General features: G+C 45.6%; 53 protein-coding genes and 1 other annotated feature (2 of these 54 cut by a window edge). Of the genes, 43 read left to right on the top strand and 10 right to left on the bottom strand.

Annotated features, from left to right (window positions below):
* Positions 1-367: the 3' portion of a class I SAM-dependent methyltransferase gene (locus tag AC0L13_RS19705; RefSeq protein ID WP_473642427.1), read on the top strand. Its footprint begins 242 nt before the window's first position; 367 of the gene's 609 nt are visible here — the last part of the coding sequence; its start codon lies off the left edge, out of view; it ends in the stop codon at positions 365-367.
* 194 nt (positions 368-561) lie between these two features.
* Here the strand turns inward: AC0L13_RS19705 and AC0L13_RS19700 are convergent, their stop codons facing one another.
* On the bottom strand, positions 562-2502 hold the full coding sequence (locus AC0L13_RS19700) for a GTP-binding protein (RefSeq protein WP_473642426.1): 1941 nt from the start codon (positions 2500-2502) through the stop codon (positions 562-564).
* A gap of 238 nt (positions 2503-2740) precedes the next feature.
* Entirely contained in the window at positions 2741-5164 is a 2424-nt protein-coding gene (locus AC0L13_RS19695; protein ID WP_473642425.1) for a sensor domain-containing protein, read from the bottom strand.
* A gap of 353 nt (positions 5165-5517) precedes the next feature.
* Between AC0L13_RS19695 and AC0L13_RS19690 the strand changes: the two genes are divergently transcribed.
* On the top strand, positions 5518-7137 hold the full coding sequence (locus AC0L13_RS19690; protein WP_473642424.1) for a M20/M25/M40 family metallo-hydrolase: 1620 nt from the start codon (positions 5518-5520) through the stop codon (positions 7135-7137).
* Between the two features lie 195 nt (positions 7138-7332).
* Positions 7333-8556, top strand: coding sequence for an MFS transporter (locus AC0L13_RS19685; RefSeq protein ID WP_473647160.1), 1224 nt, complete (start codon positions 7333-7335; stop codon positions 8554-8556).
* Positions 8557-8884: 328 nt separating this feature from the next.
* Here the strand turns inward: AC0L13_RS19685 and AC0L13_RS19680 are convergent, their stop codons facing one another.
* Positions 8885-9514 carry a CBS domain-containing protein gene (locus tag AC0L13_RS19680; protein WP_473642423.1) on the bottom strand — a complete coding sequence of 210 codons (630 nt, stop codon included), beginning with the start codon at positions 9512-9514 and terminating at the stop codon, positions 8885-8887.
* A gap of 142 nt (positions 9515-9656) precedes the next feature.
* Here AC0L13_RS19680 and AC0L13_RS19675 point away from each other — a divergent pair, with 142 nt between their 5' ends.
* Together AC0L13_RS19675 and AC0L13_RS19670 are read left to right on the top strand one after the other, a co-directional pair.
* Positions 9657-10295: a LytTR family DNA-binding domain-containing protein gene (locus AC0L13_RS19675; RefSeq protein WP_473642422.1), complete on the top strand. Its 639-nt coding sequence runs from the start codon at positions 9657-9659 to the stop codon at positions 10293-10295.
* Between the two features lie 133 nt (positions 10296-10428).
* The gene (locus AC0L13_RS19670) at positions 10429-11943 is read left to right on the top strand and encodes an acetyl-CoA hydrolase/transferase family protein (protein WP_473642421.1); all 1515 of its coding nucleotides are present in this window, start codon (positions 10429-10431) and stop codon (positions 11941-11943) included.
* Between the two features lie 183 nt (positions 11944-12126).
* Here the strand turns inward: AC0L13_RS19670 and mgtE are convergent, their stop codons facing one another.
* Positions 12127-13485 (bottom strand): magnesium transporter, encoded by a 1359-nt coding sequence (gene mgtE / locus AC0L13_RS19665; protein ID WP_473642420.1) that lies wholly within the window; start codon positions 13483-13485, stop codon positions 12127-12129.
* A 204-nt stretch (positions 13486-13689) separates the two neighbouring features.
* Here mgtE and AC0L13_RS19660 point away from each other — a divergent pair, with 204 nt between their 5' ends.
* The 10 genes from AC0L13_RS19660 to AC0L13_RS19615 all read left to right on the top strand — a co-directional run bounded on the left by AC0L13_RS19660 (position 13690) and on the right by AC0L13_RS19615 (position 20767).
* Positions 13690-14502, top strand: a complete 813-nt coding sequence (locus AC0L13_RS19660) for a transporter substrate-binding domain-containing protein (protein ID WP_473642419.1) — start codon at positions 13690-13692, stop codon at positions 14500-14502.
* Positions 14503-14571: 69 nt separating this feature from the next.
* On the top strand, positions 14572-15204 hold the full coding sequence (locus tag AC0L13_RS19655) for an amino acid ABC transporter permease (RefSeq protein ID WP_473647158.1): 633 nt from the start codon (positions 14572-14574) through the stop codon (positions 15202-15204).
* Between the two features lie 12 nt (positions 15205-15216).
* Positions 15217-15942 (top strand): amino acid ABC transporter ATP-binding protein, encoded by a 726-nt coding sequence (locus AC0L13_RS19650; RefSeq protein ID WP_473642418.1) that lies wholly within the window; start codon positions 15217-15219, stop codon positions 15940-15942.
* A 121-nt stretch (positions 15943-16063) separates the two neighbouring features.
* Entirely contained in the window at positions 16064-16522 is a 459-nt protein-coding gene (locus AC0L13_RS19645) for a GyrI-like domain-containing protein (protein WP_473642417.1), read from the top strand.
* A gap of 25 nt (positions 16523-16547) precedes the next feature.
* The gene (locus AC0L13_RS19640; RefSeq protein ID WP_473642416.1) at positions 16548-16934 is read left to right on the top strand and encodes a VOC family protein; all 387 of its coding nucleotides are present in this window, start codon (positions 16548-16550) and stop codon (positions 16932-16934) included.
* Positions 16931-17281, top strand: a complete 351-nt coding sequence (locus AC0L13_RS19635; protein WP_473642415.1) for a VOC family protein — start codon at positions 16931-16933, stop codon at positions 17279-17281. The genes AC0L13_RS19640 and AC0L13_RS19635 overlap by 4 nt, the downstream gene beginning before the upstream one ends.
* 17 nt (positions 17282-17298) lie before the next feature.
* Positions 17299-17796 carry a GyrI-like domain-containing protein gene (locus AC0L13_RS19630; RefSeq protein WP_473642414.1) on the top strand — a complete coding sequence of 166 codons (498 nt, stop codon included), beginning with the start codon at positions 17299-17301 and terminating at the stop codon, positions 17794-17796.
* On the top strand, positions 17793-18200 hold the full coding sequence (locus AC0L13_RS19625) for a VOC family protein (protein WP_473642413.1): 408 nt from the start codon (positions 17793-17795) through the stop codon (positions 18198-18200). The genes AC0L13_RS19630 and AC0L13_RS19625 overlap by 4 nt, the downstream gene beginning before the upstream one ends.
* 142 nt (positions 18201-18342) lie before the next feature.
* Positions 18343-19473, top strand: coding sequence for a radical SAM/CxCxxxxC motif protein YfkAB (yfkAB, locus tag AC0L13_RS19620; protein WP_473642412.1), 1131 nt, complete (start codon positions 18343-18345; stop codon positions 19471-19473).
* 364 nt (positions 19474-19837) lie between these two features.
* Complete coding sequence (locus tag AC0L13_RS19615; RefSeq protein WP_473647156.1) at positions 19838-20767, top strand: AEC family transporter; 930 nt, start codon at positions 19838-19840, stop codon at positions 20765-20767.
* Positions 20768-20975: 208 nt separating this feature from the next.
* Here AC0L13_RS19615 and AC0L13_RS19610 read toward each other — a convergent pair whose 3' ends face one another.
* The 4 genes from AC0L13_RS19610 to AC0L13_RS19595 form a co-directional block, all read right to left on the bottom strand.
* On the bottom strand, positions 20976-22040 hold the full coding sequence (locus tag AC0L13_RS19610; protein WP_473642411.1) for a M24 family metallopeptidase: 1065 nt from the start codon (positions 22038-22040) through the stop codon (positions 20976-20978).
* Positions 22041-22162: 122 nt separating this feature from the next.
* A complete protein-coding gene (locus AC0L13_RS19605) occupies positions 22163-22291 on the bottom strand; it encodes a hypothetical protein (RefSeq protein WP_473642410.1) in 129 nt (42 codons plus the stop codon).
* A 25-nt stretch (positions 22292-22316) separates the two neighbouring features.
* On the bottom strand, positions 22317-23096 hold the full coding sequence (locus tag AC0L13_RS19600) for a cytochrome c oxidase assembly protein (RefSeq protein ID WP_473642409.1): 780 nt from the start codon (positions 23094-23096) through the stop codon (positions 22317-22319).
* Positions 23089-23595 carry a DUF2243 domain-containing protein gene (locus AC0L13_RS19595; RefSeq protein ID WP_473642408.1) on the bottom strand — a complete coding sequence of 169 codons (507 nt, stop codon included), beginning with the start codon at positions 23593-23595 and terminating at the stop codon, positions 23089-23091. Before AC0L13_RS19595 ends, AC0L13_RS19600 begins: the two co-directional genes overlap by 8 nt.
* A 137-nt stretch (positions 23596-23732) precedes the next feature.
* Here AC0L13_RS19595 and AC0L13_RS19590 point away from each other — a divergent pair, with 137 nt between their 5' ends.
* From AC0L13_RS19590 to AC0L13_RS19575, 4 genes are all read left to right on the top strand, one after another.
* Positions 23733-24167 (top strand): YugN family protein, encoded by a 435-nt coding sequence (locus AC0L13_RS19590; RefSeq protein ID WP_473642407.1) that lies wholly within the window; start codon positions 23733-23735, stop codon positions 24165-24167.
* Positions 24168-24311: 144 nt separating this feature from the next.
* Entirely contained in the window at positions 24312-25211 is a 900-nt protein-coding gene (locus tag AC0L13_RS19585) for an ABC transporter ATP-binding protein (protein WP_473642406.1), read from the top strand.
* Positions 25192-27741 carry an ABC transporter permease subunit gene (locus AC0L13_RS19580; RefSeq protein WP_473642405.1) on the top strand — a complete coding sequence of 850 codons (2550 nt, stop codon included), beginning with the start codon at positions 25192-25194 and terminating at the stop codon, positions 27739-27741. Before AC0L13_RS19585 ends, AC0L13_RS19580 begins: the two co-directional genes overlap by 20 nt.
* A 25-nt stretch (positions 27742-27766) precedes the next feature.
* The gene (locus AC0L13_RS19575) at positions 27767-30325 is read left to right on the top strand and encodes an ABC transporter permease subunit (protein ID WP_473642404.1); all 2559 of its coding nucleotides are present in this window, start codon (positions 27767-27769) and stop codon (positions 30323-30325) included.
* 194 nt (positions 30326-30519) lie between these two features.
* Here AC0L13_RS19575 and AC0L13_RS19570 read toward each other — a convergent pair whose 3' ends face one another.
* Complete coding sequence (locus tag AC0L13_RS19570) at positions 30520-31284, bottom strand: SurA N-terminal domain-containing protein (protein ID WP_473642403.1); 765 nt, start codon at positions 31282-31284, stop codon at positions 30520-30522.
* A gap of 217 nt (positions 31285-31501) precedes the next feature.
* Positions 31502-32206, bottom strand: a complete 705-nt coding sequence (gene rluF, locus AC0L13_RS19565; RefSeq protein WP_473642402.1) for a 23S rRNA pseudouridine(2604) synthase RluF — start codon at positions 32204-32206, stop codon at positions 31502-31504.
* 209 nt (positions 32207-32415) lie between these two features.
* Positions 32416-32642, top strand: a binding site (T-box leader).
* Positions 32643-33004: 362 nt separating this feature from the next.
* Here rluF and AC0L13_RS19560 point away from each other — a divergent pair.
* The 24 genes from AC0L13_RS19560 to ureC all read left to right on the top strand — a co-directional run.
* Positions 33005-34363 (top strand): anthranilate synthase component I family protein, encoded by a 1359-nt coding sequence (locus AC0L13_RS19560; RefSeq protein WP_473642401.1) that lies wholly within the window; start codon positions 33005-33007, stop codon positions 34361-34363.
* Positions 34364-34393: 30 nt separating this feature from the next.
* A complete protein-coding gene (gene trpD, locus AC0L13_RS19555) occupies positions 34394-35425 on the top strand; it encodes an anthranilate phosphoribosyltransferase (RefSeq protein WP_473642400.1) in 1032 nt (343 codons plus the stop codon).
* Positions 35422-36213 carry an indole-3-glycerol phosphate synthase TrpC gene (trpC, locus tag AC0L13_RS19550; protein WP_473642399.1) on the top strand — a complete coding sequence of 264 codons (792 nt, stop codon included), beginning with the start codon at positions 35422-35424 and terminating at the stop codon, positions 36211-36213. The genes trpD and trpC overlap by 4 nt, the downstream gene beginning before the upstream one ends.
* Positions 36210-36821: a phosphoribosylanthranilate isomerase gene (locus AC0L13_RS19545; RefSeq protein ID WP_473642398.1), complete on the top strand. Its 612-nt coding sequence runs from the start codon at positions 36210-36212 to the stop codon at positions 36819-36821. The genes trpC and AC0L13_RS19545 overlap by 4 nt, the downstream gene beginning before the upstream one ends.
* A gap of 1 nt (position 36822) precedes the next feature.
* Positions 36823-38016 (top strand): tryptophan synthase subunit beta, encoded by a 1194-nt coding sequence (gene trpB, locus AC0L13_RS19540; protein WP_473642397.1) that lies wholly within the window; start codon positions 36823-36825, stop codon positions 38014-38016.
* The gene (gene trpA / locus AC0L13_RS19535) at positions 38013-38807 is read left to right on the top strand and encodes a tryptophan synthase subunit alpha (protein WP_473642396.1); all 795 of its coding nucleotides are present in this window, start codon (positions 38013-38015) and stop codon (positions 38805-38807) included. The genes trpB and trpA overlap by 4 nt, the downstream gene beginning before the upstream one ends.
* A gap of 48 nt (positions 38808-38855) precedes the next feature.
* Positions 38856-39830 (top strand): DUF4003 family protein, encoded by a 975-nt coding sequence (locus tag AC0L13_RS19530; protein WP_473642395.1) that lies wholly within the window; start codon positions 38856-38858, stop codon positions 39828-39830.
* Positions 39831-40156: 326 nt separating this feature from the next.
* The gene (locus AC0L13_RS19525) at positions 40157-41185 is read left to right on the top strand and encodes an ABC transporter ATP-binding protein (RefSeq protein WP_473647153.1); all 1029 of its coding nucleotides are present in this window, start codon (positions 40157-40159) and stop codon (positions 41183-41185) included.
* Positions 41166-42092: an ABC transporter ATP-binding protein gene (locus tag AC0L13_RS19520; protein ID WP_473642394.1), complete on the top strand. Its 927-nt coding sequence runs from the start codon at positions 41166-41168 to the stop codon at positions 42090-42092. The genes AC0L13_RS19525 and AC0L13_RS19520 overlap by 20 nt, the downstream gene beginning before the upstream one ends.
* 14 nt (positions 42093-42106) lie before the next feature.
* On the top strand, positions 42107-43075 hold the full coding sequence (gene opp4B / locus AC0L13_RS19515; protein ID WP_473642393.1) for an oligopeptide ABC transporter permease: 969 nt from the start codon (positions 42107-42109) through the stop codon (positions 43073-43075).
* 28 nt (positions 43076-43103) lie between these two features.
* Entirely contained in the window at positions 43104-44015 is a 912-nt protein-coding gene (locus AC0L13_RS19510) for an ABC transporter permease (RefSeq protein ID WP_473642392.1), read from the top strand.
* Between the two features lie 22 nt (positions 44016-44037).
* Positions 44038-45873 (top strand): oligopeptide ABC transporter substrate-binding protein, encoded by a 1836-nt coding sequence (gene opp4A, locus AC0L13_RS19505; protein ID WP_473642391.1) that lies wholly within the window; start codon positions 44038-44040, stop codon positions 45871-45873.
* Positions 45874-46099: 226 nt separating this feature from the next.
* Positions 46100-46924 carry a M55 family metallopeptidase gene (locus AC0L13_RS19500; RefSeq protein WP_473642390.1) on the top strand — a complete coding sequence of 275 codons (825 nt, stop codon included), beginning with the start codon at positions 46100-46102 and terminating at the stop codon, positions 46922-46924.
* A 16-nt stretch (positions 46925-46940) separates the two neighbouring features.
* Positions 46941-47876, top strand: coding sequence for an ABC transporter permease (locus AC0L13_RS19495; protein ID WP_473642389.1), 936 nt, complete (start codon positions 46941-46943; stop codon positions 47874-47876).
* Entirely contained in the window at positions 47876-48814 is a 939-nt protein-coding gene (locus AC0L13_RS19490) for an ABC transporter permease (RefSeq protein ID WP_440499203.1), read from the top strand. Before AC0L13_RS19495 ends, AC0L13_RS19490 begins: the two co-directional genes overlap by 1 nt.
* A gap of 110 nt (positions 48815-48924) precedes the next feature.
* Positions 48925-49911 carry an ABC transporter ATP-binding protein gene (locus AC0L13_RS19485; RefSeq protein ID WP_473647151.1) on the top strand — a complete coding sequence of 329 codons (987 nt, stop codon included), beginning with the start codon at positions 48925-48927 and terminating at the stop codon, positions 49909-49911.
* Between the two features lie 55 nt (positions 49912-49966).
* Positions 49967-51634 carry a peptide ABC transporter substrate-binding protein gene (locus AC0L13_RS19480; protein WP_473642388.1) on the top strand — a complete coding sequence of 556 codons (1668 nt, stop codon included), beginning with the start codon at positions 49967-49969 and terminating at the stop codon, positions 51632-51634.
* Between the two features lie 287 nt (positions 51635-51921).
* Positions 51922-52845: a S66 peptidase family protein gene (locus AC0L13_RS19475; RefSeq protein ID WP_473642387.1), complete on the top strand. Its 924-nt coding sequence runs from the start codon at positions 51922-51924 to the stop codon at positions 52843-52845.
* Positions 52846-53952, top strand: a complete 1107-nt coding sequence (locus AC0L13_RS19470) for a mandelate racemase/muconate lactonizing enzyme family protein (RefSeq protein ID WP_473642386.1) — start codon at positions 52846-52848, stop codon at positions 53950-53952.
* Positions 53949-54893: a C40 family peptidase gene (locus tag AC0L13_RS19465; protein ID WP_473642385.1), complete on the top strand. Its 945-nt coding sequence runs from the start codon at positions 53949-53951 to the stop codon at positions 54891-54893. The genes AC0L13_RS19470 and AC0L13_RS19465 overlap by 4 nt, the downstream gene beginning before the upstream one ends.
* Positions 54894-55907 carry an ABC transporter ATP-binding protein gene (locus tag AC0L13_RS19460; protein ID WP_473642384.1) on the top strand — a complete coding sequence of 338 codons (1014 nt, stop codon included), beginning with the start codon at positions 54894-54896 and terminating at the stop codon, positions 55905-55907. It begins immediately after the preceding gene.
* Between the two features lie 574 nt (positions 55908-56481).
* Positions 56482-56784: an urease subunit gamma gene (ureA, locus tag AC0L13_RS19455; RefSeq protein WP_473647149.1), complete on the top strand. Its 303-nt coding sequence runs from the start codon at positions 56482-56484 to the stop codon at positions 56782-56784.
* An 18-nt stretch (positions 56785-56802) separates the two neighbouring features.
* A complete protein-coding gene (gene ureB / locus AC0L13_RS19450; RefSeq protein ID WP_473642383.1) occupies positions 56803-57168 on the top strand; it encodes an urease subunit beta in 366 nt (121 codons plus the stop codon).
* On the top strand, positions 57169-57671 hold the 5' end (the start) of the coding sequence (ureC, locus tag AC0L13_RS19445; RefSeq protein WP_473642382.1) for an urease subunit alpha. 1213 nt of this gene lie beyond the right edge of the window; 503 of the gene's 1716 nt are visible here — the first part of the coding sequence; it begins with the start codon at positions 57169-57171; its stop codon lies beyond the right edge, outside the window. It begins immediately after the preceding gene.

Here is a 57671-nt window from a genome sequence, read left to right as displayed (position 1 = left end):
TGGGCAACTCTATCAGGACGCGCTTGAAAACTTGGCAAGATACCGACATAAAGCGAAGCACCGTGGCGGGGCGATCCGTTTTGAACGGTGCTTCGCAGAAACGTATGAAATCGATCCGTCGGAGAATACATTTTATTTCTTTAATCCATTTTCCATCCAAATATTTATGACCGTCATCAGTAACATTTTGTTGTCTGTCGAACGGGTAGTTCGCCCAATAGACGTCATCCTTTATTATCCGACAGCGGAATATGTGCAATATATGGACAATCAGACGCCATTTAAGCTTTGGAAGGAAATTAAAATCGATAGTCTTTATGATAAAAATGAAAATGAACGATTTTTAATCTACCGATTGGGTGAGTAAGGTAGTTATCGTTCATTTCCTAGAGGATATCGATCATTTCCCGGTGGATATCGATCAATTCGAAGGAGTTATCAATCATTTCCCAAGAGTTATTGTCATTTCGTTACTTTATACCTAGACAAATACTTGATTTGTCAAAGGCATTTAACGCGACAAGCTAATTCCATGGCCGCGGAAAGATGCCGCGCACAAGCTTATTTCAACAAATGCATCGCGGCCTCCGCCTCATGCCACGGAACAGGGTATCCTTTCCCTTTCGCGCAAAAAATCGACGTGGATGTGTATTCGGGGTCTGCATCCTTGTTGTAGCTGCTCGCCTCGATCACTTCCTCCGGATTATGGCATTCGTCATAGCCTCCGAATTGCAAAGTGAGCGCTCCTTTGCCGTTCGTGAATGAGGCAAAGACTGTGCTGTAATTCATGAAAGTGGCAACCGGGACGCGGCCTGTCACGACAGTGGTTTCGCCTATCGTTTCAGGAGGCGCGAAACTCCCTGATGCTTGCTGGATATCGGATAGGACGCGGCCAATATGGTCCATTCCGACTTTTATTTTGAAGTCATAAACCGGTTCGAGCAGGATGTTTTCCGCTTTCTCCAACCCTTGCCGCAATGCGCGGAATGTCGCTTCCCTGAAGTCTCCGCCGGACGTATGCTCAATATGTCCTTTTCCTGTCAGCAATGTGATTTTTACGTCGGTCAGCGCCGATCCAGTCAATAAACCATGATGTGCCCGTTCGAAAATATGACTTCGTATCAAGTTTTGATTACCAACAGACAAATCATTCGCATGGCATACATTCTCGAACGAAATGCCGCTGTCTCGCTCGGCCGGTTCAATCCTCAAATGAACTTCCGCATAATGCTTCAGTGGCTCAAAATGGCCATAGCCGTTGACGGCGGAGCGAATTGTCTCCTTGTATAGGATTTTCGGGTCGCCAAACGACACGTCGAATTGGAATCGATCCCGCACGATTTGTTTCAGCACTTCAAGCTGGATGACTCCCATCACGTGGACGTGCACTTCTTGGACATGCTCATCCCAGACGACACGCAACGAAGGGTCTTCAGCATCCAACATTTTAAAGCAGCGCAGCACTTCTTTCACATGGATGGAAGGGTCGAAAATCACTTTCGATTTCAACGTTGGAATCAAGTCAAACACCGCCTTCTCAACGAGCGCACCGAGCGGATCACCTGCGCGTGCCTCAGAAAGCCCTGTTACAGCGACGATTTCTCCCGCATTGGCAGCTTCCACCGTATGAAATTTCTTTCCATTATATTGCCGGATCTGCGTAATTTTCTCCTGCTTGCCGGCATACTGCGTGTCATCCCTTACGTGCAATTCCCCTTGCAACACTTTCAAAAATGTCACCCGATGGCCGTTTTCATCATGCCGAACTTTATAAACTCGCGCCGCAAATTCACCTACATTCGCATAATCTGTCTCGGTCAGCTGATCAAATTTTTCAAGGAAATCAAGCACCCCGATATCCTTCAAGGCAGAGCCGTGCCCATAAGGGAAGACGTCGCGATGTTGAATCATCCGTTTCAAAGCTTCCAGCCATGTCTCGCTGTCATAACCGGTATCCATATAGCGTTCGAGCAGTGCCTCGTCACGTTCCGCAATGAATTCAATGAGGCTTTCAGTCATGTCGTCCTCTTCTATTTCTGACAAATCAAAGATGTCCTGTGACAGGCTGCCGCGAATTTCATCCACGACGTTCTGTATATTCACACCTTCGCGATCGGTTTTATTCAAAAAGAAAAATGTCGGGATTTGGTGCTTTTTCAATAATTGCCAAACCGTCTCGGTATGACCTTCCACTCCGTCCGCTGCGCTTATAATGACGATGGCCGCATCCATCACTTGGATGGCTCTTTCCATTTCAGGTGAGAAATCGACGTGTCCCGGCGTATCGATGAGCGTATAGTGGGAGCCGTTGAACGTGAATGTTCCTTGGTCTGCAAATACAGTAATGCCGCGGTTCTTTTCGATTTCATGGCTATCGAGGAAAGTGTCTTGATGGTCGACACGGCCCCGCTGGCGAATGCTATGTGTATGGAATAGTAGCTGTTCAGAAAAAGTAGTCTTACCCGCATCCACGTGAGCGACGATTCCAATTGTTTTCTGCATAAGTGCACCTCGATTTCATTTCTGGATTATATAACTTTTATTTTAGTCATAAACGGGGGAGAAAAGGAAGATATGATCGGAGCGTGGAATAATATGGTGAAGGTCTAAAGTTCCGGAATGAGCATAACTTCTTCAAAGTCGCTCATAACTCCTCAAGATTGCGCCATGCCTCCTTCAAATCCGCGCAAAACCCCATTTATAACTAGTAAAAAAAACGCACCCCAAGCCGGAGTGCGTGTTATCGTGCTGATTGTTGCAGCAATTGCTCGATTTCTTCGTGCGGAAGCGGTTTGGAATAAAGATAGCCTTGCACTTCATTGCAACGGAGCTGTTTCAGAAAAGCTCCTTGCTCTTCCGTTTCCACGCCTTCCGCAATGACGTTCAGTTCCAAGTTTTTCGCAAGGTCGATAATCGCTTTTACGATAGCTGTATTGCTTTTGCTCAGTTCGCCGATGAACGCCTGATCGATCTTTAAATGGGACAGCGGGAATTTACTCAAATAGAGGAATGACGAATAGCCTGTTCCGAAGTCATCGACGCTCACGGTGATGCCTGCGTTAAAAAGTTCTTTCAAAACGGCTTCGCAATGCTGTACATCGGACATCATGCTTTCCGTAATCTCTAAATTCAAGTACGAAGGATGCAGACCGGTTTCATTCAAAATCCTTAATACGTCTTCCACGAACGATGGTTGGTTGAATTGCCTCATGGATACGTTCACACTCATCCTTAACGGAGTAAATCCTTGTTCCTGCCATGCTTTCGCCTGCGTACATGCCGTTTTCAACACCCATTCACCGAGTGGCAGAATGAAACCATTCTCCTCCGCAATCGGTATGAATTTCAAGGGTGGGATATAGCCCCGAACAGGGTGTTTCCACCTGGCGAGCGCTTCCATCCCTTTGATCTGCCCGGTTTTCAAGTCGAATTGGGGCTGATAATGAAGGAGGAACTGACCTTTTTCCAATGCTTGCCGCAGCTCCATTTCAAAGAATGTCTTCTCCATCAGTTCTTCTTGAAGTTCCTCCGTGAAAAACCGGAAAGTGCCCTTGCCTGCCTCCTTTGCCAAATACATGGCCGTGTCGGCACTGCGAAATAACGTGCTATAATCCTCTCCGTCCTTTGGATACAACGCGATTCCGATGCTTGGAGCAACGAAGATCTCTTGCTTGTTGAAAAAGAAAGGCTGTGAAATGTCCTCGACAATTAGTGAGGCGATGGATGCGAGTCGTTCATTGTCTGTAGAATCAATGAGAATGATAAATTCATCCCCGCTTAGTCTAGCTACCGCATCTTCGCTTTGAACGCAATCACGCAATCTTTCCCCGACGGCGATGAGCAACTGATCGCCAATATGGTGCCCTAACGTGTCGTTGACATTTTTGAATCGATCCAAGTCAAGGAACATGATGGCAAAAGACTCATCTTCACCTGCGTTTTTAATTTTTCGTACCAATTTTTCTTGGAAATTTCTTCGGTTCGGCAATCCGGTCAAGTAATCATAATAGGCCATATGTTCAATGACTTTTTCGGCTTCAATCCGTTGAGAAATATCGATGGCGGTGCCGACAACCTCGACAATGTTCCCGTCTTTTGCAATCGGAGACAAATAGACGAGAAAGGAAAGGTCGTCGAAGGTCAACTCAAATTGGACGACTTCTCCAGTCATCCCTGCAAGTAAATAATTCTTAAATGCTTCAAGCTCTTCTTCGGTGAATGAATGGATGACTTCCTGTGCATTCAATTTTTCCACTGTAATGCCAACACGTTCTTTAATTTGTCCCTCGAAAAGGGTAAAGACGATTTTACCGTCTTCGGTAGTCGTATATTTGAAAATGGCATTTTGCAAGTTTTTCACGGTCGTTTGGAAATCGTTCTGCAAAGCGATTTCCAAAGATTCCTCCGCTTTTTTTCGAGCGGTAATATCGTGGCGAATCGCAATGTATTGTTCAGGCTTTCCATCGGAATCAAGAAAAGGGACAATTGTCGTGCTTACCCAATAGAGGGAGCCGTCTTTCGCACGATTGCAAACATCGCCTTGCCAGATGTCGCCGTTTTGAATCGTTCCGTACATTTCTTTGAAGAAGGATTTTGGATGGAAATTTGAATTGACGATCCGATGGGTGTTTCCGATCAATTCGTCGCTCGAATACTGAGACAGCTCACAAAATTTTTCATTGACGTACGTAATGACACCCTTCGCATCAGTAATGGCTACTACCGATGAGTAATCAAGCGCATTTTCAATGTTATGCAGATTCTGCAATGTTTCTTTGTATTTTTCCTTTGTCAGTTCGCGGGCTGTAATATCGCTATCTATTGATAGGAATTGAATGTTCTCGCCAGACTCGTCCAACATCGGAATAATATTGGCGTTCACCCAATAAGGCGAGCCATCCTTTGCAATGGCGCTGATGTTTTTCTGCCAAGCTTCGCCGCTTGTGAAAAACTGTAACGTTTCCTCCCTGAATCGTTCGGGTACATAGTCTGGATTGACGATGTTATAGCTTTTCCCAATCAACTCCTCTTCAGTGTAGCCGGATAGTTCACAGAAGTTCTTATTTACATAAATAAAATGAGCGTTTCTATCTGCAATTGAAATGCAGAACTTTTTATCAAAGAAATACATAAGGGAAGCGAAGCTTAGTTTCGATAACACCATTTCCAATTCCTTTCTATATACAAAAACGACGCAAAAAGCGAAGAAATATTTCTGTGTAATACACCGACTCAGTGAACAGGAATATACTCAATTAAGAGATATGAAAAAATCAATTTTAATAGTGTGTATTTTCACGTTAATTATACCATCCGCTAAAGCTGCAATCTACATTAACTAGTTTCTTATAAGTTTTTTTATTAAAACAATTGTTTAACTATTCTTCATTTAATAGTTGCGTTCAAACTGAAATGTTTCATCATTCCAACTAAATGGAATTGACTTTTAATTTATGTCGTCGTATTCTAAAACATTGGATAGAAATACAAAGTTCAGCAGTAAAAGGGGGTACTCAAATGGGAAACTTGAAGTGGAATCAACCTGAACAACTTGAGGATTTATTATGTGAATTGGTCAGTTGGGACAGCCGAACGGGAACGATGGGGGAAATCGAGTTTTCAACTAGGATGCTTAAAAAGTTATTGGAATTACAGTATTTCCAAGACAACAGCTCGCAAATCCATTTCCACAACGCAGGTAAAGGGAGAAATGCAGTGACAGCCCTTTACACCAGTGGAGTGACGAATAAAACAATCGTGTTGCTCAGCCACTTTGACACCGTCCACACGGAGGAATTTGGCGCGGGTCTTAAGGATCTCGCTTTTCAGCCGAAACAGCTGACGGAGGAATTGAAAAAGTGGATGACCGAGTTGCCGGAAGATGCCCAAAAGGACTTGGCTTCAGATGAATATCTTTTTGGCCGCGGAACGATGGATATGAAAATGGGTCTTGCTTTGCATCTGCATTTATTGGAGAGGGCAAGTAATGAAAATTGGCCGATTAATCTCCTTTTATTGACGGTGCCTGACGAAGAAGTGAATTCTTCCGGGATGAGGGACGCTGTAAAAGGGTTGGCGGAACTGGGGGAAACTTATAGTTTGGAATATGAACTGTTCTTAAACAGCGAGCCGTCCTTTTCACAAACACCTCAGGATCCGAATTATTATATTTACTCAGGATCAATCGGGAAGATCATGCCTTCTGCTTTGTTTTACGGAAGAGAGACACATGCTGGCGAGCCTTTAAACGGTATGACAAGCCATTATATGGCATCTTATTTGACGAGGGCAATGGAGTTCAATCCTAATTTCATGGAAGAGCTGTATGGGGAGAAGACGCCTTTGCCGGTTTGTTTGCAGCAACTGGATTTAAAAGAGGATTATTCGACACAAACGTCCCATCATAGCGCAGCTTTGTTCAATGTTTTTGTAATGCGGCAAAATGCTGACGATATTATGAAGATATTCAAAGAAACCGCCGTTAAGGCGATGGCGGAATGCTCAAAGAATTATCGGAAGGTTTGCGAACGTGAAGGCGTCCAACCGATCCGGGACATTAACGTGTTGGAATATCAGGAACTGCTCAAGTATGCTACTGAAAAAATTGGAGATGCGGAAGTTCAAAGGATTCTTGAAACCGTTATGAAGGATGAGTCGCTCGATGAACGGAAAATGTCCATGCTCATTAGCGATCGTTTATTGCTGCATTGTCAGGAATTGGCGCCAGCTGTCGTCTTATTCTATGCGCCGCCATATTACCCTGCCGTTAATTCATCCGATAATAAGCTCGTTCAAGAAAAGGTTGCTCTTGCGCAAAAGATTTTACAGGATGAATTTCGTGTAGAAGCAAAGCAAGTGCATTATTTCAATGGAATCTCGGATCTCAGTTATGTGAATTACGATGCAGCGGATGCAGGATGGCAATCGTATAAACAGAACACACCTGTATGGGGAGAGACATATAGCATCCCATTCACGGAAATGCAGCAGCTTCAGGCGCCAGTATTGAATATTGGCCCGTTCGGCAAAGATGCTCATAAGTTAACCGAACGACTGCACAAAAAGAGCGCATTCATTTATACTCCGCGGGTGTTGGAGAAAGTCATTGAAAGCATGTTTGTGACGATAAAGGCATAAGTTCCAAAAGGGTCAACTCGATCAGAAATGAGTTGGCTCTTTTCGTAATTTTGTTGAGATGTTGTAAAAGATTCATTCTTCACTACTGTTTGCCGTTTAATAGTTGTACACTAATGGTATAAACATAGTTTCGAAGATTACGAAAGGGGTGGGATGTTGGGAAAGGGAAGGTATACAAAGACGGAGAAAAGTTGGATGTTTTATGACTGGGCGAATTCGGCATATTCAATCATTATTACAACTGCAGTATTTCCGATCTTTTACAAGTCGGTGGCGACCGACGCGGGTGTCAGTTTAACGCAGTCGACAGCGTATTTGGGGTATACGGTTGCGATTGCCACGTTTATTTTAGCAATGATCGGGCCGATATTGGGGACGATTGCGGACTATCGGGGGCTCAAAAAGAAATTTTTCCTTGCCTTCTTCCTGATCGGTTCACTTGCGACGATTTCATTAGCGTTTGTGCCTGATGGAACATGGCTGCCGTTATTGATCATATATACCATTACAGCTATCGGCTTCCACGGAGCAAATATTTTCTATGATGCATTTCTGGTTGATGTAACGCCTGAAGAGAAGATGGATGAAGTCTCGTCACGCGGTTTCGGATTAGGGTATATCGGAAGTACAATTCCATTCATTATTAGCATTGCCATCATCCTGTTGGCTTCAAAAGAAGTGATCCCTCTTTCAGCAACCGTTGCAAGTAAGCTGGCATTTGTCATTACAGGAATTTGGTGGTTCACCTTTACGATACCGATGCTGAAAAACGTCGTTCAAGTACACGCGATTGAACGGGAGCCGAGGATTTTGGCAAGCAGCTTCCGCAGGCTTGGCGAAACGTTCAAGGAGATTAAGAAATACCGAACCGTTTTCATCTTTTTATTAGCATATTTCTTCTATATCGATGGGGTCGGTACGATCATTTCGATGTCGACGGCGTATGGAACAGATTTGGGTATCGAGCCGACCGACCTTCTCATCGTTCTATTTGTCACTCAAGTCGTTGCCGCGCCGTTTGCGATTTTGTACGGCAGGCTTGCGCAACGATTTTCGGTGAAGACGATGTTGTATGTCGGGATATTCGTCTATATCGCCGTCTGCATTTATGCATTTTTCCTATCGACAACGTTGGATTTTTGGATTTTGGCGATGCTTGTTGCCACTTCGCAAGGAGGAATTCAGGCGTTGAGCCGCTCCTATTTTGCCCAATTGGTACCGAAAGAGAAGTCCAACGAGTTTTTCGGCTTCTATAATATTTTCGGTAAATTTGCGTCCGTCATGGGACCTCTATTGCTTGCAGTGACGGCTACGCTGACAGGAAGCTCGGCGTACGGCGTTTTCAGCCTTGTTATCCTGTTCATTATTGGAGGCATTTTGTTGCGGATGGTGCCAAGGCCGGAAAGTGAAATAGCGTAAAAGAAGAGATTACCCTTTAAAATGAAAATTGCCAGAACGGCTCCCTTTCCGCGGGCGAGCGCCAAGCCGTTTCGTCGCTTCGCACCTGCAGGTTTCGGTTGTCTCGCTTTCCCGCAGGAATGTCGCCTTTTCTGGCAATTTTCAACAATACCAAAAAAACACAGGTGAAGCGGGAAATTACCTTCGCCTGTGTTTTGTAATTATCTTATCGTCTAGCTCCAGGCGCTAGCCACTCGGGTCATAAGTCAATGCTGCTATGTGACAAAAAGCGTCACTTCGCATCTTTGCCTTATGCCTGTCGTGGCTGGGCAAGCGCCTTCTGCTTTGGTTATTTCGGTTCTATCCTCTGCATTTGCAAGATCCTGAATCCGTGCTTTTCGAGTCTTTCACGCATTTTGACCATTTCTTCGTCGGATTTTCCGTCCTCGAGCGTGATGACGACTCTTCGTGCGAGCGCTGAGCCGTTGTCGAGAGTGAGCATACCTTCGATATTCTCGTCCTTCAACGTCGTCGTCAGCTTTCTAATCATCCCGCGTGCCTCGGTCGATGCAAGCGTAATATTGATGCCGCCTGTTTTTAAGCCGAAAGCGTCTTCCAAGACACTTTCGATTTTATTATGCGTCAAAATGCCAAGAAGTTTGCCATCCCTAACGACGCTGACGAAAGGCAAGGCTTTGATTTTCAATAAAGCACTTAAAAAAGAAGCATCCTCATATAAGAAAATGTCTTGGTGTTCCAATAAGAAGTCGATTGGCTTTTCACCATCCCCTTTTTCCTCATAAAGATAGGAAAGCAGGTCTACTTTGTAGATCATCCCTTTATAGGTGTCGTCGTTATCCACGACAGGAATGCAGCGGTACCCTGTCTCGTTAATTTTCGCTAGTGTTTCAGATACGCTTTGATCGACCTTTACCGTAGCGACACCTAGTCTTTCTACAATCAAATCTCGAATGTGCATAATTACTCCCCCTCATTAACTGTAGTTTCTGGAAAGTCTAAATTTTTGTTTAGATTGCTTCCCATTATAATTGAAAATTGGAATGTTGTACATGAAAACTTATAATAGTAGTTACTGATGTATGAAAGGGGCTTGGAACTACTTGTTGAACTTGGACTCACTCCTCGACGTTGTCGGCGAGTTGTTTGCAGATGAAATATCCATTGTCGTATCGAATACGAAAGAATATATTTATTATCGGCCTAGCAAAAGGATCGATTTAAAAATCAGGCCAGGCGACCCTGTTCCAGAAGGCACAATCGCCTATAAAGCTCTCACAGAAGGGCAGAAAGTTTCCGAATTCATCAACCGTGATGTATTTGGTGTGCCGTATCATGGCATGGCGGTTCCTTTCCATGATAATGGTGTTTTGGACGGCTGCGTCGTTGCCATCTATCCGGCATACACGGAAGGAAAGTCGGTCGTTACGTTAAAAACACAAGACGGATGGGTGCCTGTCCCGTTTTCTGAAGTAAAGTACATTGAAGTGCGGGACAGAAAAACAATCGTAGTAGCCAATCATATAACAGGTACCCATCGAAATTCATTGCAAAACTTTGAATTCGTGCTGCCTCATGAATTGTTTGTCCGTTGCCATCGCTCATTCATCGTCAATGTAACGCAAATTAAAGCGATTTATCCGGATACTCACTCGACGTTCATGCTTTCAATGAATGACGGCTCGCAAATACCGGTCAGTCAGTCGTATTCCAGCTATTTTCGAAAGCTTTTAGGCTTCTAAGACGATAAAATGCTGCCTTAGACAAAGCATATGATCGTTTGTTCGTGAATCCCGTCTTTCACTCAGGAAACCTCCTACCAGTCCACAATATACGATACACTTATCAAAAAGTTATGAAAAGGGGCGCTTGTGAATGGGGAACCATATGGATCGTATCAGGATTGAAAAATTGAGAGATTTAGTTGTGACGCCTGAAGAGGCTGCTTCTTGGATTAAGGACGGAATGACATTGGGGTTGAGCGGATTCACACGAGCGGGCGACGCGAAAGCGGTTCCAATGGCTTTAGTGAAACGGGCAGAAACGGAAAAGTTCAAAGTGAATGTGTTCACAGGAGCATCCCTCGGCTCGGATATCGATAAACTATTCGCGGAAGCGGGTATTGTGAAAAAGAGACTTCCTTTCCAAGCAGAAAAAGCGATGCGAAATGGCATTAACAATGGGGAATTGCTTTTTGTGGACCATCATCTGTCCCATACAGCAGAGTGGATTCGCTCAAATGTGACTGAACCGATTGACTTCGCAATTTTGGAAGCGATTTCAGTGACAGAGGATGGAATGATCATTCCTTCAACGTCTGTCGGCAACTCGTTATCGTTTGCGAAGCATGCAAAGTCGATCATCATTGAAATAAATACAGCACAGTCGACTGCATGGGAAGGCATTCATGATTTGTATGACCCAGGCAAACAAGGAGAACGGAATCCGATTCCATTGACGAAAGTGGATGACCGCATCGGAACAATCGGCATTCCGATTGATGTGGACCGAGTGAAGGGAATCGTGTTTACGCATCAACAAGACTCAGCGTCAACGATTACACAGCCTGACCACGACACGGAAGTTATGGCTGAACATTTGCTATCATTCCTACGTTCGGAGGTGGAGGCGGGCCGATTAACGAACAGCCTCGCACCTCTTCAATCGGGAATCGGTTCCCAAGCGAACGCGGTGTTGCATGGTTTACTGGACTCGGAATTCGAAGATCTTGAAGTGTATTCTGAGGTGCTGCAAGACGCAGTATTTGATTTAATTGATGCGGGCAAGATCCGCACCGCTTCATGTGCATCGATCACACTGTCGCAGGAGAAGATGGATAAGGTTTTCGGCAATTTAGATCAATACCGGGACAAGCTAATTATGCGTCCGCAAGAAATCTCGAATCATCCGGAAATCATCCGCCGACTCGGTTTAATTTCCATCAATACAGCTCTTGAACTAGACATTTATGGCAACGTTAACTCGACACATGTGACGGGGACAAAAATGATGAATGGCATCGGCGGCTCCGGCGATTTCGCCCGAAATTCAAGACTCGCCATCTTCGTTACGAAATCGATTGCCAAAAACGGCGATATTTCAAGCATTGTACCGTTCGTTTCGCATGTGGATCATACAGAGCATGATGTCGATGTCATCGTCACGGAGCATGGGTATGCGGATCTGCGCGGTCTTGCGCCAACAGAACGCGTTGGCCTCATTATCGCGAATTGCGCGCACCCGATGTACCGCAGTCAACTATGGGAATACTACTACGAGGCGCTTGAAAGAGGCGGGCATACGCCACATGTACTCGAAAAGGCATTCTCTTGGCATATGAATCTCATGCAGCACGGCACGATGTGCCCACTCACTGAGAAACGCATCTAACGTCAACCAACCAATCGAACTTAACTATATACCGCTAATGAAAAAAGCTGTCCAGAAAGTCGAGAAATTGACTTTCTGTGACAGCTTTTTTATATAAGTGGTGTCCGTGTTCAAAGTGAGAGAGGCATGGAACCGGCTTTCGCGCTCAAGAATCCATTTTCCGCGCTCAAAGCAATTCGATCTCTACATCAATTTCGAAATGAACATCGTTGCGATTCCGAAGTAGATCAATAGCGATAAAATATCATTGATGGTTGTAATAAGTGGACCTGACGCAACGGCAGGATCGACTTTGAATTTACTTAAAATTAACGGAATGATGGTTCCTGCCAACGTTCCGATAATAAGAGTTGCGACGAGAGAAGAACCGACGACGAGTCCAAGTGTGAAGCTGCCTTGCCAAATATAGGCGATGACAGAAATTACCGCACCGCAGACAACGCCTAGCATGATGCCGACGAGCAACTCGCGGAAAACGAGGCTGAGCGTCTTTTTCCATGTCAATTCTTCTGTGACAAGACCCCGAACGACGACAGCCAACGATTGGGTGCCCGTATTTCCGGTCATCCCTGCAATCATTGGCATGAAAAATGCCAATGCGACGACTGCTTCGAGCGTTGCCTCGAATTTGGCGATGATGCTGCCTGAAACGAGGCCGATGAACAATAGCAAAATAAGCCATGGAAGTCGTTTATACGTAGCGACAAACGGCTTTGTGTGGAAGTCGATCTCTTTGCCGGACGCAAACAACATTTCAATATCCTCATTTGCTTCCCGCATGACAATGTCAAGCACGTCGTCTGCAGTAATGATGCCGACTAGAATATTGTCGTCATTGACGACGGGCACGGAAAGGAAGTCATGCTTGCCTAGCATCCTGGCGACGTCACTCTCTTTTGTATCTTCATGGACTTTTACGATGTCCGTCGTCATTACATCGGTAATTTCATCTCCGGGCTCGCTCAAAAGAAGGTCACGATAGGAAGCGACGCCGACCAACTCTTTTTCATCATTGATGACATATACGTAATTCAAGTAATCCGCAAAGTCTCGGAAATACTTTAATTTGTTAATCGTTTTTTCAACCGTATAGGATTTATGCACCCAAACATACTGGCTGATCATCGCTCGTCCCGCAGATTTTTTCGGATACTTCATCTTTTTGCGGATGTCTTTTTTCTCTTCCTCTCGCATTTGAGCAATAAGGCGATTGATCTTTTTATCCGGCAAATCGGACAGCAGATGGGCGAGATCATCCCTCTTCAACACTTCCAATAATTCCGTGGAACGGACAGCTCCGATTTTATTCAATACACGCAGTTGTTCGTTGCGCGTCAAGTATCTTAGTAACGCTACGAGCTGCTCCAAAGAGAGCCACTCCAAAAAAAGGTTTCGGCGTTTTTTTGGCAAATCGCGGTAATGTACAGATATTTCATATGGAGTTAATTCGCTGATGATTTTTTGAAAAGTTTCTTTCTGCCCTTCCTTCAATACGTGGACAATTGCACGTGAAACTCCCTCCTGATCCCCTTGTAACGTCATGACTCTCTCACCTCTTTTTTTATATGAAAATGAAATACTTGCTAACCTGTCTATTCCCCTCATTCCTTGCTCCATAAACAGAGCAAGGATTTCATTGGTAGAGTCATTGATTACGAAAAATATGTTTAGCACGGAAATGATAGGGAAAGAGAGTCAGTAAGCAAAAAAAGACGGCATCTAGTCGGGAAAAAGGGAGTTTTTAAGATGGGAAAATGGAAGACGCTATTATTTTTGCTCATGTCAGCCATGTTAGTGCTGGCAGCATGCGGTAATGACAAAACCGAAGCGAATGATGAAGGGTATCGCCTTGTTGAAAAAGGCAAATTGACATATGCGGCGAGCGGTCTTTACAAGCCGTTCAACTTTGAGGAGAATGGCGAATTGACCGGGTTCGATATGGAAATCGGAGCGGAGATCGCGGAGAGAATGGGTCTAGAGCCGAATCCGGTGACGAACCCGTTTGAAACGATTCTTCAAGGACTTGTTGCGAATAAATACGACGCCATCATCGGCTCGATGGCCTATACGAAAAAGCGTGCCGAGCAAGCCGCATTCACAGAGCCGTACTACTACTCGGGCGGGATGATCTGGGTCGCAGAAGACAATAACGACATCAAATCCCCGGAAGATTTGAAAGGGAAGAAGATCGGCGTCATCGCCCAATCGACATATGAAGAGCCGGCAAAGGAACTGTCCGACAATATCCAATACTACAGCAGTGACGTTGTTGCGCTGAAGGATTTGACAGTCGAGAATCGATTGGATGCCGTCATTACGGCTGATATCGTCGGTTATGAAGCGCAAGATAACGGCTTTGCCATTAAAGAGGTCGGCACTCCGTTATGGGTAGAACAACCATCGATCGCGGTGAAAAAGGATAATGAAGAGCTCCGTGACGCGATTGACAAAGCCCTGCAAGAAATGATCGATGACGGGACGTATGACAAAATTTCGAAAAAATGGTTCGATAGGAACCTATTGGAAATAGACTTGGAAAATGCTGAAATGCTTGAATAAAACAGATTTGTGAATAGAAAGAGGGAGTGACCAGTGCCTGAAATATTGATAACGTTATCCGAAGTGTTCATGCGCACGTACGAAGGCTTCCTGAAAGCGGCACTTGTCACATTGAAAATAACTGCTATTGCCATTGTGTTAGGGACCTTGTTCGGGATTGTCTTTGCGTTAATGAAAATATCAAGATCGAAAATTTTGCAAACAATTGCAAACTTATATATTACGTTGATCCGCGGAACGCCGCTCATCGTACAGATTATGTTTTTATACTATGGGATTACATCGATCGTCGTCCTGTCGAATTTCTGGGCGGGGGCGATTGCACTCGGCGTCCATAACGGGGCATATATTGCAGAAATCTTCCGCGGAGCAATCCAAGGGGTTGACCGCGGACAGCGGGAGGCGAGCCTGGCGCTCGGGATGAATCGGACGCAGGCGATGCGCCGGATCATTTTTCCGCAAGCGTTGCGCCACGCAATCCCTCCGTTAGGGAACCAATTCATCATTACATTGAAGGATTCGTCCCTCGTTTACGTTATCGGCGTTACGGAATTGTTTGGCCTTGCGAATCGGGAGGCGGCGGCATCCTTCATGCCGTTCGAAACATTCCTTGTCGTCGGACTGTACTACCTCGTTCTCGTCCTCATCTTCACTTGGTTATTGAAGTTGTATGAGAACAGGCTGAACGTAGATGGATCTTAAGGAGGGAACGAAATGATCAAAACAAAAAATCTCCACAAGTCATTCGGCGATCTCGAAGTGCTGAAAGGAATCGATATCGACATCAATCCGGGCGAAGTCGTCGTACTCGTCGGAGTGAGCGGTTCTGGGAAGAGTACATTGCTGCGCTGTCTGAATTTCCTTGAAAAAGCGCAAGAGGGAGATATCTTGATAGATGGTCGGAAAATCGACCGAAAGAAAGAGGACTTGTCGAAAGTACGAGCGGAAGTCGGCATGGTGTTCCAGCACTTCAACTTGTTTCCGCATAAGACGGTGCTTGAAAACATTATGGAAGCGCCGTTGATCGTTAAAAAGGAAGAGAAGGGGAAGGCGAAGCAATTGGCACTTACCCTGCTGGATAAAGTCGGCCTTTCCGATAAGGCCGACGTCTACCCGAATAAATTATCGGGCGGACAGAAGCAGCGCGTTGCCATTGCACGGGCGCTCGCAATGGAACCGAAAGCGCTATTGTTCGACGAACCGACATCCGCGCTCGATCCGGAACTCGTCGGCGAAGTGCTAGGGGTCATGCAAGACCTCGCCAATGATGGCATGACAATGGTCGTCGTCACACATGAGATGAAATTTGCGAAAGAAGTCGCCGATCGAATTATCATGTTAGACGAAGGGTGCATCATTGAGGATGCCGACCCGGATACATTTTTCAACCATTCCACAAACGAGCGGACACGACAGTTTTTGGAGATGGTGGATTTGTAAATGAAGAAGCAGCTTCCTATGAATGATAGGGGGCTGCTTTTCTGTTCAAGTAATAGTTTTCAAAAATATCTGCGTTATGGCATAATTAGAGAAATAACTCATAGATAAGGGGAATTTTGGGATGCAACTAGTTGAAAAAGGTGAAATGAAATTTGTAGGAATTCGTCTGCAATGTGATTCTTTTGAGGAATTTCAAGTGAAGATTCCAGAGACGGTGGGGCAATTAAAGGCACGCACTGGAGAAATTTCGCGGCCACTGGATACTCAAAGAGTGTTTGGGTTGTTTAAAGTAGAGGCACAACCTTCCGAGGATGGCTATTGGGTCTGCTTGCAAGTTGAAGAGATTGAAAATGTAGCAGATGGTTTCGAAGGACTTTCCATAGAACCAAGTAAATATGCTTCACTTCAGCACGTTGGTTCACCAAAGGATATACACCAAGCGTATGCAAGTCTTCATGAGGAGATTGCTCAAAATGGTCACCGAAGGTTAACTGATCAATGGTCGATAGAAGAATACAGTCCGAATCATGAACAAAACCGTGAGGAAATTAACGTACTATTACATGATCCAGTTGCATAATCCTTTTAAGATAGGAGGAATGTGAATGGTTGACCGAATTTTGTATGTTGAAATTCCGGTGAAAAACATCCCATATTCGATGAAATGGTATTCAGAAATCTTACAGTTTCATAGAGTGTGGCATAATGTGGATGAGAAGCTTGCCCAATTAAATGTACCATCTGGACAGATGCTATTTCTATCGGAAACGGTGGATGAAACAAACGCAAACTTTTTAAAAAATGGAGTGGAACATAGTGTCATCGGCTTTCAGACGAAAGATATTGACGCTCTATACGAAGTTCTTAACGAGAATAATGCAAAAGTAGATCCGATTGTAGTCGATTCCGAAGGATACCGGTTTTTGCATTTTTATGATCCTGACGGAAATCGTTTAACAGCCCAGTGTGATCCTATAGAGAGTGAAACATGAGTACGAATGTAAATAATAGTGAAACCGTCTTCCCGCCTGTTCGAAATATTGAAGAAACAAGGGATTGGTTTTGCGAACTGCTTAGCATTAAGCCGCAAGGAGATATTCAATTTGGACATTTGTTTGTTATTGAAATGGAAGGGACCAATCTAGTTTTGGACAGTAAACTATTTCAAAAAATGGGACCTTTGCATGCACCAGTCTTCCATTTGAATACAGTAGACATTGAAAAAGCATACGAAGAAATGAAAGCGACAAATGTGGAATTAACAACAGATATCCAACATGGACATTGGTTTAACTTCAAAGATTTAAGTGGCAATGAAATTATGGTGTGTCAATGTTAAGAAAGGAGATTTCATGAATGGAACCAAAACAGTTAATGGAAATAGAGAATATCCGTGTCATCGGTTTCACAGTGACCGACAGTCTCCGAAATATCCTCGAAAAAGGGTTTGTGCGGGACATGCACAGCACGCTTAAAAATCGGATGACGGAGCTGGAAGCACGGACAGACGATGGGGTATATCTTATCCAAATCTATCCGAAAGATGAGGCGTTTACGCCTGACCTCCCATATGAAAACATAGTTGGAGTCACTGTGGCGAGTAATCAGCATATTCCTGAAGGCATGATGGAGTATACAATTCCGGCAGGTCGCTATGCTCACTTTTTACACAAAGGTCCAGAATCGAATATTCACCAAACGTATGATGGAATCACTGAATGGATGAGGACGCAATATTGCGATCCATCGAGGGAAATAGACATTGAATTTTGGGATGTACGTTATCAAGGAGAAAGCGAACAAAGCGAGATTGACTTGTTTGTTCCTTTGCGGAAAATAGGGGAAGTAGAATGAAAAGTTTCATCAAACGAATTGAAACGATCTATTTGCCGGTTGCCAATCCGAAAGCATCTGCGGATTGGTATGAGAAGCATTTGAAATTAACAGCGGTCGGTCCAGTTGAAACAGATGCTACCCAAGCGCAGCTTGCGTTAGAGTCAGGCCAATTCATCTTTTTAATTCAAAGCAAGAATCGGGTGAACGCAAATTTTACGGAAGCCGGCGGCATAGAACAATGTTCGCTCACATTGGAGGTAACTGATTTTCATTGCCTTTACGACGAACTATATGAGAATGGTGCGACAGTAACTCAGATTGAAGACAATCAAGAATGCGGGAAGAACTTCCATGTACATGATCTTGATGGCAATAAACTCGATATTTGGAGTGGTTGGCCAGTCGTTCATGAATCCAAATAACAAATTCTACAGTAATAACAAAAAGTATCGCGAGAGTGCTCTCCCGGTACTTTTTGTTTTTTGTTAGAAGGACCTGAGGTTGCAAATGGGCAAGATGAAGCTCATACTATTTAATGTAATTAAATTATAGGGAGTCATAGAAATGAAGAATGTAGCAACACTGAAAAAAATGTCACCTGCCTATGATCCGTGGGAAGCTTACTTAGACGTGCAAGAGCATGGCAAATTAACATTATCGAGCATTGAATTTACGACTACATATTTGTGCAATATGCGATGTGAGCATTGCGCGGTCGGCTATATGCTGCAGCATAAAGACCCGGATGCATTACCGATCGACTTGCTTCTTTCCCGACTTGATGAAATACCGCATTTACGTACAATCAGCATAACGGGCGGCGAGCCGATGTTCTCCAAAAAGTCAATTGAACAATATGTCTTACCTTTATTAAAATATGCACATGAACGCGGCATTCGAACGCAGATGAATTCGAATTTGACGATGCCGCTCGACCGTTATATGGGAATTGCGCCTTACTTGGATGTTTTGCATATATCCCATAACTGGGGCACTGTCGATGATTTCATTGATGGTGGCTTCGCGAATATGGAAAGGAAGCCGCCAAGGGAACGCCGTGCTGAGCAGTTCCAACGGATGATCGACAATAGCCGCGCATTAGCGGAAGCTGGAGTAATGGTATCGGCGGAAACGATGTTGAATAAACGGACACTTCCTCATCTCGGCCATATCCATCGCCAAATCGTCGAAGAAATGAAGTGTGCGAGGCATGAAGTGCACCCGATGTACCCAAGCGACTTCGCTTCTCAGCTTGAAGTGTTGTCGTTGGATGAAACGCGAGAAGCGATCCATCAATTATTGGATATGCGGAATGAAGACGTGTGGATGCTATTTGGCACATTGCCGTTTTATCCATGCAGTCAGAATGAAGAAGATTTGAAGCTGTTGCAACGTATTTACAGCAGTAAAAATGTCTCTGTTCGAAATGACCCAGATGGCCGTTCCCGTTTGAATGTCAACATTTTCACGGGCGACGTCATCGTAACCGATTTCGGCGATACGCCTCCGATGGGTAATATTCAACATGATTCATTACCAGAAATGCTCGACAGATGGCTAGAACGTCCGCTTGCAAAATCGATTGGCTGCCACTGTCCTGCCGTAAAATGCCTTGGGCCAAATCTATTGGTGAAAGACGCGTATTATCCAGAGGACGATTTCACTGTGAAACGGGCGAATATTGTAGTGGAATGATTTTCGCAGGGGATTGCAGAAACGGTGTAAACTGCATCGCGTCAAATACTTTTGACAAATAAACTGCTTGTTATTTATAGGTAAAAGGTCACGAAAAGACAATAACTCTCGGGAAATGATCGATAAGTTTTGGGAAATAAACGATAAGTGTCTGCAAATGATCGATAACTTCCAGGTAATGAACGATAATCGCGGGGAAATGATCGATATCATTCGGGAAAATATAAAGAAAGGACTTCCGAATACAGGGAGTCCTTTTCTTATCTAGTGTTATAACTTTTTCCTAATTACAAAGAGGGTTTGTATTCCTGTATACTCAAATGGAAGAGATTTCTGCAAGAATAACCTCACAATAGGGGGGACCATCATGTTCATAGGAACTATTTTCATTAATATTATTATACCTATCTTAATCCTATTAATAATAGGGGCAGGTTTACAGAGGAAGTTTGCATTCAATTTAAAAGGGATTTCGAATCTGATTACGTATTGTCTTATGCCGGCAGCCGTTTTCATCAATCTGTATCAGACAGAGATTGATGTACAAGTCTTGTTGGAAATCATCGGTTATTTGGTTGCCTTCAGTTTAGTCATAATCGTTGTCACAACTGTTTTAAGCAAAATATTGAAGTTAGACAGAGAAGAATCGGCAATATTTAAAAACAGCATTTCGTTAATCAACTCTGGGAATTACGGGATACCGGTCAGCCAGCTTTTATTCCAAGCGAACCCCCTCGGCATCTCCATCCAAATTATCGTGATGGTCTTTCAAAATATATTGACGTATACATATGGATTGTATAATTTGATATCCACAACGAAATCCGGGTTGGAAATTCTGAGATCGTTGTTGAAAATGCCCGTCATCCACGCGATGCTCCTCGGCAGTTTGTTGAATTGGCTCCAAGTTCCGATTCCGAACGCCATCTGGGTTCCGATCAGTCATCTGGCGGATGCATTTTTAGCAATTGCGCTTATTTTATTAGGAGCGCAGCTTGCACAAATTGAGTTGAAAACGATTCTGAATCGGACGATTGTTATCAGTAGTATCGGTAGGCTTGTCATCGGTCCAAGTGTTGCGTTGCTTCTTATTTTTCTTTTCGGTCTCGACGGCGTCGTTGCACAATCTTTATTCATCGCGAGCTCCTTTCCGACATCAAGAAACAGTTCGACACTTGCGTTGGAATATGATGTACATCCGGATCTGGCAGCGCAAACGGTTCTTTTTTCAACCGTGTTAAGCGCGATCACGGTGACGTTTGTTGTTTATTTATCTGCGGTTTTGTTTGTTTGATTGGATAGTGAGGTTTTTTGGCAGGTAGAAGGTCACGAAATGACGATTAATCTGTGAAAATGATCGAAACATTTGCCGAAGTGACCGATAACTTTCCATAGATGACCGATAAATTTGTGAACTTGACCGATAACTCTCCGGAAATGACCGATATTCCGCTGAACCGAATTAAAATGGACTTCCGGTTAGGCGGAAGTCCATTATTGTCTCAAAGAATAATCAACTCTTTAGGCGATTTCGTAATGATTTCAATCCCATCTTTTTTCATGATAATATCATCCTCAATCCGCACTCCGCCAAGATCTGGAATATAAATGCCCGGCTCGACCGTCAACACCATTCCTTCTTCAACGAGCAGCTCGCATGTCGGATTCATGAAAATATCTTCATGGATATACAAGCCAATCCCATGCCCCATGCCATGTCCATAATATTCGCCGTACCCTTTTTCGCTGATCAAATCACGGGTTAGTGCATCCGCTTCTTTTCCGGTAATGCCAACTTTGATGCCGGACAGCGCGTTTTCAAGAGCAGCATGAACGATTGAATAGATTTCCTTTAGCTTTGGATCAGGCTCGCCGACTGCTACCGTTCTTGTCATATCGGAGCAATAGCCTTGATAATAAGCACCAAAATCAAGCGTCACCATATCGCCTTGCTCAATTACCTTCTCACTCGCCACTCCATGTGGCAATGCAGAACGCACGCCGGATGCGACGATCATATCGAAAGAGGAAGAAGTAGCGCCCAATTTCCTCATATGGAATTCCAGTTCATTCGCAACTTCAATCTCCGTGCGCCCTGGCTGAATGAACGTCAAAATATGCTCAAACGCAGCATCAGCAATTTCAGCAGCCTTTTTCAAAATGGCCATTTCACCTTCGTTTTTGATCATCCGCAGTTTTTCAACGACGTTTGAGACAGGAACAAGCTCCGCCTTTATTTCCTTCGAAAGCTGGGAGTAATAAAAATAGGATTGGTGCTGTTGTTCAAATCCGAGCTTCTTGATTCCCAAGCTTTCCGCAAGCGTTGAAATTTCCTCATAAATGATGGCCCGATCGATTTCCTTCACAGCGAAATCCGTAACTTGTGCATTCGCCTGGCTTGTATAACGGAAATCAACCAATAAATACGCCTCTGACTTTGAAACAAGCACCGTCCCCGCTGTTCCGGTGAAGCCAGTCAAATATCTCCGATTATACGGATCTGTAATAAGCATTCCGTCAATTCCTAATTCATCAAATCTGGTGCGTAACTTCACTAACTTCTCCAATATAAAACCCCCACTTATAGAAATATTCCCATTATTACTATGACATAGGAAGTATGGAAATAATAGAGGGGGTAATGGCTTTTTACGATGAAGATTTGCAGCACATTTGGCTGGGCAAAAGGTCACAAAATGACAATAACTCCTGGGAAATGATCGATAACTTTTGGGAAATAAACGATAAGTGCTCGCAAATGATCGATAACTTCTAGGAAATGAACGATATCCGCCGGGAAATGATCAATAAAATTCAAAAAGCATCCCGCCTTGCAACTGCACTCATACTTCGATGGAAGCATATTTGCGCAGACGAACCGATTGATACCAATGCTTGAACAATATAAAAATCAACAATAGATCGACCGCGTCCCCGCCATAATACATCAGCATGGCGCCAATCCTTGCCTGTTCTATCGGGACTCCCGTCGGTGGATAGGCGTAGATGAATTTTGACAGGATGCCATGACCTGCAAGTGCCAAAATGAAAACGACAGTTCTGTACGTAAAACTGAAACGGTGGAAGACAGGATCAATATAAATCAAAGAGATTGTGAATAAATAGCCAGCTAGGAAGACGTGGATGTGAATGACGATATGTAGCCAAATGTTTGCATGCATCGCTGAATATAAACCGGTCGTATAGAGAAGCCATAACCCGCCGATGTTCAAGAAAGAAGCAACGATCGGATGGGTGAAGAATCCCACGAACGAACTTTGCAGTAGTCGGCTGAGCTTTCTTGCCAAGTGAACATTTAACGTACGCAATACTAATGTCATAGGGGCAGCGAGTGCAATGAGAAGTGGGGCGAGCATTCCGAGCAGTAAATGCCCCGCCATGTGAGCCGTGAAATCGGCATGGGATTGTCGTGCGAGTGGGCCGATCAATGCTGCTGAGGCAAAAAGCGCACCTGCAACAAAAGAAACTGTACGGAGCCATGGCCATTTACGAAGGCGCCCCCGTCTGTTTGTCATGATCACAGCCCCGATGTAAAATCCGATCGCAAGCAATGCCGGAATACTAAAAAGCAGATCGGTCAACAGAAAATGAGCATCATGCATTGGAAAACGCTCCTTTCCCTTCACGCTTGTCGCGTCGCGCACTTGCAATTAAACCAATACCGACCGCAATCATAATGGCTGCAGAAATATTCCAGACGAGATCATACGGTAAAATATCAACATTGTATCGGATTTGATGGATGCGCATGATCTTATGTTGGATGGTGCCGTCATAAAGCTGGAAAGCCCCGCCGCCAAGCAATTTTCCTCCCCACCACATTTTATGCCACAATGCATTTCGCCTCCGCAGATCGGCTACGAGGAATAAACCGCCGACAGTCGCAAACCAGCTGAATGCATGAAACAGTCCATCCGAAACAAGACCGACAGCGACAGTCGATTTATCATAAAATTTATGCCAATGAAGCAGCTGGTGGAACAATGTCTCATCAAGAAACGCAACAAACCCTAAACCGAATAAAATGCCTGACCAAAGGTTTCGACGCGCAAATATCGCCCTATTATTTGAATGTGCCTGTGTGTTATGTAGCGTTGTCAAAAAGGTTCCCCTCCAAATTGTAGATGCTTTTGAAAGTATAGCCGTAACGAAGGAATGGTAATCTGCTACTTTCGATAGTATGTCTCCCTCTCCTTTTGTGAATGCTGTCTAAAGAATCATTTTGAGGAGGAGAAAACATGTTGAAATTAGAGACGGGGTTGGAGGGCCAAACTGCTTCCTTTGGTGTTGTGAGTGATTGCATCCGGGAACTCGGGTACCATATGGGTGGAAACTGGGATTATGATAAAGGTTGCTTCGATCATATTTTGTGCCAGGAAGGCGGCGAAACAATCTATATCCGAATTCCATTTATCGTAACCGAAGGTGTGCTTGATCATTATGAAGCCTCCATCAAATTCGGCACTCCGTATATTATCAAGCATGTCGTGCATGTTGGACTGGATCGCGATGAAAGTTCACTATTAGATGCAACGGGTTTTAGTCAGTTCCAGCAACCGATTGATAAGGACGGAAAAATTATTGATAAAAACAGATGGATCCATGCAGGAGAAGTCGCTGTGAAAGATTTGATGGATTGTATGTATGCGCAAGATTTATTGAAAACGAGTTGAATTGAATAAGTAGTCCACCTTGGCAGCAGTGGCTAAGGTGGATTTTTTGTTTCGGAAAATAAATTAAATATTAAAACAAATTTGATCATAAGTATAGTAGAATAGAGTCAATAGTAAGTTAAATTTTGGAAGGGAGTGGAGATAGTGATTTTATCCGTGAAAAACATAAACAAATCATATGGCAAGGAACAGGTGTTAAAGGGGATTACGTTTGAAATCGAGGAACCGCAGATCATTGCGCTTGTGGGTCCGAATGGATCGGGGAAGTCTACGTTAATGAACATCATTACGAATCTGTTGCCTGCGGATAAAGGGGAAGTGACGGTTCTTGGGAAAAGCAATCGGGATCCGAATATTTTCCGAGAGATTTCGTTCATGCAGGACAATACGGTGCTATACGAATATTTGACGGGATACGATCATTTGCAATTCATTTGTGACGTCCAAGGATTGTCAAAGAAACAATTGTTGGACACGGCGGAACGTATCGGCATTACAAGTTATTTGAATAAAAAGGTGAAAAACTATTCGCTTGGAATGAAACAGCATCTGCTGCTCGCAATGGCTGTCGTGAACAAGCCGAAGCTAATGATTTTGGATGAGCCGTTGAACGGTCTTGACCCAACAAGCGCTATTCGGGTACGTAATTTGCTGCTCGCGTTGCGTGAAGAAGGGACGGCTATTTTACTGTCCTCTCATAATCTGGCGGAAATCGACCGGGTGACGTCATCGATTTTATTCCTGAAGAAGGGGGATTTGATTCAGGAAAATATGGCGGAATTTGAGCAAGTACGCTATCAGATTGCTGTTAACGATATTGTAAAAGCAGAAAAGACATTGGCGGCAGTAGGGATACCTGTCGAGGTGGTGGACGGGCGACTGTATCTGTACCGGAAGGACGTCGCGCTTGACCGCGTGTTCTATTTGTTGGATCAAGAGCAGATTGTTATTGACGATATTGAGAAGAAAGTGTTCGGTTCCGAGGAGCGTTACCGCAAAATCTTCACGGAAGAGACGAAGTCCAATGAGCTTGTTAAAGTTTGAGCTGAAGAAGATTCTAAGGCAGAAGAAGCATGTTTGGCTGCTGGTATTGGTTCTTTTATGTGTCGGATGGGTTTTTTATCAAAATGATATCGAGCAGGATTTAATGGCGAAAGAGGCGGAGGAAAATATTTCTTCTATTGTCCGAAAGGCGGATGAGTTATACGCAGAGCTTTTGCCGTTGGACCGGGAGAACAGGCTTACCGAAGAGCAGGCGAAGCAGTTCGACAGCTTGAACAATATGGCGCAGGCGCTCTTTAATTGGAAAAGCGCTATCTATGGAAAGCGATGGGGTGAGATTCCTCAACATGAGAATGACTTTTTAGCGAATCTGGCAAAGTATGAAGAAGCGGGTGGGGTCTTTAACGCCTTGGTAGGTGTTCAGCGGGAAAAGGCTATTGACAAGAATGCCTATTTACTAGAACGCGGGTTGCCGTATGCCAATGAAACGTATCCTGTGACCCCAGCTTTGCAAATGGGCAATATCGCCCCAATTCTCTTGGGACCTGGTGGACTTCTGGTGCTTCTCCTCCTTTTCGGAAACGTTTACACATCTGAGAAAGAGCAGCAGACATTGTTGACGTTAAAGACGCAGCCTTTGCGCAGAGGGAAGCTGCTGACCGCTAAATATATCGGTCTGCTCTTTGTCTTGTTTTTCTTTTTGGCTGTCACCAGTCTTTTTGGCTGGGCAATCCCGAACGTTTTCGGGGAGCCATTCAATGATCTGCATTATCCGCAGTTTCTGCAAACGGGTGATGCGTACTCCATCATCCCCATTTCGCAGCATCTTGTGAATGTTGCAGTGTTATTTATTGCGGCCGGGGCATTCCTTTTCGGGCTGCTGCTTCTGATTGGCACGCAGCTGAGAAGTTCGTTTTCAACGATTATGCTCACAGGGTTTGTGACGCTGGTTGGCGTTGTATTGACAGAAATAAGCCCTGTTTTTCAGACGCCTTGGAACCCTTTCCAGTTTTTTCGTGCAGACCGCTTTCTGACGGAAATGCCGGTTCATTCGATAGGGCAGTATGCCTTATCGGCAATAGTATGGAGCGCTGTCTTGCTTTCCGTCTCAATTTTATTACGGGAAAGTGAACGAGGTGTCTTCAAAGCGGCAGAGAAACAAAAGCCATATCGGAAAGGATGGACGAAATATTCACTATCTGTTTGGAATAGCAGTTTGTTCGAGTGGCGGAAGTCGAGGCGCAGAGGTCTCATCGGGCAATCATTGATTGTTCTGTCTGTGGCTGTTGACGTCGGCTACTTCTTTTTCGCAGAACAGGCGAAGGAGAAGGAAAGTGTAGCATTGAATGGACTAGCCACTTTGGTCGAGAGGACCGAGACGGAAATCATTCCTTACTATGAGTCATCCATCCAGAGGATTAAGGAAATGGTTGAAGAGGCGAACGCAAATGGTGAAGACGGAGAATTCATATATGGCCACAATGTCGCAACTTATCAAGGTTATATAGAGGATGCCCGCGAAGAGGCTGCGCTTGCCGACAAAGCATTGGATGCCTATGAAAAAGGGGAGTGGTCCCCGTTTTATGAGTATCAGCTGTTTAATGACCATAGGATATATGAAATGCAGGCCGAGGCAAAGAAACATATGCAGCTGCCGCAAAGTCTTTTTGGCTATGAAACGAGCATTGCTCAAAAGGAATGGATGAAGGAACATGCAATCCGTCCTGTCTATTCAGGTACGTATATTCCAAACATCCATGACAACTGGAAACCGGAACAGCGAAAGGAGAAGGAATGGAGTGACGAGCTGAACCGGAAAGTGGATCACAGTGGGTTGTTTTCATTGTATATGTACTTCCGTGACTACATGTACTTCATTCCGCTGCTACTATTCCTCTTCCTTGTAGGTGCAGGATTTTCCAGCGAGCGCGGAAAGAGGCCGACATTGCACCTGCTGAAGACGTTGCCAATCACGAAACGGTCTCTTTTCCTTGGGAAAGTGCTGTACAGTTCCGTCGTAGCCATAGGAAGCGCGGTTGGCGTTTTCCTGTTCGCCGTGCTCGTCGGGACAGTGTTCAACCGGTTCGGGGACTGGATGTATCCGATCCTGCATTATCATAGCAGGCGAGAAGTGCAGTCATTCGATTACACGGGATTGAGGGCGTTTGAAGGCGGCTATCATTTCATGCCACTTGGGGAATATTTGTTAAAGTCCCTATTGTTATATGTCTGTGTCGCATTGTTCTTACTTGCATTGACGAATGTCCTAGGACTCTTCATCCCCCAACCGTTAGCTGTCTACGCGTTGACTGGATTGGTTAGTGGGGCGGGATATTTGTTGAGCTGGAAGTTGGACGATTTTGCCCAGTACTCGCCATTCCTTTATGTAAACATACCGAAAGTCGTCAACGGAGAGATTTTGACGCTGCTGAACGATCCGGCCATTAGTGTGTATATGGGCTGCGCGATGCTGCTAGGAGCGACGGTTTTCCTTTTGGGTGTGGCTTATTTGGGGTTGAGTTTTGAGAAGAGGTTTGTGAAGGGGAGGAAGTCGGTTACGGCAACGGCGTGAATGCTGGAGTAGGGGGTGTGGCGTTATGGGTTTATTGAAGTTTGAGCTGAAGAAGATTTTGCGTCAGAAGAAGCTTGTATGGCTGCTAGTAGTTGTGCTGTTAGGTGTCGCGGGCGTCTTTTATCAGCATTTTTCCGAACGGGAGGCTATGAAGGAAAGGGCTTTGGAGAGCATTCGGCCGTACTCGGAAGAAGTTGACGCCCGGTATCATTTTTATAAGGAACGCGAATATAAAGATGAGTTGGATGAAGCGATGCGGCAACAACAGGAGCATATCGTTGAACTGGGGACCGTCTTTTTTCGTTGGAAAGGGGCCATCCATAATGAGGGATGGAGTGAAATACCCACCATTGAAAATGACTTTTTGAAAAGTGTGGCTTTGTTTGAAGAGGCGGAAGGTGGTTTCGGTTCGCTATATGGGTTAGAACGGGAGAAGGTAATTCAGAAAAATGCTTGGCTTCTCAAGCATGAGCTCCCTTATGTAGACAAAGAATTTCCCCTTTCGCCCGCACTTGTGTTGAAGCAGAGCTCCAACCTTCTGTTAAGTGTAGGTGGAATTTTGTTTCTCGTGCTCTTCTTCGGAAATGTCGTGACGTCTGAAAAAGAGCAGAAGACTTGGTTGACGCTAAAAACTCAGCCAATTGCCAAGTGGAAGCGCATTGTGACGAAGTATACGGGGTTACTCATCGTACTTTTTGGATTTCTCTTGATAATTTTATGTGTTGGACTGCTGTTCCCTTATGTATTCGGTGAGCAAGCATGGAATTTCTCCTATCCACAGCTCATCCAATCGGGGGAGTCATTCACATTCATTTCAACAACAGTGTATTTGGCTCGGCTCTTTTTGCTGTTTTTCTGCACAGGTGCATTGGTTTTCAGCTTCATCTTGCTGCTGAGTACGCAATTCAGAAGTTCGTTCTCCGTTTTGGTATTAACGGGGTTTGTCGGTTCAGTTGGTTATTCGGCGACGTTGCTGAATGAAGGATTGCAGACGTTTTGGAATCCGTTTCATTTATTGAGTATGACAACGATTGTCTCTGAAACGGTGGATGGCTCTTTTTGGTTATACCCGATAGCTGTGGTCTGTTGGAGTTTGCTGTTGCTGATGGTGGCAATCGTAATGCCTGAAGGAGAAAGGGGCTTATTTGGGGCGACAGATATGAAGAAGCCCTTTGACAATGGGGAAACACGGCATGTCCGGGGGATTTGGAACAGTGCTCTGTTTGAATGGAGAAAGTTGAAGCGGCAAGGATTGTTGAGACAGTCCATTATTGTGCTTGGGCTTTTTGCTGTGATCGGATACTTTTTGCTTGGGCAGGTTTCGCAGAAGAAAGAGGCGGAGTATGTTAAGGGGATGGATGAAAGTATAGCGATGTATCGCAATATCGTACAGCATTCTGAAGAAGAGCTTGCTTCACTGGATGAAGATAGAAAAGCAGCTGAAGAGTCCGGAGACGAGGGATGGATTAGGTATTATAATGAAGTTGCGCAGCATCAAAGAGAAACGATGTTGGCTTTATTTCAAGAAATTCTAGCGAATTATGAGCTTGGCAAAATAGCGTACGAACAAAAAGACTGGGAATCTTTTTATCAATATCAACTATACAATAACAGGCATAGCAGCGGAGAATTTACTAATGAATATTATCATTGGGAGATCGGACCGCTTAGCTATGTCACACTGGAAGCGGGCAAAGCGGAGAAGGAGTGGCTACTAAAGCATAATGTACAACCGATCATCTCAGGTGATGAAATCCCAACCATTTATGAGAGTTGGAGCGACAAGGAATCGAAGAAAAGGCATGTGGAGCGTAATCGAAAGGTCGATAATAGCGGTTTGTTTTCCCTTTATCTCTATTTTGACAACTATGTCTATTTCATTCCAATGCTGCTCTTGCTATTTGTGTTTGGGGCAGGATTCACGGGCGAGAAAGGGAAACGGCCTACGATCCAAACGCTGCAGATACAGCCGGTTGCAATGAGATCGATTTTCCTCGGAAAAGTGACTACGGCAATCATTGTGGGGATTTCCGGATTAGTGGGCATCTTTGCGATTGTTCTATTGGTCAGCACATTGTTCAATCGCTTCGGAGACTGGTATTATCCGATCTTTCATTACAACAGCAAAAAGGTAGTCGAGGCTGACGGATATACAGGGATGAGGGCGCTTGAGGGCGGATTTGATTTTATGCCGATAGGTGAATATGTGCTTAGCGGGGTAGCGCTATCTGTTTGCATTTTCTTGTTTTTACTTGCAATGATACATGTGTTGGGGCTATTCATTCCACGCGCATTCGTCGTCTATAGCAGCCTGTTGTTGATAGGTGGGGTAGGGTATTTCGTGAATGGCAAGTTGGGTGATTTTGCACAGTATTCGCCCTTTACGTATTTAGACATCGGCCGGATCATCAATGGGGAAGTGGCGACGGTTTTGAATAATCCAGGTGTGACGGTGTTGAATGGGTGTTTAGTGCTTGTGGGCGTATCGGTTTTATTGGTTGGTGTTGGATATGGGGTGTTGCATTTACGGTCACGGGTGAAGCTAAAGGAGGTTTCTGCGGGTCGGTTGGTTGTGGGAGAATAAAATAAGAAATTACCCACCATTGAGTTCAGCGCTCGTTTCGGTATCGGGGGCGTTAATCGATCTAAAGAGCCTTATCTATAATATAGTGAATAAAAAAGAAGATGAACGCTACATTTGTAGAGATTCATCTTCTATTTCGTTTGAAGGGGCGTATGTCAACAGCCCCTTGAGTTGTTCATTTTTGTGTATACAGCTTAAATCTTAATGTCAATCGTCGCGTTTTTCTTTAACTTTTCAACCTGCTGAGCGAGATTTTCCTGCTGTTTTTGCTGATGAAGAGATTGTTCAATTTGTGGTTTTATATCTTCAAGCTTTGGAACTTCTTGTCCGGTACTCTTTCCTTGTTCCGCATATTGATCATACATTTGTTGGATTTCTTCATCGGTTATTTTGCCGACAGGCACTTCTTCCTCAACGTACTGTTTAAGTTTAATATGGTCGGCTATTTGAGTTTTAAGTGTTTTGAGATCAATGCCGGATTGTTTAAGAGCAGCTTCCAATTCTTTTTCTGTCTTAAACTGTTTCTTTATTTCGTCCATCTGCTTATTAATATCTGCCTCTGAAACTTTATAGCTTTTTTTATCTGCCTCTTGAAGAAGAAGAGTTTGCCCGACTAAGCTGTCAATTGTTTGGTTTTTCGCTTGTTCTGCAGCTTCTTTGGAAGTCGGATCTTGTCCCATTAGCTGCATTTGTCCTTGTATAGACGCTAAAGCGATATTATAGTCGCTTCCTAAAATTTCTTTATCATTCACTTTGGCAACAGTCTTATTATCATCAACTTGCTGTTCTTCTAATTTCTTTTGCAATTCGTCCATTTGTTCTTGCTGTTCCTTCTGCTGATCGGTTTTCGCTGTTTGTGCTTTATCGTCATTTTTCGATTCACTTTCATCATTTCCTCCGCATGCCACTAAAACAACGGCCATTAGACCGGTTACTAATGTAAACATCATTTTTTTCATAATCGATCTCCTCCCTTAGCTAGAAGTATGACTTTTATTAAAAAATCATCTAGTGGGCATTATAAAGTTAATCTTGTCAAAAAGAAACAGCATGCGCTCTTTCTTAATATTTATCACAGGATTGAAACATTTTATAATGGCATATGGATGCATGTGAAAAGGCGATACCTATTGTATATGCACAATAGGTATCGCCCTTTATTGCAAGGGGGAGTCTTCAGCGTTTCGGCTCATAATCAAGCATTTGAAACATTTCTTTTAATTCCTTTTCCGTCAAATCCCGCCATTGTCCGATTGGCAAATTGCCGAGATGGATGTTCATGATCCGTGTGCGCTGGAGGCGTCTGACGTTGTAACCTAGTGCCGAGCACATGCGGCGGATTTGGCGATTCAGGCCTTGTGTCAATGTGATGTTGAATTTGCGCGGGCCAAGTTGTTTCACTTTGCATGGTTTCGTTATAGTGTCGAGGATTTCGACGCCGGATTCCATTTTGTGAATGAATTCTTTTGTAATGGGACGATCAACGGTGACGATATATTCTTTTTCGTGGCCGTGTTCTTCGCGCAGGATTTCATTGACGATGTCGCCGTCATTCGTAAGAAGCAGCAAGCCGTCGGAGTCTTTGTCGAGCCGTCCGATATGGAAGATGCGGAGCGGGTGATTGACGAAATCGACGACATTCCCCTCGATGTGGCGTTCGGTCGTGCTCGTAATGCCGACGGGTTTATTGAGAACAAGATAGACGAGCTGCTCTTCGGTTTTCACTGGTTTACCGTCGACACGGACTTCATCTCCTTGTTCGACTTTGCTTCCGAGTTCGGCGGGTTGGCCGTTGATTGTGACGCGTCCGTCTTCGATCCATTTATCTGCGCCGCGTCGGGAGACGATGCCAGCTTCGCTTAAATATTTATTAATTCTCATTGGGTTCACCTTTTTTCGAGTTTCTTTCCCACTATTGTACAGCTTGGACAATAGTTATACAAAGTCGGGGGACTACATATATTATCGAAAGGTTGACAATTGATTGAATGAATAGTAAGGTTAGTACAACTTTTTTGTTCGGAGAGGGTAGAGGGGCCGGGAGCGGCGCCGCCCAAGAACAGATGAGTCGAGTTGAGAAGAGCATAGCTGAGAAATTGTTGAATAAGAGGAGTAGCGTCGAAATCGCGATGTAGAGAGTCAGTGGGTGGTGGAAACTGATTCGCGGCCGATGTGAATGGACTTATGAGAGCTGTCTGGAGTTTTCCGGGCGGACGTCTTTCCCACGTTACGGGAAGTGCCTTTTTGGCACGCCGAGTGGAAGCTGTTTTAAGATGGCTTCAAATAGAGGTGGCAACGCGGGTAATCCGTCCTCTGCAACTGGACTTTTCTGTCCTTTTGCAGAGGGCTTTTTTGTTTTTATGCGTGATTTCATGGATTTATGAGCGGATTTTGCGATTTATGCGTGACTGTCATGCGTTATGCGTAAGTTTTGCAGCTTATGCGTGGATGTCTCGCATTATGCGTGAGTTATTGAAGTTATGCGCGATTTAATGGATTTATGCGTGAATATCAGTCCGCGGGAAGCAGTTTGGATCAGTGGCGCTTCGTCGCGCCAAATGCTTTTGACAAATAAAAGGTTTTATTCGAAGGGGGTCTAGGTAAAAGGTCATGAAATGACAATAACTTCTGGGAAATGATCGATATCTACACAAGAACAATTAGAAGAGGAGAGCTGAGATGGAAAAGACGAGTTTGCGCATTACAGAGAAGAAAATAGAAGGAGATTCACTGACGCCAATCCTTATTTTCAGGCGGTTGCAAGGGCACCATCGGTTTTTATTGGAAAGCTCGTCGCAGCATGACCGGTCGGGGCGGTATTCGTTCATCGGGGTAGATCCGGTGAAGGCATACCGCGGAGGGAATGGCCGGTTGGAAGAATTCGTGTATGCGACGGAGAAGACATACGTGCATGAAGGGGATTTATATACACTTCTGAAAAGATTGATGCCGCGGATTTCAGAGCATGGTAAATATCCATTCATGGGTGGCGCTGTCGGATATGTCGGCTATGGGGCGGCGGAGGACAAAGCAGTTCATTCCAATGAAAAGCCTTATGTGTACTTCAATATTTACGATACGGTTATCATCTTCGATCACCTTCTGAATGAAGTGACGTTGCTGCATACGGAAATTCATCCGGAATACGCGAAGCCTGACTTAAATGCTTTGGCGGAGACGATTACGTCAGGTCCAACAGAAGAAGAGAAGGGTGTATCCGTTTCTGATTATCGATGTGCAATCTCGCAACAAGAGTTTGAAGACCGTGTCCGGCAGGCGCAGCAATTCATTGAAAAAGGCGAGGTTGAGCAGGTTGTCCTCTCTCGGAAGCTTGAAGCGGAAATCGATGGGGACCCGTTCGCATTGTATCGAAGACTGCGTAAAAAGAATCCTTCGCCTTATATGTACTATATGGAGTTCGGAGATCATACCGTCATCGGCGCTTCTCCCGAAAGTCTCGTCAAGGCGACGGACGGAACGGTCATAACGAATCCGATTGCAGGGACGCGGAGACGGGGGCGCACCGACGAAGAAGATCGAGCATTGGAAGAAGAGCTGCGAAGTGATCCGAAAGAGCTTTCGGAGCATGACATGTTAGTCGAAGTGAGCAAGAAGGAGATGGAAAACGTCTGTGAACCATCGTCTGTCCGTGTTTCTACGTATATGGAAACCGTGAGATATGAGCATGTCATGCACCTCGTTTCGGAAGTGGAAGGGACAATTGCAGCGGGTATGCATGCGCTCGATGCATTAAAAGCGACTTTGCCGGCGGGGACGGTTTCCGGTTCGCCGAAAAAGGTTGCGATGGATATCATTACGCAGCTGGAAGATGGACCCCGCGGGTTGTATGGAGGGGCAATCGGCTATATCGGCCTAAATGGCAATATCGATTTTGCATTGACGATCCGGACGATGACGGTGCAGGACGGGATAGCGACCGTGCAAGCGGGCGCTGGGATAGTAAAGGATTCAGTGCCAGCGTTGGAATATAAGGAGACAGTGAATAAAGCCCGCTCTCTACTAGAGGCTTTGAAATGATAGAAGAGAAAAGAAGAGGAGAGATGAGCAGTGAAAAATTATACGAGAATAGTAGAGGAAGGCCGGAACCTACGGTATGAAGAGATGGAGGATGCAGCAAATCGGATGTTTTCGGAAGATGCAGAGATAGAAGAAATGGCGGCGTTTCTTGTCGCGTTATCCAAGAAAGGAGAAACAGCGACTGAAGTGGCGGCATTAGCCTCGGTCATGACGTCACATGCAATAGAGATGGACGTCCCGGCTGCCCGTTATTTGGACAATTGCGGAACAGGTGGGGATGGTTCGAACTCGTTCAATATTAGCACGACGTCGGCTTTTGTTTTAGCAGGTGCTGGTGTGAATGTGGCGAAGCATGGAAATAGGAAGGTCACAAGTGCAGCGGGCAGCCAAGATGTGCTCGATGCGCTCGGCATTCATTCACGGTTTACACCTGACGATATGGGAAGGATGCTTCAGGAGAAAGGAATTGCATTTATATTCGCACCAATCGTCCATCCGAAAATGAAGCGGATTGGCGAAGTGCGGTCAATGATCAGAAAGCCGACGATCTTCAACCTCGTCGGACCACTGACGAATCCTGTTCCGCTCGAAACCCAATTCACGGGCATCAACCGTCCCGATTTTATTATGGAATACGCGTCCGTTATGCGAATGATTGGAAGGGAAAGGGCACTTGTCGTATCTGGGGTGGGAGGACTGGATGAGGCGTCACTTGCCGGACAGAACTCGTTTGTCCTTATGGATAAGGGCGACTTGATCCCGTTTTCATTGACCGCCGAAGATGTTGGGCTATCCTATGCTCCTCTATCTGCGATTCGAGGTGGTTCACCGGAGGAAAATGCTGCGATGATTCGCTCCGTGTTACAAGGCGAAAGGGGTCCGCGTTTTGATACGGTCGTATTTAATGCTGGTTTAGGATTGTTCACGAACGGCATGGCGGATTCGATACAGGAAGGGATTGAACTGGCGACAGACAGTATTCTGTCGGGTAATGCACTTCGGAAATTGGAGGCAGTCTTGGCATTCAGTGAACAGATCGGGCAGGAGGCGATGGTGAAATGACGATACTAGAAAAGATTTTGCAGACGAAACGGCTTGAAGTGAAGCAGCTGCTAATGGAGGAAGTTGTCGTTTCATGTGAAACAATGCCGAAACGTTCTTCACTTTTTGAAACTTTAAGAGAATCAGATCGCTTGGAAGTCATTTCGGAGATGAAACGAGCTTCGCCCTCAAAGGGGATGATAGCCGGTAATACAGACCCTGTCGTGCAAGCAAAGGCGTATGAGCAAGCCGGAGCGGCATGCATTTCGGTATTGACGGATTCAAATTTTTTCAAAGGCTCCTTTGACGATTTGGCGGCGGTAGCTGAAGCTGTCAAAATCCCGCTGCTCTGCAAGGATTTCATCATCCATGAAGTGCAGATCGACCGGGCGAAACAAGCGGGAGCATCTGTTGTCTTGCTCATTGTCGCTGCACTTGATGATGCAACTTTGCAAAGGCTTCATCGCTATGCGTCTGACCTTGGGTTCGAAGTGCTTGTAGAAGTGCATGATGCAAAGGAATTGGATCGTGCATTGGCAATAAATGCAAAACTGATTGGCATCAACAACAGGGATTTGAAAACGTTCGATGTTGATCTCGCAAGGACGGAAGAAGTTGCAAAGCATTTTCCGTTCAATGAAAACCACGTATTCATTAGCGAAAGCGGAATTATGGACGCGGAGGATGCAAAACAGGCGGCTGCGGCTGGGGCAAGCGCTGTTCTCGTTGGTGAGTCACTTATGCGGAGTGCTTCCGTTGAAGATTCACTTCGTTCGCTGCAAGTTCCGAAGGCAGGTGTTCCGCTATGACGAAAGTGAAGATTTGTGGGTTGATGGAGCCTGAGCATGTAAAAGCTGCGGTGGAAGCGGGGGCGGATGCGGTCGGATTCGTGTTTGCACCGAGCAGACGCCGTGTCGCGGTTGCGCAAGCGAAGGAACTGGCACGACTCGTTCCGGATCATGTTATAAAAATTGGTGTATTCGTCAATGCGGAGCAAGAGGAACTGGAACGAGCATTTCGGGAGGTGCCGCTCGATTTCATTCAGTATCATGGCGGGGAGTCGATAGGATTTATCGAAAAAGTCGGACTTCCTTCTATTAAAGTGTTATCAGTGCATGGCAGTGAAGATGTGAAAAAGGCGCATGGCTATGATACGGAGTATGTCTTGTTCGATACGCCCGGTGTTGAATTCAGCGGCGGAAGCGGGAAGGTGTTTGACTGGAGCTTGGTGGAGAAGGATGTGCCGAGAGATCGCCTTATTTTGGCTGGTGGGCTGAATGCGCAAAATGTCAAAGAGGCGATCCGGCAAGTTCGTCCGTATATGGTGGATGTGTCAAGTGGAGTGGAGATTGACCGTAGGAAAGACGTGGCGTTGATCCGCGAGTTTGTTCGAGCAGTGAAAGAGGAGGAGAGCTGAGATGGCAGTAGAGATGAGAAAAGGAAGGTACGGAAAGTTTGGTGGGCAATATGTGCCGGAAACGTTGATGTCTGCGCTGATCGAATTGGAGAATGCGTATGAAGAGGCAAAGGCCGATCCGACGTTTGCGGAGGAGTTGGATTATTATTTGCGTGATTTCGTCGGCAGGGAAAATCCGTTATATTTTGCGGAGCGTTTGACGGAAAAGGTCGGTGGCGCAAAAATTTTCTTGAAGCGTGAGGATTTGAACCATACTGGTGCCCATAAGATCAATAATTCGCTCGGGCAGGCGTTGCTTGCGATGAGGATGGGCAAACGGAAAATTGTGGCGGAAACAGGGGCTGGCCAACATGGCGTGGCGACTGCTACGGCTTGCGCATTGTTCGGCTTGGAGTGCATAGTTTTCATGGGCAAGGAGGATATCCGCCGACAGGAGCTGAATGTGTTCCGGATGGAGCTTCTTGGCGCGAAGGTCGTTTCGGTCGATAAAGGATCTGGCACGTTGAAGGATGCCGTCAATGAAGCGCTTCGTTATTGGGTCGCGAATGTCGAAGATACGCATTATATTTTAGGTTCAGCGCTCGGTCCGCATCCATTCCCGGAAATCGTGCGTGATTTTCAGCGGGTGATCGGTGTAGAGACGAGGAGGCAGATTATCGAGAAGGAAAGTCGTTTGCCTGATGCGGTCATTGCGTGTATCGGGGGCGGCAGCAATGCGATTGGTATGTTCCATCCGTTCGTCGAAGATGAGGAAGTTGCATTGTACGGTGTTGAAGCGGCAGGTAGCGGAGTTGCGACAGGACTTCATGCGGCAGCAATTGCGGATGGGAAGGAAGGTGTCCTGCATGGGGCGTATATGTATGTTCTCCAGGACGAGAATGGTTTTATTCAGGAGGCACACTCGATTTCTGCAGGTCTTGATTACCCGGCTGTCGGACCGGAGCATTGCTATCTGCATGACATTGGCAGAGTGAAGTATACGGCGGTCACGGATGCGGGGGCATTGGAAGGACTTCGGCTTCTATCGAGAACGGAAGGCATCATCCCGGCGTTAGAAAGTGCGCATGCGATTCAGTTTGCGACAGAGCTGGCAAAAAGCATGGAGAAGGATCAAATTGTCGTCATCTGTTTATCCGGCCGCGGTGATAAAGATATGCAGACAGTTCGTGATGTGCTTGGAGGTGGGGCGGAATGAAGACATTAGAGAAAAGAATACGTACGTGTATCGAGGAAGGTGGAAAGGCGTTCGTGCCGTATATCATGGCGGGCGACGGAGGTTTAGAGACGCTGAAAGAGAAGCTGCTCTTTTTGCAGAAAGCCGGCGTGACGGCGATCGAAGTCGGCATTCCTTTTTCGGACCCTGTGGCGGATGGAGAAGCGATCCAACAAGCAGGAGCAAGAGCGCTTTCGGAAGGCGTGACACTTCGGAATGTTTTGGAGGAGCTTGAGAAATGTAATAGGGAATTGGCGGTTCCTTTGGTGATCATGACATATTTGAATCCAATTTTGGCAATCGGTATGCCGCAATTTGTCAAGGCATGCGGACAGGCGGAGATCAGTGGATTAATCATCCCGGATTTGCCGCTTGAGGAAAGTGGACCGCTTCGTGAAATGTTGAAAGGGACCGATATTGCATGGATCCCTCTCGTGTCGTTGACGAGCCCGGATGAACGGATTGCAAAGATAGCGGAGAGCGCTGAAGGTTTCTTATATGCGGTAACCGTCAATGGGATCACCGGAAAAAGGAATGATTTCGGAACGGATATTTATTCCCACCTAGAACGTGTTAAGCGGTTCAGTCCCGTACCGGTATTGGCGGGGTTTGGCATTTCAACGAGAACACAAGTGAAAGAGATGGGCAATTACACGGACGGAGTCATTGTCGGAAGTGCGATTGTAGAAGCCTTTCATCGGGATGAGCTGGAAAGTATCCGTGATTTAGTGCAGTCTGGTGTAAAGAAATTTGAAATTGTCGATCAACATTGAAACTTTTCATGCGGTCATAACGTACATATAGCAAAGGAGTTGTACGGGATGCATTTGGATATGATCAGGCAAGAAGTAGAAATGACATATGACAAAGTGAAATCATTGGCGGGCTGGAGTGTCGACAAAAACGTTGTGTTGACGATCACTTCGTATTACGTGACGGCAGCGAAAGAATTCAATGCTGTTGACTTCAGCCGTGCCATGGCCGCATTGAAAGAGCGGGCAGGCTGGTTTTCGCCATTACGCGGAAATCTGTTGCCGATGATGGCAGCATTTCTTACACAGTCTGAAGACTCAGTTGATAAAGGTGCGGATCGGCTCATTGATAAGCAACGGGCATTGAAGCAGACTGGTTTTCGGAATACAATCCATTCTTATCTCGCCGCGCTGCTCATGGACGATGATGCCAATCGATTCCAAGAAGAGGCGGACCGTGCGAAAAAGCTATATGACGCGATGAAAAAACAGCATTATTTCCTTACATCGGATGATGATTACGCATACGCCATGCTGCTCGGTAAAAAAGGGGAGGACCCGGAGGAGCACGCCAAGTCGATGCGTACTTACTACGATGCATTACGGGGAGAGGGGTTTCGAACGGGCAATGAACTTCAGTGGCTTTCGCAAGTTATGACGTACATGGATATCGCATTCCAACCACAGCTTGTCAAAAGGGCATGGGAAATTTTCGGTATGCTTCGGGACGACACAAAAGCGAAGCCTGTCCATTATCCGATGGTCGGATTCCTGACTGTGTTCGAAGTTGGAGATGAAAAGATTAGGGAAATCATCCAGCTGGCAGAACTATTGGGGCAATCGAAGTTGTTCAGATGGAACAAGGAAATGGCACTTTCGATCGCCATCGGCCATGTGATGCATCACTTGACGGAAAATGCTGAGCAGGTAAATGTCAGTCTTGCCGCATCCGTTGAGATGATTCTGCAAGCGCAACAGGCGGTGATGGCCGCTACAGTCGCTGCAGTTGCCGCGTCTTCTGCAGCAAGTTCATCAGATGGATGACAAACTGGATGATTGAAATTGAATAGCAAAATAGACAGGTGAAAAAAGCCGTTGTAGAACAGCAACGGCTTTTTTCACCTGTTTTTTTATGGGCGAGAATAGAAGAACGAAAAAAAGTTTACGCTGAACTATTACGAGAAAACGCTTACATAGCAATGATTGTAACATGTTTGTCATATTAGAAATAATATAAGATTTTGATATTCTAAAAAAACAGTATTGTCAGGACTAATGTTGTGTAGTATATTGAGTTCAATAACTTTAAACGAAATCTGAAAATTAGTTATTTGAGAAAGTGTCAGTCAGTAGTTAGTAAGGAGGAAATTCTGTTGAAAAACCCGGTCTTGGAAATAAAAGATCTTCGTACGTCATTCAGTATTAAAGGCGACTATTATGCTGCGGTAGATGGAGTTTCCATTACAGTCCACGAAAATGAAGTCGTTGCAATTGTCGGTGAATCGGGTTGCGGTAAAAGTGCATTAGCCCTATCTATAATGGGCTTGCATAACCTGAAAAACACGAAGCTAGAAGGCCAAGTAAATTTTGATGGGCAAAATTTGCTGACGCTATCACGTTCGCGATTGGACAAAGTAAGAGGGAAAGACATAGGAATGATTTTCCAAGATCCGATGACCGCTTTGAATCCGCTCGCAACAATCGGACGGCAAATCGAAGAGCCGATGGATTATCATATGAAACTGTCCGCAAGTGAAAAGAAAAAACGAACATTGGAACTACTTCGACGAGTAGGTATTAAAAACGAACAACGCGTCTATGAGCAATATCCACATGAATTATCGGGTGGGATGAGACAACGTGTCGTCATCGCAATCGCACTTGCATGCGACCCGGTTCTACTTCTCGCGGATGAGCCTACGACAGCTTTGGACGTTACGATTCAAGCGCAAATCATGGATTTGATGAAAGAACTGCAAAACCAGATGAAAACAGGCATCATCCTGATCACACATGACCTTGGGGTTGTCGCTGAAATGGCAGACCGCGTCGTCGTCATGTATGCAGGTGAAGTCGTTGAAATAGCAGATGTCAAAGAGCTTTTCGAAAACCCTTTACATCCCTATACCCGATCTTTATTGAATTCAATCCCTTCCAATATGGAATCGAAAGAAAAATTGCATGTCATTGATGGAATCGTTCCATCCATTCAGAACCTTGACCGCAAAGGGTGCCGTTTCGCACCGCGGATCGAATGGATTCCTGAAGAGGATCATGAGGAGATACCGGAAATGCATGAAGCGACACCGAACCATTTTGTCCGATGCTCATGCTATAAAACGTTCTACTTTCCGGAGGACAGAGTAGGAGAGAAAGAATATGTCGCTACTAACAGTTAATGATTTGAAAGTTCACTACCCGATCAGGGGTGGTTTTTTCCGTAGAGTAGTAGATCACGTCAGAGCAGTCGATGGCATCAGTTTTGAATTAGAGCCTGGTGAGACTTATGGATTAGTTGGAGAGTCGGGATGCGGCAAGACAACTTCCGGTCGGGCGCTCATCGGCTTAAATAAGGTGACGAGCGGAGAAATGCTGTTCGAAGGAAAAGACCTTGCCAAGCTAAGTAGGTCCGAAAAAAGAAAATATACGAAAGATATACAGATGATTTTCCAGGATCCATATTCATCATTAAATGGTAGGAAAAACATCCTGAATATTATTGCTGAGCCTCTCCGTAACTTTGAAAGATTATCACCAAAGGAAGAATTGCTTAAGGTCCAAGAGTTAGTTGCACGGGTTGGCTTAAGTCCCGAATCCATTTATAAATATCCTCACCAATTCTCGGGTGGGCAACGTCAGCGGATCGGAATTGCGCGCGCGCTCGCATTGAAACCAAAACTTATCATCGCAGATGAGCCGGTTTCCGCGTTGGACGTATCTGTTCAAGCTCAAGTATTGAACTTCATGCAGGAGATCCAAGAAGAGTTTAACTTGACATATCTATTTATCTCGCATGACTTAGGCATTATCCAGCATATGTGCGACCGAATCGGCATCATGTACCGAGGACGTTTCGTAGAAGAAGGGACTGCATCCGAAATATACGGCAATCCACAACACGTCTATACGAAACGGTTGATTGCCGCAATTCCGGAAATGAATCCTGAAAAGCGTTTTGAGAAAATGCATCTGCGTCAAGCGATTAATCAGGAATATCAAACTGAATACAATAGCTACTTTGATAAAGATGGACGGATGTTCGATTTGAAGAAGATTTCGGATACGCATTCCGTCGCTATGCAATAAGGGGGATGATGTAAATGTTGAAATTCATTTTACGAAGGTCACTGCTCATGATTCCGCAACTCATCCTCCTCAGCCTCATCATCTTCATGCTTGCAAAAGCGATGCCAGGTGATGCGGTGACGGGTGCGTTCCAAGGAAATCCTGACGCCACACCTGAACAGATAGAGAAAATCCGGGAAAAATTCGGTTTGAATGACCCGTGGTACGAGCAATACGGACGCTGGATTGTAAAAGCAGTGCAGGGCGACTTTGGGATGTCCTATATGCATCAGCAGCCAGTGACTAATTTACTAGCAGGACGTGTTGAAAACACAGTACTTTTAGGATTGTTTACGATGATCGTCATTTACTTGATCTCCATCCCGCTTGGCATTATCGCTGGACGGTGGACGGACACATGGGCTGACAAATTGATTGTCACTTACAACTATTTTGCTTTTGCAACACCGACATTCGTAATTGCCTTATTGCTTTTGTTCGTTTTCGCCTTTGTACTGGGTTGGTTCCCGACTGGTAATAGTGTAGACATCCGAATCGAATCAGGGACATGGGACTATTTTGTGAGCAAGGCGAAGCATCTATTCCTGCCTGTTATGTCGGGAGCTCTCATTGGTACAGTCGGTACAATTCAATATTTGCGAAACGATATTATCGACCAAAAACTCAAAGACTACGTAAAAACGGCACGTGCGAAAGGTGTACCGGAAGGGAAAGTATATACTCGTCATATTTTACGTAACTCCCTATTGCCGATTGCAGCTTTCCTTGGATACGAACTCACCTTACTTATCAGCGGTTCGGTTTTCATAGAAACGATCTATAGTTATCCTGGCCTCGGATACCTTTTCATTCAATCCATTAGTTTACGTGATTTTACCGTCGTTACGGCACTTGTAATGATTACCGGTGCTGCCGTCATCGTCGGGACATTGCTTTCAGATATTATTCTGAGCATTGTAGATCCACGTATTCGACTTGAATGATGAAAAGAGAGAAGAGGAGGGGAAATGAATGAAAAATCCAGTTATAGATGAGAAAAAGCTTATCGCACAAGAGAAATTAAATAATCCGTCACTGATGCGCACAATTTGGCGTGAAATCAGAAACGATAAAATGGCATTAGGTTCGTTGATTTTGTTTACAATAATCGTCTTATCTGCATACATTTCGCCATTATTCATTGACCAAACAGCATTGACGCGAGTGAACTTCTTTAACGTTTGGAAGCCGCCATCCTTGGAAAATTGGGTTGGGACGGATGATGGCGGTCGGGATGTGTTTGGTCAGTTGATGATAGGAACACGGAACTCTCTCACTATCGGAATTACAGTTACACTTCTTGCTGGTTTATTCGGTTTGACATACGGGCTGATATCAGGTTATTTCGGTGGCGCTGTTGACAATATTATGATGCGTATTCTTGAATTCCTCATGGTCTTGCCGTCCTTAATGTTCATCATCGTATTCGTAACAATCGTACCAAATTATAATGTATTCACATTCATTCTAATTATGAGTACTTTTGCCTGGTTCGGTAAGGCGAGGCTCATCCGATCTAGAGCGATTTCTGAAAGGGAGCTTGATTATATCAATGCTTCCAAGACGTTAGGAACACCCAGTTGGAAGATCATGTTTTTTGAAATGTTCCCTAACTTAAGTTCCCTCGTCATCGTTAATATGACACTTACGCTTGCGGGAAATATCGGGTTGGAGACAGGGCTGACCTTCTTAGGATTCGGTTTGCCTGCTGGAACTCCTTCTCTAGGAACGTTGGTATCGTTCGCAAGGAACCCGGATATCGTCAAGAATAAGTGGTGGGTATGGTTACCTGCAGCATTACTGATTTTAGTAATGATGCTGTGTATAAATTACATCGGGCAAGCGGTCAAACGTGCGTCTGATGCAAGGCAAAGATTAGCCTAAAAAATAAGGGGAGGTAATACAATTGGCAAAGAAGCAATTTATGCTACTTGCGAGTCTGTTGCTTGTTCTCAGCGTATTTTTAGCTGCATGTACAGGCAAGGAAAAAGAAGAGTCTGGTGAAAAAGAACCGGCTAAAGAAACAGGCAAAGAAAACACAGAGGAAACAACAGAGGAAGAACCAACTGAAGATCCAAACGCAGGCCTTGATTTCCCGTTGGCAGTTTCGAACAATGGTGAGCCAATCGAAGACGGAGAAATGACAATCGCGATGGTTACAGACACTCCGTTTGAAGGTACATTGAGCCGTGTGTTCTACTCAGGCACATTTGACGCTGAAGTTATCTCGAAATTCGATGAAGGCCTATTATCTACTGATGGTGACTACTTGATCACTAATGACGGTGCAGCAACTTACGAAGTTTCCGAAGATAACAAAACAATCGATATTACAATCAGAGACGGTGTTAAATGGCATGATGGCGAGCCTGTCAAAGCTAGTGACCTTCTTTACTCTTACCAACTACTTGGTCACCCTGACTACACAGGAACTCGTTACACGTTCATGATTTCCAACGTTGAAGGTATGCCTGCATACCACAACGGCGAAACGACAGAAATCTCTGGTATCAAAATTTCTGATGATGATAAAAAAATCTCTATCACGTACACAGAAGCGACTCCATCGCTATTGTCCGGAATTTGGACTTATGCAACGCCTAGACACCATGTCGGTGATATCATGACTGGCGAAGTGACTATGGAAGAGCTTGTTGCTTCTGATAAGATCCGTGTGAATCCAATCGGGTTCGGTGCTTACAAAGTAGCGAAAATCGTACCGGGTGAATCTGTCCTATACGAACGTAATGATGACTACTGGAGAGGTAAGCCTGCTCTTAAATCTTTAGTCTTGAAAACAGTAAGCTCCGCTTCTATTCTTGAAGTTCTTAAAAAAGGTGAAGTGGATATTGCGAGTGTTCCAACAGATCAATATTTAAATGCAAAAGAACTCGATAATATTGAGTTATTAGCAAATGTCGACCTTGCCTACACTTATATTGGTTTCAAACTTGGTAAATGGGATGCAGAAAAGAAAGAGAACGTTACAGATCCAAATGCTAAAATGGCTAACAAACTTGTACGACAAGCTATGTGGTATGCAATGGACAACGAAACAATCGGTAAAGAACTTTACCACGGTCTTCGTTTCCCTGCGACTTCATTGATCATTCCAGTGTTTGCAGGCTTCCATGATGCAAGTCTTGAAACACCATCTTATGATCCAGAAAAAGCAAAAGCACTTCTCGATGAAGCAGGATACGTTGATACAAATGGCGATGGTTTCCGTGAAAACGACAAAGGTGAAGAGTTCGTACTTAACTTCGCTTCCATGTCAGGTGGAGAAACTGCTGAGCCGATTGCACAGTTCTACATTCAAAACTGGGCTGACGTAGGTATTAAAGTACAACTTCTTGATGGACGTCTACACGAGTTCAACTCGTTCTACGATATGGTAGAAGCTGATGATCCGAAAATCGACATCTACCAAGGAGCTTGGGGAACTGGTTCTGATCCAGATCCGTCTGGCCTATATGGCAGAACAGCTGCGTTCAACTACACTCGTTACACGAGCGAAAAGAACGACGAGCTACTTGCAGCGGGTACATCTGAAAAGGCATTCGACACTGAATACCGTAAAGATATTTACAATCAATGGCAAGCATTAATGGCTGAAGAAGTTCCAGTTGCACCAACTGTGTACCGTTACTTCCTACATGGTGTTAACAAGCGTGTCGTTAACTACTCAATCGAGCCAGGCTCAGAGAACGCTAGAGTTTGGAAATGGGGCGTAAGTGAATAATCATTGAATATTGAGCAACCTCAGTAATCTGCACACCGTCATCCGGGCAACTGGATGGCGGTTTTTTAATGGAAATCTGAGCTCTTTATTGCTTACTATCAACAATAGCTTGAATCTATTTTCTGAAACCATATTGTAATATTCTCAAAAATTTGATAGGATTGAACTTACCAATTAATAGATTATACTAGCAATTTAGAGAGATGAAGGAATGGGGGAAGCAGAAATGAAGATCTATGTATCCGTTGATATGGAAGGGATTACGGGGCTGCCTGATTACACGTTTGTCGACTCGTCCAGACATAATTATGAACGAGCCCGGCGCATCATGACCGAGGAAGCAAATGCCATCATACGCGCAGCGATTGGGCAAGGGGCTGAACAAGTCCTTGTGAACGACAGCCATTCCAAAATGAACAATTTGCTTGTTGAGGAGCTACATCCGGATGCAGATTTAATAACGGGTGATTTGAAAGCGTTTTCTATGGTACAGGCGCTGGATAAATCATTTGATGGTGCCATATTCGCTGGATACCACGCAAGAGCAGGTCAGCCGGGTGTCATGAGCCACTCAATGACATTTGGCGTGAGGAATATGCATATAAATGATGTAACAATTGGTGAGCTTGGCTTAAACGCATATGTAGCCGGTTATTATGGAGTGCCTGTTATTATGGTCGCTGGGGACGATCGTGCTTGTCAGGAAGCGGAAGACTTGATTCCTGGAATTGTGACTGCAACGGTTAAGCAATCTATTTCCCGTTCTGCGGTTAAGACGCTGCATCCGACAAAAGCTCATGCATTGATCGAGGAGAAGACGGCAGAAGCGATTGCCAAGCGTTCAACGATCAAACCGCTTGTGCCGCCAGCAAATCCTGTGTTGCGTATTGAGTTTACAAACTACGGTCAAGCCGAATGGGCTGCTCTCATGCCAGGATGTGAAATTGAGCCGGGGACGACAATCGTGAAATTTGAAGCGAAGGACATTCTGGAAGCATATCGAGCAATGCTCGTGATGGTCGAATTGGCAATGCAAACAAAGTTCTGCTAAAAGGGGGGAGTGGCGCATGGCAATTTACATAGTTAAAAGATTCTTCATGATGATTGCGACAATCCTCATCATCGCGACACTGACATTTTTTTTGATGCATTCAATACCTGGTTCGCCGTTCGATGAAGAACGGACATCGAACCCGACTATCCAGGCGAATTTGGAGAAATTCTATAAGTTGGACCAGCCGACACATGTGCAATACTTATATTATTTGAAATCGATTGCGACGTTCGACTTTGGACCTTCCATTAAAAAGCCGAATGACTCGGTGAATAAATTACTTGCTAGAGGCTTTCCGATATCACTTGAGCTAGGAATGGTAACGATTCTTGTTGCTGTCCTATCTGGGATTACATTAGGGACATTTGCCGCCTTGCGACATAACGGCATTATCGATTATGCGGCGATGGCGTTCGCGGTTGTCGGGATATCCGTTCCGAACTTCGTGTTGGCGACAGTGCTGATCCAGCAGTTGGCGGTCAATTGGAATCTCCTCCCGCCAGCAACGTGGAGCAGCCCGCTTCATATGGTTTTGCCTACATTGGCTCTTGCTACAGGCCCGACAGCTATCATTGCGCGTCTGACGCGGTCGAGCATGCTCGAAGTGCTGACGCAAGATTATATGAAAATGGCGAGAGCGAAAGGATTATCACCGATGCGCATAGTGCTTCGGCACGCACTTCGCAATGCGCTCATGCCAGTCGTCACAATTATGGGAACGATGCTTGCGGGGATTTTGACGGGGACATTCGTTATTGAAAAGATTTTTGCGATACCGGGCATGGGGAAATATTTCGTCGAGAGCATCAATAACCGGGATTATCCGGTCATTATGGGTTCGACTGTATTCTATAGTGCGTTCCTCGTATTCATGTTGTTTTTAGTAGATATCGTCTATGGATTCCTTGATCCGCGCATTAAACTTCACCGAAAGGAAGGTGAGGCGTGATGGTGAGTCATCAGCAAAACGTAGAAGTCCAGGATGAATGGTTCCAACCGAAAGGAAAGGACACGGAAAAAGCAGAATCGGTCGTACGTCCGTCGCTCTCCTATTGGAAAGACGCCTGGCGCAGATTACGGAAGAATAAAATGGCGATGGGTGGCTTGGTATTCTTAATTATCCTAACGCTTTTCGCGATATTCGCTCCGATTCTATCACCGCATAATATAGAAACGACGCAATATGCAAACCAAAACTTGCCGCCTTCCTCGACACATTGGTTCGGTACGGACGACAAAGGATGGGATGTCTTTACGAGAACTTGGCACGGCGCACGCGTCTCGCTGTTTGTAGGTGTTGCTGCTGCATTGATCGACTTTTTCATCGGAATTATCTACGGGGGGATAAGTGGTTATAAAGGTGGCAGGACAGATACAGTCATGATGCGTATCATTGAAATTCTGTACGGGCTTCCGCACTTGCTCGTCGTCATTCTGTTAATGGTCATCATGGGACCGAGCTTAACGACAATCATTGTTGCACTGACCATTACAGGGTGGGTAGGAATGGCCCGTATTGTCAGGGGACAAGTGCTTCAAATTAAAAACTATGAATTTGTAACTGCCTCGAAATCATTCGGAGCAAAAACACCAAGGATCATACGGAAAAACTTGCTGCCGAATACAATGGGCCCAATCATCGTCCAAATGACATTGACTGTGCCGAGCGCCATCTTTGCGGAAGCCTTCCTAAGCTTTATCGGGCTAGGAATCCAAGCACCAGTTGCGAGCTGGGGGGTCATGGCGAATGATGCGTTACCGGTTATCTTGTCAGGCCATTGGTGGAGGTTATTCTTCCCTGCATTCTTCATTTCAATGACAATGTTTGCATTTAACGTCCTCGGAGACGGTATGCAAGATGCACTTGATCCGAAACTGAGGGGGTGAATGGATTGGAAAATAGAAAATATGCACCGCTGGATGAAAGTCATGGCGGGACTGCAGTCGCGCAGGAGCCAAATAAATTACGTAAGCGCAATAAAACATTTACAGAAGTCATGCTTTCCGTCCGTGATCTACATGTATCGTTCAAGACGTTCGGAGGGGAAGTACAGGCGCTTCGAGGAGTTTCGTTCGATCTTTATAAAGGGGAGACGCTTGCGATTGTTGGAGAATCAGGCTGTGGTAAAAGTGTCACCGCGAATACGATCATGGGACTGATCCCAAAGCCTGCGGGCCGCATTAAAAATGGAAGTGTCATATTCAAGGGAAAAGATTTAACAAAGCTCGATAAATCCGAAATGAGGAAAGTGCAAGGGGTCGATATTTCGATGATCTTCCAAGATCCGATGACCGCTTTGAATCCGACTCTCAAAATCGGAGAGCAGTTGACGGAAGGCTTGCGCACCCATCAAAAAGTGAGTAAAGCGGAGGCACGGAAAAAAGCGATTGATCTCCTGGAAGTGGTCGGTATCCCGAATCCAGAGGAGAGGATGAAGCAATATCCTCATCAATTTTCGGGAGGGATGCGACAACGGATCGTCATTGCAATTGCTCTAATCTGTGAGCCTGAACTACTCATCGCAGACGAGCCGACAACCGCACTGGACGTTACAATCCAGGCACAAATTCTGGAGCTGTTCGAAGAAATACAGGAACGGACAGGCGTTTCAATCATTCTCATTACACACGATTTAGGGGTAGTAGCGAAAATAGCGGATCGAATTGCGGTCATGTATGCAGGAAAGGTCATTGAAATCGGGGCAAAGCGTGAAGTGTTCTACACACCGCAGCACCCCTATACGAAAGGGTTGCTCGCTTCCGTTCCGCGGCTCGACTTGAAGGAAGAGGAGCTTCAACCGATTGAAGGGACGCCGCCAGATTTATTCGCTCCGCCGATCGGATGTCCGTTTACGGCAAGATGCCCATTCGCTATGGAAGTGTGCGACCGCGTATACCCTGCAACAACCGGCTTGTCCGATACACATGCCGTCGACTGCTGGCTGCAGGACGAACGGGCGAAAAAGGTTTTTGCTTTCAACTAGGTTTTCCGCACGAAAGTGCTTAGCAAGTCATATATAAACAAAGGGGGCTATTGAAATGAAGAAATGGTTGACATTCTTGATGGTGGCAATGCTTGCACTCGTACTTGCAGCGTGTACCGCGAACAAGGACGCAGGCAAGGAACCGGAAGAACCGGCAGATACTACATCGACGGATGAAGGGAAAGAAGAAGGCAAGACAGAAGAGGCAACTTCCGGGGAGAAGATCCTCTTAATGAACAACGGCGAAGAGCCGACATCGTTCGATCCGTCCATCGGATTCAACGCAGTGTCCTGGAGCGCTCTCAATAATATCATGGAAGGTTTGACACGCCTTGATGAGGATCATAAAGCGGTAGAGGCAACAGCTGAAAAAATCGACATTTCCGAAGATGGATTAACGTATACATTCACAATCCGCGATGGCGCGAAATGGTCCAATGGCGATCCGGTTGTAGCAGGTGACTTCGTATTTGCATGGAAGCATATGTTGAATCCGGAAACAGCGTCTCCAGCTGCGTTCCTAGCTTACTTTATCGAAGGAGCAGAAGCATACAATAACGGAGAAGGCTCCGCTGATGACATCGCTATCGAAGCTCAAGATGAAAAGACGTTCGTCGTCAAATTAACTGCACCAAACGAAGCATTCTTGAACATTATTACAAACCCGAGCTTTTTCCCAATCAACGAAAAAGTAGCGTCTGCTGATCCGACTTGGCATACAGAAGCTGCAACATTCGTAGGGAACGGGCCGTTCAAATTGACTGCATGGGACCACGATGTCAGCTTTGAATTTGAAAAGAACGAACATTATTGGGATGCAGGCGCAGTCAAACTGGATAAAGTCCACTGGGCAATGGTGAACGACGATACGACAGCTTACCAAATGTATCAAGCAAACGAATTGGATATTACAAGCGTACCATCTGAAATTGCTGATCAATTGAAGGATAGCGAAGAGCTTCGCATCGATGACCAAGCGGGCTTGTATTTCTACCGCTTCAACACTTCAATGGAACCATTCACGAATAAAAAAATCCGCCAAGCATTCGCATATGCAGTTGATCAAGAAGAAATCGTCAACTTTGTAACGAAAAACGGCGAGAAGCCGGCACATGGCTTCGTCACATATGGCTTCATCGGACCGGATGGCCAAGAGTTCCGTGATTCCGTAGGCGACCTCGTTTCCTTCGATCCGGAAAAAGCAAAACAACTTTTGGAAGAAGGTATGAAAGAGGAAGGTTATTCAGAGCTTCCGAAAGTAACAATCTCTTATTCTACGAGCGAATCACACCAGAACATCGCGATTGCTCTTCAATCCAAGTTCAAGGAAGTGCTCGGTGTTGACGCAGAGCTTCAAAACGTAGAAAGTGGAGTATTCCTTTCAGAGCAAAAAGAGTTCAAATACCAAATGTCCCGTTCTTCATTCTTGCATGACTACGCTGACCCTGTGAACGCGCTTGAAAGCTTCATTACTGGCTCTTCGATGAACCGTACAACATGGTCGAATGCGGAATACGACAAGCTCATCGCGGACATCAAAAATGAAACAGACGAAAACAAACGTTGGGAATTGCTGAAACAGGCTGACACGCTTCTAATGGATGAAATGCCTGTATTCCCACTATATTTCTACAACCAGACATCACTTGAAAAACCGGGCGTATCCGGTATCCTGCGTCACCCTGTCGGCTATGTCGATTTGAAATACGCGGATAAGAACTAATGCACAAGTCGCGGTGTCCGTCATGGCGCCGCGATTTTCTAATTAAATGTGAACGAACGAATATATGCGCGCTTCGTTTGGTTTATGCGTGAATAATAGGAGTTATGCGTGATTCCAGTAATTTATGAGCTTTTCAAACGAGTTATGCGCGTTTCGATCCGTTTATGCGCGAAAAAAGAAATTTATGCGTATTTGAACGGAGTTATGCGTGGTTAGAGCTAATTATGCGTATTTGGATGAAATGATATGTAATGACTTTGATTATTGATTGAAAGAGGTGCAGGAGATTGAGAATACGACCGAAAAGGCTTCATGTAGGGGATACGATTGGAATTGTTGCGCCTTCAAGCCCTCCGAATCAAGCCAATTTAGAACGATCGCTTGCTTTTCTTGAACAGCTTGGACTGAAATGGAAATTCGGGCAACATGTAAATAATGTCAATGGTTATTTAGCGGGCACGGATGATGAAAGGCTGCAAGACTTGGAAGAAATGTTCGCGGACCCGTCCATCAGCGGCATTATTTGTGCGGGGGGCGGATATGGTTCGGCCCGCTATACTGATCGGCTTGATTTGCAGTTGATTCGGGAAAACCCGAAAGTGTTTTGGGGATTCAGCGACATTACATTCCTTCATACGGCAATTGGCCTGTATTCGAACCTTGTCACCTTTCATGGTCCGATGCTTGCATCTTGCGTCGGAAAGGACACTTTCCATGAACTTTCCGCAAAAATGTTCCAGCAGCTGTTCGAACCGATGGAGCTCCATTATACGGAAGAGATTTCCCCGTTAAACGCGCTTGCTGGAGGAGTTGCGCAAGGAGAGCTTGTCGGAGGAAATCTGTCGTTGCTCGCGGATACGATCGGGACGAAATTTGAAATCGATGCGAAAGGGAAGCTGCTATTCATCGAAGACGTTGGCGAGGAGCCGTACCGGGTCGATGGGATGTTGAACCAGCTACGAATGGCGGGGAAACTGTCAGATGCAGCCGGCATTGTCATCGGGGATTTCTCGGATGTAGAGCCGAAAAAACAACAGAGGACCTTGTCGTTGGATGACGTGTTCCACCATTATTTTGGCGGATTAGGAAAGCCAGTTGTGGAGGGCTTCAAGATAGGCCACTGCGAGCCGCATTTCGCGATTCCCCTAGGGGTTGCCGCGAAGCTGGACGCAGATCAAAAAACATTGACGATTTTACCGGGGGTGGAATGAATGCGTATCCGCTCAATCGAAACAATTCCCGTCGCTGTTCCGTTGACAAAGCCGTTTAAAACGGCGCTTCGAACAGTGACGACAGCATATGCAATCTATTTGAAAGTGACTTGTGAAGACGGACGCTCCGGTTGGGGGGAAGCGCCTCCGACCCATGTTATTACAGGCGATTCCCTCGGAAGCATTACATACGCAATTGAAGAGGTGATTGCGCCGCTTTTGATAGGGAAGGATGTTCGAAATCGCGAGGAGCTGTTCCGCCTGCTGAAACGGTCGATCGTCCGCAATACAAGTGCGAAAGCCGCTATAGACATGGCCATCCATGACCTGCTTGGGCAGTTATCGGGAATGCCGCTCTATCAATTGCTTGGTGGATACAGAAGCGAAATTGAAACCGACTTCACGGTGAGTGTCAATGATGCGGCTGAAATGGCGGATGACGCAGAGCGTTATATTGCTGAAGGGTTCAATGTGTTGAAAGTGAAAGTCGGGATCGGGAACATTAACGAAGATATTGAGCGAATCCGAGCGATTCGGGAACGAGTAGGGCCGGCACCGAAAATCCGGCTCGATGCGAACCAAGGGTGGAAGCCGAAGGAAGCGGTCTTGGCGATTGGCAAAATGGAGGACGCGGGACTCGATATTGAATTGATCGAACAGCCGGTTCTTGCAGATGATATCGACGGTCTCTTGTATGTGACAAATCATACACTCACGCCGATCATGGCAGATGAAAGCGTGTTTTCCCCGAAAGATGCGCTCCGTGTGTTAGAGCGTCGGGCGGCGGATTTGATTAATATCAAACTAATGAAGTCGGGAGGCATCCACGAGGCATTGAAGATCAATGCGTTAGCGGAAACGTACGGCGTTGAATGCATGGTCGGCAGCATGATCGAGACGAAGCTCGGAATAACAGCGGCAGCCCATTTTGCTGCAAGCCAGCCGAACATTACTAGATTCGATTTCGATGCACCGCTAATGTTGGCAAAGGATATTGTTGCTGGCGGCATCGTCTATGACGGAAGGGTCATCCGGCTGCTTGAAGAGCCGGGGCTAGGTTTGGATCAGGAAGGAATGGGACTGATCGGGAAGGGGACAGGACAATGACGGAGTTGACAGTGAATATGTACGCATGCGCAGTGCCGGTCGCGACTGTTTGGACTTTACCGGAATCCGCGCGGGAGATGGACGTGGACGGTATTTCTAATCCGCTTCATCTGAATAAATGGCTGGAGAAGCTTGCATATGAAGAGCGGCTGGACCTGTGCAATGGCAATCGTGTGCAGACGCAAATTTTGTACGGCGAACCTGTCATCGTCGACGAAATCGAGGGAGATTGGGCAAAGGTGATTGCCGTCTGGCAGCCGTCGAAGAAGGATGAACGTGGCTATCCGGGGTGGGTGCCGTTACGCCAATTGAAAAAGGCGTCGCCGCTAGCGGAGGCCGGCGGATTCGTAAGAGTGGCGGTCTCGAAATCGCAATTATGGAATCCAGATGGAACTCCTCTACTTATTGTTCCATTCAATACGATTTTGCCGCTGACCGATGAAAGCGACGACTATTTCCATGTGGAAACGCCTGACGGGGACGCATTAGTACTGAAAACGGATATCGTGCGGGCCACATCCGTCCATCAATTCAAAAAACGGAAAGCGGCGGCCGCTGTCGAAGAGGGCCTTGCCTATTTGGACCTTCCTTATTTCTGGGGCGGCATGTCCTCGTACGGCTTTGATTGCTCTGGCTTCACGTACAATATGCTGAAAGCTTGTGGGCATTTTATTCCACGGGATGCAGGCGATCAGGCGAAAAGTGGCGAGGAAGTGCCGATGGATAAGCCGGAGCGATGGGAAAAGGGAGATTTGTTGTTCTTCGCGAATGACGAAGGAAAAGGAAACGTCCGTCATGTCGGGTTTTATTTTGGAAATGGGTTGCTTCTGCATTCTCCGTCAACAGGGCAGTCGATCGAGCTAGTAAAACTCGCAGGTTCGAAGCTGGAGCGGGAATTATGCGCAGTCCGCCGGTATGGCAACGATGAAGGGGGAAATTGAATGGCTAATGATGTGATTTTATCCGTAAAGGACTTGAAACGCCATTTTGACGTAGGCAAAGGATTGAAGCTGAAGGCTGTCGACGGTATCAGTTTTGACATATTCAGAGGAGAGACGTTCGGGCTTGTCGGCGAATCGGGTTGCGGCAAATCGACAGCGGGCCGGACGATCCTAGGCCTATACAATAAGACGGATGGCGAAGTACTCTACGAGGGGCGCAGTGTCCATACGATGACCGACAGTGAACGGCAGCGCTTTTTGAAGAAGATGCAAATGATCTTCCAAGATCCGTACGCATCATTGAATCCACGTTCCACTGTGTACGAAATTATTTCGGAGCCGATGCAAATCCACGGGATGTATAAAACACAAGCGGAAATGCGGGAACGTGTCAATGAATTGCTTGAGGATGTCGGCTTGAACCGGGATCATGCGAACCGTTACCCGCACGAGTTTTCCGGCGGTCAACGGCAACGTATCGGCATCGCCCGTTCACTGGCTCTTGATCCGGAGTTCATCATCGCTGATGAGCCAATTTCCGCGCTCGATGTGTCCGTGCAAGCGCAAGTCGTTAAACTGCTTCAACGTCTGCAACGGGAGAAAGGTCTGACGTATCTTTTCATCGCGCATGATCTGTCGATGGTCAAATACATTTCCAGCAGGATCGGCGTTATGTATTTAGGGCATATGGTAGAGCTCACTACGAGTGCGCAGCTTTATGACAAGCCGCTTCACCCTTACACGGAAGCGTTGTTATCGGCGATTCCAATTCCGGATCCAGATATCGAGGAATCGCGTGAACGGATTTTATTGAAAGGTGAGCTGCCAAGCCCGATCAATCCGCCATCTGGTTGTGTGTTCCGGACACGCTGTCCGTATGCGATGCCGGTGTGCGGAGAGCTGAAGCCGAAATGGCTTGAAAAAGAAGAAGGGCATTTCGTCGCTTGTCACTTGCATGATGAGGAAGTGATGAAGCGGTCGGATGCGGTGAGAATTCCAGTAGGGTCGTCCTAATGTTTTGGGGCGGCTTTTTTATTTACCCCTGCAATGGAGGCGAGTTCGATTTCATGCTGAATGCCTTTGATAAACATACTGATGGAATCCGTTGAATCACGGAGTTTTTTATGTGAGTCGATAGTCCCGAGATGAGCATTACTTCGCTAGCTTGCGCCATAACTGGCCGAAACTCGAGCATAATCTTCCGGAACTCGCGCAAAACACTATCAAACTCGCGCATAAGTGACACGATCTCGTGCAAAACACATCCGGTACGCGGGGAGGTTTGCTGCGCGGGAATCTGTATGGGCCCCCGCACTGCCAACGACGCGATTCCCAAGAAAATAGCTCCGGTTTCCGTTAATGTTGCCAAGGAAATTCGGTTATCATATAATAGTATCGTTGTAATTCCTCTTTTCCCTCTTTCGGCCTGCATTGCGCCAGGTCCCAATCAATCGGGCGACGCCAGCCCTATATTGCATACTCTTGCAAGACACAAGAATTCTAAAAAATTGAATAGGATAGGTAGACGGAGTAGAATACTGTCTGCAGTTGTCTAAAATGTCTGATTACAAATCGGGGGTGTTTTTTGTTGAAGTTATCACCAGTTGAACAGGAAAAATTGATGTTGCACATGGCGGGAGAGCTTGCGCTGAAGCGGAAGGCCCGTGGGGTGAAGTTGAATTACCCTGAGGCTGTGGCTCTTATTTGTCATTTTATTATGGAAGGCGCGCGTGATGGTAAGTCCGTCGGGCAGTTGATGAGTGAAGGAAAGCAGTTGCTGACAGCGGACGATGTGATGGAAGGCGTCGAAGATATGGTGAAGGATGTGCAGATTGAGTGCACGTTTCCGGACGGAACAAAATTGGTTACGGTGCATCACCCAATTCAATAATAGAGGGGGTTTTTCGTTTTGAAACCAGGAGAGATCAAGGCTGCCGAAGGATGGATTGATATCAATGTAGGACGTGAAACGAAGACGGTGAAGGTCGCAAATACAGGCGACCGTCCGATTCAAGTCGGGTCTCACTTCCATTTCATAGAGGTGAATAAATTTCTTGAATTCGATCGTGAACAGGCGGTCGGGATGCATTTGAATATACCTTCCGGAACAGCGGTGCGCTTTGAACCGGGAGAGGAGAAAGAAGTGGAGCTTGTCGAGTTTGGCGGGAAGCGCCATGTGTTCGGTTTGAATCAATTGACGGAAGGTTCCACTCATAAAAGAGATGAAATTGTTGAGAAAGCGTCGGATGGTGGATTTAAAGGAGCTGACAGTTAAGTGAGAATTACACATGAGCAGTATGCAAGAATGTTCGGCCCGACTGTGGGCGACAAGGTCCGATTAGCGGATACCGATTTATGGATTGAAATCGAAAAGGATTATACAACCTATGGAGATGAAGGCATTTTCGGCGGCGGTAAATCCCTTCGCGTTTCGATGGGACAGAACAGTGAGAAGACATCCGAAGAAGGCGTGCTTGATACGGTCATTACAAATGCGACGATCATTGACCATACAGGGATTGTGAAGGCGGATATCGGAATTAAGAACGGTAGGATTGTCGGTATTGGCAAGGCGGGAAATCCGAATACGATGGACGGCGTCGACCAGGATATGATCATCGGAGTCGGCACGGAAGTATACGGCGGCGAAGGTTTGATTGCGACAGCGGGCGCGGTTGACACACATATTCACCTCATCAGCCCGCAGCAGGTGGATGTGGCGTTGAATGCCGGAACGACAACATTCATTGGCGGTGGGACAGGACCTGCATCTGGTTC

Source organism: Sporosarcina sp. QA0331 (assembly GCF_055808055.1).
This window is presented reverse-complemented; position numbering and strand designations above follow the sequence as displayed.

Coding starts and splice junctions, on each gene's coding strand:
- AC0L13_RS19460 (WP_473642384.1), top strand. CDS start 54,894: ATGGCTAATGATGTGATTTTATCCGTAAAGGACTTGAAACGCCATTTT.
- AC0L13_RS19600 (WP_473642409.1), bottom strand. CDS start 23,096: ATGCATGATGCTCATTTTCTGTTGACCGATCTGCTTTTTAGTATTCCG.
- AC0L13_RS19520 (WP_473642394.1), top strand. CDS start 41,166: ATGTCGCTACTAACAGTTAATGATTTGAAAGTTCACTACCCGATCAGG.
- AC0L13_RS19470 (WP_473642386.1), top strand. CDS start 52,846: ATGCGTATCCGCTCAATCGAAACAATTCCCGTCGCTGTTCCGTTGACA.
- AC0L13_RS19490 (WP_440499203.1), top strand. CDS start 47,876: ATGGTGAGTCATCAGCAAAACGTAGAAGTCCAGGATGAATGGTTCCAA.
- AC0L13_RS19695 (WP_473642425.1), bottom strand. CDS start 5,164: ATGGTGTTATCGAAACTAAGCTTCGCTTCCCTTATGTATTTCTTTGAT.
- AC0L13_RS19650 (WP_473642418.1), top strand. CDS start 15,217: ATGATCAAAACAAAAAATCTCCACAAGTCATTCGGCGATCTCGAAGTG.
- mgtE (WP_473642420.1), bottom strand. CDS start 13,485: ATGACGTTACAAGGGGATCAGGAGGGAGTTTCACGTGCAATTGTCCAC.
- AC0L13_RS19500 (WP_473642390.1), top strand. CDS start 46,100: ATGAAGATCTATGTATCCGTTGATATGGAAGGGATTACGGGGCTGCCT.
- AC0L13_RS19545 (WP_473642398.1), top strand. CDS start 36,210: ATGACGAAAGTGAAGATTTGTGGGTTGATGGAGCCTGAGCATGTAAAA.
- AC0L13_RS19670 (WP_473642421.1), top strand. CDS start 10,429: ATGGGGAACCATATGGATCGTATCAGGATTGAAAAATTGAGAGATTTA.
- trpB (WP_473642397.1), top strand. CDS start 36,823: ATGGCAGTAGAGATGAGAAAAGGAAGGTACGGAAAGTTTGGTGGGCAA.
- AC0L13_RS19700 (WP_473642426.1), bottom strand. CDS start 2,502: ATGCAGAAAACAATTGGAATCGTCGCTCACGTGGATGCGGGTAAGACT.
- rluF (WP_473642402.1), bottom strand. CDS start 32,206: ATGAGAATTAATAAATATTTAAGCGAAGCTGGCATCGTCTCCCGACGC.
- AC0L13_RS19685 (WP_473647160.1), top strand. CDS start 7,333: ATGTTTTATGACTGGGCGAATTCGGCATATTCAATCATTATTACAACT.
- trpA (WP_473642396.1), top strand. CDS start 38,013: ATGAAGACATTAGAGAAAAGAATACGTACGTGTATCGAGGAAGGTGGA.
- AC0L13_RS19465 (WP_473642385.1), top strand. CDS start 53,949: ATGACGGAGTTGACAGTGAATATGTACGCATGCGCAGTGCCGGTCGCG.
- opp4B (WP_473642393.1), top strand. CDS start 42,107: ATGTTGAAATTCATTTTACGAAGGTCACTGCTCATGATTCCGCAACTC.
- AC0L13_RS19580 (WP_473642405.1), top strand. CDS start 25,192: ATGAGCTTGTTAAAGTTTGAGCTGAAGAAGATTCTAAGGCAGAAGAAG.
- AC0L13_RS19690 (WP_473642424.1), top strand. CDS start 5,518: ATGGGAAACTTGAAGTGGAATCAACCTGAACAACTTGAGGATTTATTA.
- AC0L13_RS19640 (WP_473642416.1), top strand. CDS start 16,548: ATGGTTGACCGAATTTTGTATGTTGAAATTCCGGTGAAAAACATCCCA.
- AC0L13_RS19625 (WP_473642413.1), top strand. CDS start 17,793: ATGAAAAGTTTCATCAAACGAATTGAAACGATCTATTTGCCGGTTGCC.
- AC0L13_RS19660 (WP_473642419.1), top strand. CDS start 13,690: ATGGGAAAATGGAAGACGCTATTATTTTTGCTCATGTCAGCCATGTTA.
- trpC (WP_473642399.1), top strand. CDS start 35,422: ATGACGATACTAGAAAAGATTTTGCAGACGAAACGGCTTGAAGTGAAG.
- AC0L13_RS19680 (WP_473642423.1), bottom strand. CDS start 9,514: ATGCACATTCGAGATTTGATTGTAGAAAGACTAGGTGTCGCTACGGTA.
- AC0L13_RS19590 (WP_473642407.1), top strand. CDS start 23,733: ATGTTGAAATTAGAGACGGGGTTGGAGGGCCAAACTGCTTCCTTTGGT.
- AC0L13_RS19630 (WP_473642414.1), top strand. CDS start 17,299: ATGGAACCAAAACAGTTAATGGAAATAGAGAATATCCGTGTCATCGGT.
- AC0L13_RS19575 (WP_473642404.1), top strand. CDS start 27,767: ATGGGTTTATTGAAGTTTGAGCTGAAGAAGATTTTGCGTCAGAAGAAG.
- AC0L13_RS19655 (WP_473647158.1), top strand. CDS start 14,572: ATGCGCACGTACGAAGGCTTCCTGAAAGCGGCACTTGTCACATTGAAA.
- AC0L13_RS19530 (WP_473642395.1), top strand. CDS start 38,856: ATGCATTTGGATATGATCAGGCAAGAAGTAGAAATGACATATGACAAA.
- yfkAB (WP_473642412.1), top strand. CDS start 18,343: ATGAAGAATGTAGCAACACTGAAAAAAATGTCACCTGCCTATGATCCG.
- AC0L13_RS19560 (WP_473642401.1), top strand. CDS start 33,005: ATGGAAAAGACGAGTTTGCGCATTACAGAGAAGAAAATAGAAGGAGAT.
- AC0L13_RS19485 (WP_473647151.1), top strand. CDS start 48,925: ATGCTTTCCGTCCGTGATCTACATGTATCGTTCAAGACGTTCGGAGGG.
- AC0L13_RS19480 (WP_473642388.1), top strand. CDS start 49,967: ATGAAGAAATGGTTGACATTCTTGATGGTGGCAATGCTTGCACTCGTA.
- AC0L13_RS19570 (WP_473642403.1), bottom strand. CDS start 31,284: ATGAAAAAAATGATGTTTACATTAGTAACCGGTCTAATGGCCGTTGTT.
- AC0L13_RS19635 (WP_473642415.1), top strand. CDS start 16,931: ATGAGTACGAATGTAAATAATAGTGAAACCGTCTTCCCGCCTGTTCGA.
- AC0L13_RS19510 (WP_473642392.1), top strand. CDS start 43,104: ATGAAAAATCCAGTTATAGATGAGAAAAAGCTTATCGCACAAGAGAAA.
- AC0L13_RS19645 (WP_473642417.1), top strand. CDS start 16,064: ATGCAACTAGTTGAAAAAGGTGAAATGAAATTTGTAGGAATTCGTCTG.
- AC0L13_RS19495 (WP_473642389.1), top strand. CDS start 46,941: ATGGCAATTTACATAGTTAAAAGATTCTTCATGATGATTGCGACAATC.